Annotated in this window: 57 protein-coding genes (2 of these 57 cut by a window edge); 22 read left to right on the top strand and 35 right to left on the bottom strand. The window is 69.4% G+C overall.

Annotated elements, in window-relative coordinates; all coding sequences use genetic code 11:
• A protein-coding gene (locus G406_RS0105955) for an epoxide hydrolase family protein (protein WP_028933132.1) crosses the window boundary here: on the top strand, positions 1–506 show its 3' end. The gene continues 721 nt to the left of window position 1, outside the view; 506 of the gene's 1227 nt are visible here — the last part of the coding sequence; its start codon lies beyond the left edge, outside the window; its stop codon occupies positions 504–506.
• A 97-nt stretch (positions 507–603) separates the two neighbouring features.
• Here G406_RS0105955 and G406_RS0105950 read toward each other — a convergent pair whose 3' ends face one another.
• The 6 genes from G406_RS0105950 to G406_RS0105925 form a co-directional block, all read right to left on the bottom strand.
• On the bottom strand, positions 604–2109 hold the full coding sequence (locus G406_RS0105950) for an APC family permease (protein WP_211241049.1): 1506 nt from the start codon (positions 2107–2109) through the stop codon (positions 604–606).
• A gap of 159 nt (positions 2110–2268) precedes the next feature.
• A complete protein-coding gene (locus G406_RS0105945) occupies positions 2269–2838 on the bottom strand; it encodes a TetR/AcrR family transcriptional regulator (protein WP_028933130.1) in 570 nt (189 codons plus the stop codon).
• A gap of 114 nt (positions 2839–2952) precedes the next feature.
• Positions 2953–3804, bottom strand: coding sequence for an alpha/beta hydrolase family protein (locus tag G406_RS0105940; protein ID WP_028933129.1), 852 nt, complete (start codon positions 3802–3804; stop codon positions 2953–2955).
• Positions 3805–4042: 238 nt separating this feature from the next.
• Positions 4043–4954 carry an Abi-alpha family protein gene (locus G406_RS53680; RefSeq protein ID WP_169736619.1) on the bottom strand — a complete coding sequence of 304 codons (912 nt, stop codon included), beginning with the start codon at positions 4952–4954 and terminating at the stop codon, positions 4043–4045.
• 2 nt (positions 4955–4956) lie between these two features.
• Positions 4957–6309: a DUF445 domain-containing protein gene (locus G406_RS0105930; RefSeq protein ID WP_028933128.1), complete on the bottom strand. Its 1353-nt coding sequence runs from the start codon at positions 6307–6309 to the stop codon at positions 4957–4959.
• A gap of 147 nt (positions 6310–6456) precedes the next feature.
• Complete coding sequence (locus tag G406_RS0105925; protein ID WP_028933127.1) at positions 6457–7686, bottom strand: PucR family transcriptional regulator; 1230 nt, start codon at positions 7684–7686, stop codon at positions 6457–6459.
• A gap of 184 nt (positions 7687–7870) precedes the next feature.
• Between G406_RS0105925 and G406_RS0105920 the strand changes: the two genes are divergently transcribed.
• Positions 7871–9493 (top strand): phytoene desaturase family protein, encoded by a 1623-nt coding sequence (locus G406_RS0105920; protein ID WP_028933126.1) that lies wholly within the window; start codon positions 7871–7873, stop codon positions 9491–9493.
• Positions 9494–9546: 53 nt separating this feature from the next.
• Here G406_RS0105920 and G406_RS0105915 read toward each other — a convergent pair whose 3' ends face one another.
• On the bottom strand, positions 9547–10236 hold the full coding sequence (locus G406_RS0105915; RefSeq protein ID WP_037075177.1) for a nitroreductase: 690 nt from the start codon (positions 10234–10236) through the stop codon (positions 9547–9549).
• Between the two features lie 23 nt (positions 10237–10259).
• A complete protein-coding gene (locus G406_RS0105910) occupies positions 10260–10769 on the bottom strand; it encodes a DUF4863 family protein (protein WP_028933124.1) in 510 nt (169 codons plus the stop codon).
• A gap of 127 nt (positions 10770–10896) precedes the next feature.
• On the opposite strand from G406_RS0105910, the gene G406_RS58685 reads away from it, so the two are divergent.
• The 4 genes from G406_RS58685 to G406_RS0105890 all read left to right on the top strand — a co-directional run bounded on the left by G406_RS58685 (position 10897) and on the right by G406_RS0105890 (position 13752).
• On the top strand, positions 10897–11541 hold the full coding sequence (locus G406_RS58685; RefSeq protein ID WP_051341709.1) for a TetR/AcrR family transcriptional regulator: 645 nt from the start codon (positions 10897–10899) through the stop codon (positions 11539–11541).
• Between the two features lie 249 nt (positions 11542–11790).
• Positions 11791–12741, top strand: a complete 951-nt coding sequence (locus G406_RS0105900; protein WP_028933122.1) for a TauD/TfdA family dioxygenase — start codon at positions 11791–11793, stop codon at positions 12739–12741.
• Positions 12742–12833: 92 nt separating this feature from the next.
• Complete coding sequence (locus G406_RS0105895) at positions 12834–13247, top strand: cupin domain-containing protein (RefSeq protein WP_028933121.1); 414 nt, start codon at positions 12834–12836, stop codon at positions 13245–13247.
• Between the two features lie 100 nt (positions 13248–13347).
• Positions 13348–13752 carry a hypothetical protein gene (locus G406_RS0105890; RefSeq protein WP_028933120.1) on the top strand — a complete coding sequence of 135 codons (405 nt, stop codon included), beginning with the start codon at positions 13348–13350 and terminating at the stop codon, positions 13750–13752.
• Here the strand turns inward: G406_RS0105890 and G406_RS0105885 are convergent.
• Positions 13749–15221: an APC family permease gene (locus G406_RS0105885; RefSeq protein WP_028933119.1), complete on the bottom strand. Its 1473-nt coding sequence runs from the start codon at positions 15219–15221 to the stop codon at positions 13749–13751. The genes G406_RS0105890 and G406_RS0105885 overlap by 4 nt on opposite strands.
• Before the next feature lie 153 nt (positions 15222–15374).
• Here G406_RS0105885 and G406_RS0105880 point away from each other — a divergent pair, with 153 nt between their 5' ends.
• The 4 genes from G406_RS0105880 (at position 15375) to G406_RS0105865 (ending at position 18798) form a co-directional block, all read left to right on the top strand.
• Positions 15375–16844 (top strand): DNA-3-methyladenine glycosylase 2 family protein, encoded by a 1470-nt coding sequence (locus G406_RS0105880; protein WP_028933118.1) that lies wholly within the window; start codon positions 15375–15377, stop codon positions 16842–16844.
• Between the two features lie 93 nt (positions 16845–16937).
• Complete coding sequence (locus G406_RS44845; RefSeq protein ID WP_064742849.1) at positions 16938–17483, top strand: methylated-DNA--[protein]-cysteine S-methyltransferase; 546 nt, start codon at positions 16938–16940, stop codon at positions 17481–17483.
• Between the two features lie 19 nt (positions 17484–17502).
• Complete coding sequence (locus G406_RS0105870; RefSeq protein WP_028933117.1) at positions 17503–18060, top strand: TetR/AcrR family transcriptional regulator; 558 nt, start codon at positions 17503–17505, stop codon at positions 18058–18060.
• 96 nt (positions 18061–18156) lie between these two features.
• Positions 18157–18798, top strand: a complete 642-nt coding sequence (locus tag G406_RS0105865) for a DUF742 domain-containing protein (protein ID WP_051341687.1) — start codon at positions 18157–18159, stop codon at positions 18796–18798.
• 89 nt (positions 18799–18887) lie between these two features.
• On the opposite strand, the gene G406_RS44840 is transcribed toward G406_RS0105865, so the two are convergent.
• Positions 18888–20300 carry a UbiD family decarboxylase gene (locus tag G406_RS44840; RefSeq protein ID WP_051341686.1) on the bottom strand — a complete coding sequence of 471 codons (1413 nt, stop codon included), beginning with the start codon at positions 20298–20300 and terminating at the stop codon, positions 18888–18890.
• Positions 20301–20427: 127 nt separating this feature from the next.
• On the opposite strand from G406_RS44840, the gene G406_RS0105855 reads away from it, so the two are divergent.
• Entirely contained in the window at positions 20428–21321 is an 894-nt protein-coding gene (locus G406_RS0105855; RefSeq protein ID WP_028933115.1) for an NAD(P)-dependent oxidoreductase, read from the top strand.
• Here the strand turns inward: G406_RS0105855 and G406_RS0105850 are convergent, their stop codons facing one another.
• The 3 genes from G406_RS0105850 to G406_RS0105840 form a co-directional block, all read right to left on the bottom strand.
• Entirely contained in the window at positions 21322–21996 is a 675-nt protein-coding gene (locus tag G406_RS0105850) for a GntR family transcriptional regulator (RefSeq protein WP_084215803.1), read from the bottom strand. It abuts the gene before it with no gap.
• Positions 21997–22127: 131 nt separating this feature from the next.
• The gene (locus G406_RS0105845; protein WP_051341684.1) at positions 22128–23162 is read right to left on the bottom strand and encodes a saccharopine dehydrogenase NADP-binding domain-containing protein; all 1035 of its coding nucleotides are present in this window, start codon (positions 23160–23162) and stop codon (positions 22128–22130) included.
• Positions 23159–23929: a nuclear transport factor 2 family protein gene (locus G406_RS0105840; RefSeq protein WP_028933112.1), complete on the bottom strand. Its 771-nt coding sequence runs from the start codon at positions 23927–23929 to the stop codon at positions 23159–23161. Before G406_RS0105840 ends, G406_RS0105845 begins: the two co-directional genes overlap by 4 nt.
• A gap of 83 nt (positions 23930–24012) precedes the next feature.
• Here G406_RS0105840 and G406_RS0105835 point away from each other — a divergent pair, with 83 nt between their 5' ends.
• Positions 24013–24621: a TetR/AcrR family transcriptional regulator gene (locus G406_RS0105835; protein ID WP_037075175.1), complete on the top strand. Its 609-nt coding sequence runs from the start codon at positions 24013–24015 to the stop codon at positions 24619–24621.
• A gap of 4 nt (positions 24622–24625) precedes the next feature.
• On the opposite strand, the gene G406_RS0105830 is transcribed toward G406_RS0105835, so the two are convergent.
• The 6 genes from G406_RS0105830 to G406_RS0105805 all read right to left on the bottom strand — a co-directional run bounded on the left by G406_RS0105830 (position 24626) and on the right by G406_RS0105805 (position 30268).
• Entirely contained in the window at positions 24626–25894 is a 1269-nt protein-coding gene (locus tag G406_RS0105830; RefSeq protein ID WP_028933110.1) for an ABC transporter permease, read from the bottom strand.
• A 123-nt stretch (positions 25895–26017) separates the two neighbouring features.
• On the bottom strand, positions 26018–26632 hold the full coding sequence (locus G406_RS0105825) for a LysE family translocator (protein WP_245607019.1): 615 nt from the start codon (positions 26630–26632) through the stop codon (positions 26018–26020).
• 291 nt (positions 26633–26923) lie between these two features.
• The gene (locus G406_RS0105820) at positions 26924–27547 is read right to left on the bottom strand and encodes a class I SAM-dependent methyltransferase (protein WP_028933108.1); all 624 of its coding nucleotides are present in this window, start codon (positions 27545–27547) and stop codon (positions 26924–26926) included.
• Between the two features lie 136 nt (positions 27548–27683).
• On the bottom strand, positions 27684–28418 hold the full coding sequence (locus G406_RS0105815; RefSeq protein WP_028933107.1) for an alpha/beta hydrolase family protein: 735 nt from the start codon (positions 28416–28418) through the stop codon (positions 27684–27686).
• A 107-nt stretch (positions 28419–28525) separates the two neighbouring features.
• A complete protein-coding gene (locus G406_RS44835) occupies positions 28526–29797 on the bottom strand; it encodes a flavin-dependent oxidoreductase (protein ID WP_051341682.1) in 1272 nt (423 codons plus the stop codon).
• A gap of 15 nt (positions 29798–29812) precedes the next feature.
• Positions 29813–30268, bottom strand: coding sequence for a cupin domain-containing protein (locus G406_RS0105805; protein WP_028933106.1), 456 nt, complete (start codon positions 30266–30268; stop codon positions 29813–29815).
• 191 nt (positions 30269–30459) lie between these two features.
• Between G406_RS0105805 and G406_RS0105800 the strand changes: the two genes are divergently transcribed.
• Both G406_RS0105800 and G406_RS0105795 read left to right on the top strand, forming a co-directional pair.
• Positions 30460–30999, top strand: a complete 540-nt coding sequence (locus tag G406_RS0105800) for a glutathione peroxidase (protein ID WP_028933105.1) — start codon at positions 30460–30462, stop codon at positions 30997–30999.
• Positions 31000–31212: 213 nt separating this feature from the next.
• Positions 31213–31416: a cold-shock protein gene (locus G406_RS0105795; protein WP_084215786.1), complete on the top strand. Its 204-nt coding sequence runs from the start codon at positions 31213–31215 to the stop codon at positions 31414–31416.
• A 71-nt stretch (positions 31417–31487) separates the two neighbouring features.
• Here G406_RS0105795 and G406_RS0105790 read toward each other — a convergent pair whose 3' ends face one another.
• The 3 genes from G406_RS0105790 to G406_RS0105780 are packed head-to-tail and all read right to left on the bottom strand — an operon-like array spanning position 31488 to position 34025.
• Positions 31488–32315 (bottom strand): cytochrome c biogenesis CcdA family protein, encoded by an 828-nt coding sequence (locus tag G406_RS0105790; protein ID WP_028933103.1) that lies wholly within the window; start codon positions 32313–32315, stop codon positions 31488–31490.
• Positions 32312–33025, bottom strand: coding sequence for a DsbA family protein (locus G406_RS0105785; RefSeq protein ID WP_028933102.1), 714 nt, complete (start codon positions 33023–33025; stop codon positions 32312–32314). The genes G406_RS0105790 and G406_RS0105785 overlap by 4 nt, the downstream gene beginning before the upstream one ends.
• 40 nt (positions 33026–33065) lie before the next feature.
• Positions 33066–34025 (bottom strand): DNA polymerase domain-containing protein, encoded by a 960-nt coding sequence (locus G406_RS0105780; RefSeq protein ID WP_028933101.1) that lies wholly within the window; start codon positions 34023–34025, stop codon positions 33066–33068.
• Between the two features lie 39 nt (positions 34026–34064).
• Between G406_RS0105780 and G406_RS44830 the strand changes: the two genes are divergently transcribed.
• Together G406_RS44830 and G406_RS0105770 are read left to right on the top strand one after the other, a co-directional pair.
• Positions 34065–34682 (top strand): HAD family hydrolase, encoded by a 618-nt coding sequence (locus tag G406_RS44830; protein ID WP_051341681.1) that lies wholly within the window; start codon positions 34065–34067, stop codon positions 34680–34682.
• Positions 34683–34785: 103 nt separating this feature from the next.
• Positions 34786–36123, top strand: a complete 1338-nt coding sequence (locus G406_RS0105770) for a PucR family transcriptional regulator (protein WP_156934690.1) — start codon at positions 34786–34788, stop codon at positions 36121–36123.
• A gap of 65 nt (positions 36124–36188) precedes the next feature.
• On the opposite strand, the gene G406_RS44825 is transcribed toward G406_RS0105770, so the two are convergent.
• Positions 36189–38015, bottom strand: a complete 1827-nt coding sequence (locus G406_RS44825) for a DUF3556 domain-containing protein (protein ID WP_064742848.1) — start codon at positions 38013–38015, stop codon at positions 36189–36191.
• A gap of 145 nt (positions 38016–38160) precedes the next feature.
• On the bottom strand, positions 38161–39159 hold the full coding sequence (locus G406_RS44820) for a DUF6925 family protein (RefSeq protein WP_051341680.1): 999 nt from the start codon (positions 39157–39159) through the stop codon (positions 38161–38163).
• A gap of 25 nt (positions 39160–39184) precedes the next feature.
• On the opposite strand from G406_RS44820, the gene G406_RS0105755 reads away from it, so the two are divergent.
• Positions 39185–39454, top strand: a complete 270-nt coding sequence (locus G406_RS0105755; protein ID WP_028933099.1) for a DUF2277 family protein — start codon at positions 39185–39187, stop codon at positions 39452–39454.
• Here G406_RS0105755 and G406_RS0105750 read toward each other — a convergent pair whose 3' ends face one another.
• Genes G406_RS0105750 through G406_RS59285 form a run of 3 tightly spaced genes read right to left on the bottom strand, consistent with a single transcriptional unit; the run spans position 39455 to position 42375 of the window.
• Positions 39455–40123 (bottom strand): 4'-phosphopantetheinyl transferase family protein, encoded by a 669-nt coding sequence (locus G406_RS0105750; protein ID WP_281172396.1) that lies wholly within the window; start codon positions 40121–40123, stop codon positions 39455–39457.
• 27 nt (positions 40124–40150) lie between these two features.
• Positions 40151–40909: an amino acid ABC transporter ATP-binding protein gene (locus G406_RS0105745; protein ID WP_028933097.1), complete on the bottom strand. Its 759-nt coding sequence runs from the start codon at positions 40907–40909 to the stop codon at positions 40151–40153.
• Positions 40906–42375 carry an ABC transporter permease subunit gene (locus G406_RS59285; protein ID WP_211241040.1) on the bottom strand — a complete coding sequence of 490 codons (1470 nt, stop codon included), beginning with the start codon at positions 42373–42375 and terminating at the stop codon, positions 40906–40908. The genes G406_RS0105745 and G406_RS59285 overlap by 4 nt, the downstream gene beginning before the upstream one ends.
• 117 nt (positions 42376–42492) lie before the next feature.
• On the opposite strand from G406_RS59285, the gene G406_RS0105730 reads away from it, so the two are divergent.
• Positions 42493–43434, top strand: a complete 942-nt coding sequence (locus G406_RS0105730; RefSeq protein WP_028933096.1) for a helix-turn-helix domain-containing protein — start codon at positions 42493–42495, stop codon at positions 43432–43434.
• Positions 43435–43622: 188 nt separating this feature from the next.
• Here G406_RS0105730 and G406_RS0105725 read toward each other — a convergent pair whose 3' ends face one another.
• The 3 genes from G406_RS0105725 to G406_RS0105715 form a co-directional block, all read right to left on the bottom strand.
• Positions 43623–44861 carry an acyl-CoA dehydrogenase family protein gene (locus tag G406_RS0105725; protein WP_028933095.1) on the bottom strand — a complete coding sequence of 413 codons (1239 nt, stop codon included), beginning with the start codon at positions 44859–44861 and terminating at the stop codon, positions 43623–43625.
• Between the two features lie 100 nt (positions 44862–44961).
• On the bottom strand, positions 44962–46404 hold the full coding sequence (locus tag G406_RS0105720; protein ID WP_028933094.1) for an aldehyde dehydrogenase: 1443 nt from the start codon (positions 46402–46404) through the stop codon (positions 44962–44964).
• Between the two features lie 147 nt (positions 46405–46551).
• A complete protein-coding gene (locus G406_RS0105715; RefSeq protein WP_028933093.1) occupies positions 46552–47337 on the bottom strand; it encodes an enoyl-CoA hydratase/isomerase family protein in 786 nt (261 codons plus the stop codon).
• 154 nt (positions 47338–47491) lie between these two features.
• On the opposite strand from G406_RS0105715, the gene G406_RS0105710 reads away from it, so the two are divergent.
• Complete coding sequence (locus G406_RS0105710; protein ID WP_028933092.1) at positions 47492–48637, top strand: acetyl-CoA C-acetyltransferase; 1146 nt, start codon at positions 47492–47494, stop codon at positions 48635–48637.
• Positions 48638–49248: 611 nt separating this feature from the next.
• Here the strand turns inward: G406_RS0105710 and G406_RS44810 are convergent.
• Genes G406_RS44810 through G406_RS0105690 form a run of 4 tightly spaced genes read right to left on the bottom strand, consistent with a single transcriptional unit; the run spans position 49249 to position 53046 of the window.
• Positions 49249–50268: a phosphotransferase family protein gene (locus tag G406_RS44810; protein WP_037075174.1), complete on the bottom strand. Its 1020-nt coding sequence runs from the start codon at positions 50266–50268 to the stop codon at positions 49249–49251.
• Positions 50265–51197 carry an SMP-30/gluconolactonase/LRE family protein gene (locus G406_RS0105700; protein ID WP_245607018.1) on the bottom strand — a complete coding sequence of 311 codons (933 nt, stop codon included), beginning with the start codon at positions 51195–51197 and terminating at the stop codon, positions 50265–50267. Before G406_RS0105700 ends, G406_RS44810 begins: the two co-directional genes overlap by 4 nt.
• Entirely contained in the window at positions 51194–51748 is a 555-nt protein-coding gene (locus G406_RS44805) for a TetR/AcrR family transcriptional regulator (RefSeq protein WP_037075356.1), read from the bottom strand. The genes G406_RS0105700 and G406_RS44805 overlap by 4 nt, the downstream gene beginning before the upstream one ends.
• 32 nt (positions 51749–51780) lie before the next feature.
• Entirely contained in the window at positions 51781–53046 is a 1266-nt protein-coding gene (locus G406_RS0105690) for an acyl-CoA dehydrogenase family protein (protein WP_028933090.1), read from the bottom strand.
• Between the two features lie 66 nt (positions 53047–53112).
• Between G406_RS0105690 and G406_RS0105685 the strand changes: the two genes are divergently transcribed.
• The 3 genes from G406_RS0105685 (at position 53113) to G406_RS0105675 (ending at position 56388) form a co-directional block, all read left to right on the top strand.
• Positions 53113–53925 (top strand): crotonase/enoyl-CoA hydratase family protein, encoded by an 813-nt coding sequence (locus tag G406_RS0105685; RefSeq protein WP_028933089.1) that lies wholly within the window; start codon positions 53113–53115, stop codon positions 53923–53925.
• Between the two features lie 100 nt (positions 53926–54025).
• Entirely contained in the window at positions 54026–55381 is a 1356-nt protein-coding gene (locus G406_RS0105680; protein WP_028933088.1) for a hemolysin family protein, read from the top strand.
• Positions 55378–56388: a CNNM domain-containing protein gene (locus G406_RS0105675; RefSeq protein WP_028933087.1), complete on the top strand. Its 1011-nt coding sequence runs from the start codon at positions 55378–55380 to the stop codon at positions 56386–56388. The genes G406_RS0105680 and G406_RS0105675 overlap by 4 nt, the downstream gene beginning before the upstream one ends.
• Here the strand turns inward: G406_RS0105675 and G406_RS0105670 are convergent.
• Positions 56372–56663, bottom strand: the 3' portion of a protein-coding gene (locus tag G406_RS0105670) for an ArsR/SmtB family transcription factor (protein ID WP_028933086.1). The gene runs 479 nt beyond the window's last position; the window shows 292 of its 771 coding nt (coding positions 480–771); the start codon falls outside the window, past its right edge; it ends in the stop codon at positions 56372–56374. The two genes, G406_RS0105675 and G406_RS0105670, sit on opposite strands and share 17 nt — an antisense overlap.

The raw sequence follows: 56663 nt of genomic DNA, 5'->3' as shown, positions 1-56663 counted from the left end.
GGTTCGCCGTGCACCTCGCCGCACACCTGCTCGCTCCGAGCACCCTCGGCTACGGGCTGACCGACTCACCCGTCGGCATGTTGGCCTGGCTCCTCGAGCGGTGGATGAAGTGGTCGGACAACGGGGGCGACATCTACTCGGTGTTCAGCCGCGACGACCTGCTCACCCACGCGACGATCTACTGGACCGGCAACGCCATCGCGAGCTCCATCCGTACCTACGCCAACAACAACCGCTATCCCTGGGCGCCCTCCCACGACCGGACACCGATCATCGAGGCACCGACGGGCATCACGTTCGTCGACTACGAGAACCCTCCCGGGGTCCACGGTTCGGACGAACGCATCGAGTCGTTCCTGGCGAGCGATCGCGCCGGTTGGTACAACCACGTCAACATCACGGCCCACCCCCAAGGCGGCCACTTCATCCCCTGGGAGATCCCGGCCGAGTGGACCGCCGACCTGACCCGAACCTTCAACCCCCTGGTCCCCCGGCCGCCCGGATAAGGTCCCGAACCATGATCACCACGGTCTGGTGGCTGTTTTCGGGCGAAAATTCAGCCACCACACCGTGGTGATCAAGAAATGCCGGTCACGGGAGCGATCAGCTGCCGGCTGCGTGCTCGGCGACGACCCCGGTCCGGTGGCGCTGCACGAACCAGTAGTAGGCGAAACCGGCCCCCAGGATGACCGCCGGGAAGAGAATGCCCGCGCCGCGCAGGTACCAGTGGAACGGCGGCGTCGCGTTGTAGATCTCCGCGCGGGGCCAGGCGAGGTTCACGGTCATCGCAACGCCCCAGACGACGGCGAGGACGTTGACCGGCAGCCCCCAGCGCCCGAGGGAGAACCCGTCGGCCCTCGGTACCCAGGTGCCGCGCAGGCGCTTGGCCAGCATCGAACCGGTGACCAGCAGGTAGGCGACGTAGATCATGATGATCGCGATGCTGGTGACCACGGTGTAAATCTGCGGGCTGATCGTGAGCAGCAACAGCACGACCGCGACCACCCCGACGGCCACCGAGGCGACGACCGGTGTGCCGAACCGAGGACTGATCGTGCAGAGCTTCGCCCCGGACGGCAGGTTGTTGTCCCGAGCCATCGCGAACGCCAGCCGGATCGCCGCCGCGTGTACCGCGAGGTCGCACACCACCACCGCGATGACCACCGCGACGAGGATGACCGAGCCGACGCCACCGCCGAGCACCTGGAGGATGAGCGTCTGCAGGCCGCCGTTGGCGCTGAGCGCCGGATCGGTGAGGTCGGGCGCCGCCATGAGCGCGAGCAGCAGGATGAGGCCGCCGAGCAGGAACGAGAAGAACAGCGCGCGCAGAATCGCTTTCGGCGCGTTGCGGCGCGGGTCGTGCGACTCCTCGGCCAGCGAGCTCGCCGTGTCAAACCCGTACATGACGTACAGCGAGGCCAGCGACGCGGCGAGGAACGCTCCGAGGTACCCGTACGGCTGGCTCCCGATGTGCGCGAGCGAGGTGTCGAACACGACCTGCGGGCCGCGCACGACGTTGATCGCCAGCAGCACGATCAGCACGACGGCGGCGACGAGCTCCAGGAACACCCCGGCCGAGTTGATGCGGGCCATCAGCGTCGTGCCGAAGGCGTTGATCAGGGTCGTGAAGACGATCAGGATGACCGCGAGCAGCACACCGTTGGCGGCGGTGGAACCGTCCGCTCCCGCCGGGATGATCTGGAACCCGGACCACAGCTGGGGCAGCGTCGCCTGGAGTGCCAGCGCGACGGCCGCGAGCGACACCACCGAGGCGATGAGCATCGTCCAGCCGGCCAGCCACGCGGTGTGCGCTGAGGTCAGGCGCTTGGTCCAGTTGTAGATCGAGCCGGCGACCGGGTACCGGGCGGCCAGCTCGCAGAAGCACAGCGCGACCATGAGCTGGCCGACGAAGACCATCGGCCAGGACCACCAGTAGGCGGCACCGGCTGTCCCGAGGCCCAGGTAGAACAGCTGGAACGTGCCGGTCAGGATCGAGATGTAGCTGATCCCGGCGGCGAAGGTGTGGAAGCTGCCGAGGCTGCGCGCGAGTGTGGGTTTGTACCCGAACTCGCCGACGTCGTCGTTGTCCGAGGTCGAGCCGGTGGACACGCCTGTGGTGGAAGAAGCCGAGATCTCACTGCTCACGCCAGTTCTCCTGGTTCGCACTCGAGCAGATGTGTACAGACGTACGCATCGAGAGGGAATAGTGCGGGATGACGTACGTCACGTCAAGGACTTCGGGTCAGCGAATTGCCAGCTGGTACCCGGTCAGGACGGCAGGACCCGGCGAAAGATCTCGACGACCTCGCACCGGGCGGGAGCGGGATCGGCCAGCAGCGCCTGCAGCACCAGCCCGCAGAACGCGGCGGCCAACAACCGTCCGGTGACCGGGTCGGTACGCGCGGCGAACACCTCGGTCAGCACCGCGTCCCACGCGGAGCTGGCCGGTCGCAGCGCCGGGTGGTGCAGCGCGGCGACGTAGAGCTCGTACTCCACGACGGTCTGCGCGCGCTCGCCGGTGAGCTCACCGACCGCGAGGTCGCCGAGCGCCTCGGCGAAGTCGGCGTCCGGGGGTAGCGACCGCTCCCAGTCCCGCAGCCGCACGACGTTGCGGTCGACCGCGGTACGCAGTGCCTCCGCGAGCAGATCGTCCAGGGTGGCGAAGTGATAGGTGGTCGAGCCGAGCGGCACGCCCGCTTCCTCCGCCACCGCCCGGTGCGTCAGCCTGTCCACGCCGCGCCGGGCGACGACCGCCACGGCCGCCTCGGCGATCCGGGCCCGCCGACCGGGATCGGTCGGCCCGCGACCGCGCCTCGGGCTCTCAACATCCGCCGACATGCCCCCAGTCTCCCCTACCCCCACCCTCCCCCGTGGCACGAATGTGGCGATAGGGACGCTCAACGTCCCTAAAGCCACATTCGTGCCACGGGAGGCAGCGGGGGTGTGGGGTTATCAGGGGCGGGTGACGCCGAAGAGGGAGGGCCAGGTCACCGGGTCTGCGAACATCGCGTCCGAGTCGTGGGCCACGCCGTTGACCACCAGGTAGTCGTGCGGCGCGGTGGGGAACATCTGCTTGATCCGCTCGATGAACAGCTTGCCCCGGGCCAGGCGGCTCGGGCCCTGCGCGTCCGCCTCACAACCGGTGTCGAGGTCGCCGTTGTCGACCGTGTCCTCGTTGCCGTTGACGATCGTCACCGTCCGGTGCGCGTACTGGTCGGCCGCCTGCTGCGGGGTCAGCTGCGCGACGTAGCCCTCGCGGTCGTCGAGACCGTACTTGTAGGTGTTGTAGTCCGCGCAGCCGGTGACCGGCTCAGGACGTTGTTTGTCCAGGTAGACGAACGACGACGGGTTCATCGCCACGTAGTTGACGCTCACCCAGGGCAGGTGGTTCGGCGCCTGCCCGAAGACCGCGTAGCGCTGGGTGAACTGGCCGCCGGCGGAATGGCCGGTCACCGTGATGTGGGTGAGCTTCGGGAACCGTCGATGATCGGCGAGGGAGTTCAGCAGCTCGTCGGCGACGGTGAAGCTCGACGGGCTGCCCCCGCCCATCTTCCATTCGTCGCTCGACCAGTTCTTGAACCACGGCGCCACCACGAGCGTCTCGCCCTCGACCCCGGCGGACTGGGCCGCCGCCATCATGCGTTCGTAGTAGCCCTCCGCGTTGCGCCCGGTGCCGTGGATGACCACGACCGCCCGGGTGACCCTGGGTGAGCCGGTCATCGGGAGGTTCGAGAACACCCGGAACTTCTCGCCACCCGGCAGCTTGAGCGTCTCGCGGTTGCCCTTACGGGGACCCGGCGTCACCAGCTGATCGGCAGGCAGGTCCGCCGGCGCGGGAACAGCGGGTGCCTCAGGGGCGGCTTGCGGGGGCGGCGGCGCCTCTGTGGGGCCCCGATCGGCGCCCGAGCAACCGGCGATCAGAACGACAGAAATCAGAACGATTGCACTGGCCGCCCGACCTGACCAACGGTGCCTCATTCACCCGAGCATATGCTCGATCCGACCGGAGCCTCAGGTGATTTCTGAGACGACGCCGCGTAATTCAGTGGTGTTTCCTGACCCGCTTCCCCGGTCGTCTCCCGAAGATCTTGTCCCCCCGGTCGTCGCTGGCCCAGCCGCCCGCGTCGTAGCCGTCGAGATCGAAACAGATCTCGGCGAACTGCTGGCCGAACAGCGACAGGTAGATGCTGCGGTAGATCGTCGTCGCCTTCTTCACCCGTTCCATCGGTTCGGTCGCCTTGGGCTGAGCCTCGACGAACGCGTAGCGGCGCCGGTCGGTGACCGGCTCCTCCGAGAACCGGACCAGGCCGAGCCGGTTGAGGTTGGCGAGATAGTGCCGGTCGCGCTCCGGCCAGGTGCACCCGGCCATCTCGGCGATCAGGGTGATCCCGCCCGCGAGACGCTCCGACCCGACCCCGAACGGCGTCTTGCTCCGGATGTCGATCGCGGGCTGAGGACCGGCGACGGCGAGGAACCGCAGGATGCGCGCCTCGTCGGGGGTGAGCGACTGCAGCATCAGCGCGAACGACGGGTGCTGGGCCCGTGGCTCACCCTCCGCCCGCCAGGACCCCTTCAGCAGCGCGTTGCCGACCGACCTGAGGTCCTGCTCGGTCGCGATGCGCTTCGAGCTGACCCGGTTCGGCGTCTGCCTGCTGTTCTCGACACCGAGCGCGTGGAGCACCGCGGACTGCACCATCGACACCTGGTGATCGACGATGTGAGTGATCGGCTCACCGGCCTGGACCTCCTTCGCCAGCTCCGCCACGGTGTCCATCGATCCCTTGGTGACCGTGGTGAAGACCCGCCACACCACGGCACCGGCGACCCTGACGACCCCGACCACGTCCGCCGTGGTGGGCAGCAGTGACGCCGAACCGTTCTGCTCGGCGGCGCGTGCCACGGCCCTCCGCCGGTCGGCGTCCGGACGGCGAGGGTCCTTCGATGCGTCGGTCATCATCAGGCTCCGAAGATCAGCAGGTGAACCGCGCCGACGAAGATCCCGAGGAAGCCCCCGTGCGCGTAGAGCAACCAGGCGTCCTGCTCGATCGCCGAATACAGCATGTCCATGAACTCGCCGGGGGACAGCGCCCGCAGCTTCGCGGTGCAGAACTTCTCGATCCGCCCGGACTGCGCTCTGGTGAACTCCTCGTCCTGGGTCAGGACCGGCGCGATGTCGGCGACCAGTCCCCCGGCGGCGCCGGACTGGATGGCGTCGAACTCGCGTGCGCCGACCGCGGCGCGAACGACGGAGCCGACGGGTCCCAGGATCGAGGCGATCTCCGCCCTGAGCATGTCCTCCAGCAGTCCCATGGTCCGGTCGCCCCTCGGACCGGTCAGCACTTCGCGGGTCACGTTCGTCAGCGTGATGACCGTGTGGCCGAACACCCGGCCGAGGTCGGCGGCGGCCTGCGGCTGACGTTTCGCGAGCTTCGCCTGCTTCCACAGGCACCGGTAGCGCGGTTTCGGCTCACCGGGGGTGAACACCACCTTGATCGCGATGATGTTGACCACGATCCCGATCACCGCCGCACCGGCCAGCACGATGAACCACGCCGGAATCCAGGACAGCAGGAAGAAATGGTGATGCACCTGCAGGTACAGGGCGAGCAGCAGTCCCATCGGAGCGCCGAGCACCCCGATGCGGGTCATGAACCGCAGCTCCGGTGCGCCCATGCTGTAGAAGATGTACTTCAGCAGCTCGGGATGCCTGCGCATGTGGCCGACGGCCAGCAGCTTGATGTCCACGAGCTGCTCGACGTTGTCGCCGATCTGCGCGAACGCGCGCTTGGTGATCTCCGGAAAGCGCGCCTCCACCTGACTGAACACCAGTTCCTTCACCCGGGGTGGCAGGTCGTGCCACAGCTGGGGGTGCTCGCGTTCCATCAGGTTGTCGACCATCGGCCGGATCAGCGGACGGCCCGCCGTGGACAGGCGCGCGGCGAGTGCGTCCGGGTCGAGCTCGCGGTAGAAGTCGCTCGGGCTGCCGATCTTGACCAGGGCCTTGTCCGAGATGAAGCTCGCCATCTTCTCGGCCCGCGCCGGGACGAAACCCTGGAAGCCGAGGATCCCGCCGGGGGCGAAGATGGGCAGGATCTGCAGCTTGCGCGGCAGGAACGGGAACAGCGTCTTGAGGCCCGGCACGTGGAACCCGGTGAACCGGGTCGGCGCGAACAGCATGAGCACACCGGTCCAGTTCGTCAGAACGCCCGCGATCGCGCTGAAGATCGGGATGCTGACGATGTCGATGACGAACTTCGACTGCCCGGTGAGGTGTTCCCAGTCGATGATGCCGGCGGCCAACACTGACATGCGCTTCGTCCTCCCCTGACGACAACGCCGTCGTCACGCCCGACCGGGAGATCGACCCTATGTGATCGACCACCCACTGCCCAGCCCCGAAGCCCCTGATCAGCCGAGCGTGGCACCGAGCCGTGTCCCGGGCCGCGGCGGCGCCCGTCAGGAGGGAGGGGTCACCGCGTCGCCGAGCCAGTGGCAGGCCAGCAGTGCCAGGTCCAGCTCGAGGCCGGTGGACTCGATGCTGTGGCCGAGGAGCCGTTCCGCCGAGCGGATGCGGTACTGGATCGTGTTCTTGTGGCAGTTCATCAACCGGGCGGTCGCGGTCGCGCTGCGGTTCGCCGCCGAGTACGTCCGCAGGGTTCGGCGCAGCTCCTCCGTGCGCCGGCCGGACGAGGCCAGCTCTCCGAGCGTCTCGGCCACCCAGGTACGGGCCCGGGGCAGGTCGGCGCTGAGAAAGGCCAGGCTGGAGACCTCCCGGTAGGGAAAGACAGCTCCCACGTCGGGGCCGGCGGCGAGCCCGATCTCGTGCGCCGCGCTCGCCTGCCGGTGTGACGCGACGAAACCGTCGAGCCCTCGCGCGGGTTCGCCGAGCGCGACCCGGACCCCGTCCTCCAACGCGGACGTGACGTCCACCCGTTCCTGGCCGGCGAGTGGCAACCACACCCACAGCGTCGTGTGGTCCCTGGCCACGACCAGCGGCCGGCCCCGGCAGTCCGCCCGACGGGCGATCTCCGCGGCGACCCGCTTGATCCGGAGGAACTCGTCGCCCGTTCCCTGTCTGCCGGCGAACCAGACGATCACCGCGAGGTGCGAGTGCCCCAAGCGGTAACCGAGACCTGCCTCGGCCTCGGCGACGTCGGTGACGGCACCGGTGAGCAGCGCCGTGATCGGGCCGATGCGCGCCGACTCCTCCTGGCTGCGCCACCGTTCCCGCTCGTCCTCGTAGATCACCGACAGCCGGCGGCACACCTGGTCGATGTAGGTATGGACCAGGCTGCTGACCTCGACCGTGTGCGCCAGGTACTCGTCGACATCGGTGGTGAGCCCCGCGAGCTCACGCATGCACAGCCGCACCCAGAACCACTCGGCCAGGTGGTAGGCGCGGACCAGCTCGTAGAACGGCACGTCGTGCTGGGCGATCCTGCGCGCCAGCGCAACCCCGCCGAGCGGCGGCTCCACCAGTTCCACGTCGTCCGGGTGCGCCATGACCTGCATGACCAGCTCGATGTTGGCCCGCACCGAGGAACGCACCCACTCCCGTTCCACCTCGTCGCCGCCGAGACCGTCGATCCGGTCACCGACCAGCTCGGTCAGTGAGTCGACGGCGTGGGTGGAGCACGCCGCCAGCCGGGCGGCGAGCGCCGCGCCCAACGCGTTGTCGGTCCGCACTCGGGCAGAATCGCGGATTTGGTCGAACCGCACAAGTCTCGCCGAGAACGCTGTCCAGCCGACCGGATGCCCCTGTCGCGTTCACCAGCTGCAATAGCCGGAGACGCACCACGCCCACGTTGTTCCGGGTGGCGAAATACGGCTGAACCGCACGTGTCCGGCCGCACAGAGAGGAAATGGCATCGTGGCCACACTGGACAGGAAGCCGACCAACGTCACCTGGTCCTCGGGTGGCTCGGGTTCGATCGACACCATCGTCATCGGTGGCGGCCACAACGGGCTCACCTGCGCCGCCTACCTGGCCCGGGCCGGTAAGCGCGTCGTCGTACTGGAGGCTCTGCCGACGGTGGGCGGCTACTGCACGAGCGAGGCGACGGTCGCCGAGGCGCCCGGCTTCCTGATGAACACCGGCGGCATCGACCACATCTTCACCAACATCGCCCCCTCGGTCGTCGACGATCTGCGGCTGGCGCGCTACGGCCTGCGCTACGTCGACATCGACCCGCTGGCGAGCTACCTCGGCCCCGACGGTGCGTGTCTACCGCTGTGGCGCGACCTCGACCGCGCCTGCACCGAGATCGCCCGGTTCTCCCCCAAGGACGCGCGACGGTACCGGGAGTTCTCCACCGCGCTCGCGGACGCGATCCACGTACTGACCCCCTACATGCTCGGCCACCCGACGCGGGTACGGCCGAGCGATGTGGCCCGGGTCCTCGGTCGCGCCGCGAAACACCGGCGCAGCCTCGGCACGGCCCTGCGCATCCTGATGTCCTCGACGACCGCGGTCCTCGACGAGTGGTTCGAACGCGAGGAGGTCCGCTCCGCGCTGGGCGCGTACACCTCGTTCACCCTCACACCGATCGACGCGCCCGGCGTCGGGCTCACCCTCGTGCCGATCATGCACCGCTGGGGACTGCGCAGGCCGGTCGGCGGCAGCGGTGCGTTCACCAGCGCGCTCGCCGACTGCATCCGGTCCCACGGCGGTGAGGTGCGGACCGGTGCACCGGTCCGGGAGATCGTCGTCGGTCACGGCCGCGCACAGGCGGTCGTGCTCGAGTCGGGCGAGACCCTGCATGCCGAGCACATCGTGGGCGCGCTCGACCCGGCCACGCTGCTGACGAAGCTGCTCGACCCGGCCCTGCTGCCCTCGAAGGTCCAGGGTGAGCTGCGCGGCATGCAGGTCGGCGAGCACAACCTGAGCTGCTTCAAGGCGGACATCGCGCTACGCGGCCGCCCGCGCTTCCCGAACCACGGCGGGGGTGACGAGGCGGTGGTCGCACAGGCCATGCTCGCCACGTTCAGCGACGTCAAGCTCGCCACCCACCAGGCGATGGCCGGTGAGCTACCGGACAACCCGCCGGTCACGCTGTGGACTCCCACGGTGTTCGACCGCGGCCTGCTGCCACCAGGGAGCACCGGGGACTCGCTCTACCTCTACCCCATCGCCACGCCGAGAAAGCTGTCCGGCGGCCGGGACTGGAAGGTGGAGAAGCAGCGCTACCTCGACCGCTGCCTCGACGTCGTGGAGCAGTATGCCCCGGGGACGAAGGACCTGGTCATCGGCGCCAACATCCGGGGCCCCGAGGACTTCGGCTCGCACAACGGCCACATCTACCACGTCGACATGCTGCCCTGGCAGTTCGGCCCGTGGCGCCCGACGCCGTCGCTCTCCGGCTACCGGACGCCGATCGAGGGCCTGTGGCACACCGCCGCCGGCGCCCATCCGGTCGGCGGCCTGGCCGGATGGAGCGGCCGCACCACCGCGCGAACCCTCCTGGGAAAACCAGCCATGATCACCACAGCCTGAGGGCTGTTTTTCGGCGACGAAACAGCCCTCAGACGGTGATGATCATGAACGGATCAGGAGTAGAAGGTCGCGAACGACTCGACCGGTTCGCGAGTGGTGTGGTGGGCGCTGACCGGGTGCAGCTCGTCGGCGTAGCCGAGAGCCACGCCGCAGACGATCACGTGTGTGTCCGGGATCGTCAGGTGACGGCGCAGCACCTGGTGGAAGTCGATCAGCGAGGCCTGGGGACAGGTGTGCAGGCCGTCGCCGCGCGCGGCGAGCATCAGTGCCTGCAGGAACAGTCCGGCATCCACCAACGCGCCCTGCAGGGGGTCGGAGCTGACCGTGAGGATGATCGCCACCGGCGCACCGAAGAAGTCGTAGTTGCGCCGGTGCTGGCGGCGCCGCCCCTCGGTGTCCTCCGCCGCGAGCCCGAGTGCGCCCTGGTAGAGGCTCTCCCCGAACCGGCGCCGGCGTGAACGGAACGGCTCCGGCCACCCGTCGGGGCGCGGCTGATAGTCGAACTCTCCCGGCTCGTCACCGCGTCTGATCTCGTGCGCGCACAGCAGCTCCTCGGTCAGCGTCCGCTTCGCGGCACCGGTCAGCACATGCACCTGCCACGGCTGGGAGTTGGAGTTGCTCGCCGACCGGGCCGCCAGCTCCAGAAGCCGCTCGACCTGCTCACGAGAGACCGGCCTCGACAGGAAGGCGCGGCAGCTGTGCCTCGTGAGCAAGGCCTCCTCGATCGTCGCCACGGGTTGCATGACGTTCCCCGCCGCCGGGCTCGTCAGACCGTCGCCGGCGTGATGTCGTAGGAGATCCGGCCGGCCGGCAGGTAGAACAGGGCGATCAGTGCACCGCCCTTGACCTCCGGGTAGTGATGGCTGCCCGGCCCCGGCGCGGTCCAGCCGGGGCCGCTCCAGCCGCGCGGCCCCATCAGCTTGGCCTCGGCATCCAACGGCACGACGAGGTTGAGCTCGCCGTAGGGATGCTGGTGGTACTGCCCGCGATACGGCGTGACGCTGTCCATGTAGACGGCCGTCACGCTGAAGTAGTTCAGTACCTCGCTGGGCTCGGCGATCCGGCTGCGCCGGTACCTGCCGCCGTCGACCTCGATGTTCGCCGCCCAGCCGTCCCGGACGCCCTCGGTGATCATGCGCGCGAGATCGTCGTACACCGGGCTTCCCGGCCCGTGGGTGGAGTTCAGCCAGTCCTCGAGCTCACCGCCGGCCGTCCGGTTCTTCACCTCGTCGAGGAACGGAATGCTGCGGTCGATCAGTTCCCGTGCGGTTGTCATGGCCACTCCCCTGTCGTCCGGTGCGATCCACGCTACGACGAAGTTTCGTTACAATCAAGTACTGTAACGAAACATCTCCTACCGGGCTGGATACGATGCCCGGACAGACAGCGTCGAGAAGGTGGTCATGACCCGAGCAGGTGCAGCGACCGACGAGCCCCTGGACGGCGGAGGCGCCAAGCCCCGTCCCGGCGGCCGGCCGCGCGACGGCGCGCTCGACGAAGCGATCATCCTGGCCACCCGTGATCGGCTCGTCCGGGACGGCTACTCGCGCATGACCCTCGGCGACATCGCGGCGGACGCCAAGGTCAGCAGACCCACGCTCTACCGGCGGTGGAGCACGAAGTTCGAGCTGGTCGTCGACGCGCTGGACTACGGGTTCCGCCAGCAGCACACGATGTACACCCTGGACCTGAGCCGACTGGAGCCACGAGAAGCCCTCGTCGAAGCCGTCCGCCGGCTGAATCCGGCGTATTACAACCCGCACGCGATGGTCCTGATGGGCAACTTCGCCGGTGAGGCGATCCGTACTCCGGAACTGCTGGAGATTCTGCGCCGGCACGCGGTCGAACCGCGCGTCGCGCTGGTCGAGAACGTTCTGGCGCAGCTGCAGGAACGCGGGTGTGTGCACGACCGAGTCGACCGTCACACCGTCGCCACCCTGTGTTTCGGCAGCTACTTCGCCGCGTTCTACCGGGGTGAGAGCACGGACGATCTCCCCGAATCCGTTGTCGCCACGCTATGGCCGGCACTGGCCACCGAAACCCGCTGACCGAACACGCCGAGTAATCCCCCGAGGTAAGTGGGGCGAATGCGGGCCCGGTGAATCGCCGTTTTCGAGGTCAGGTAATACTCACGCTAGTAGCTGTGGGATCAACATTGTTTCCGGTCGTTGGTCTCCGCCCTCGACCCGCCGGCCCCGCCGGTGTCGAGGTGAGAACAGCACCGTGTTCGCTCGTAGGAGGCGCTCCTCATGGAATCAGCGGTCAGCTCATCCGTCGCGGAGATTCCCGCTTCGGGAATGGCTGAGCTTCACATCGAATCGCGTTGGACCATCGAGTCCGACGCCGTCGACCAGGTGCTCGCGGAAGAGTACGGCGCGGACGTTGCCGGCGCCGACCTCACACCGCCGAAGGACCCGGCCGGCCTGCGCGCCAAGCTGCGCGCCGGCGCACCGCAGCTCGCCGCCGTCACCGACGAGATGCGTCGGCTGTTCAACGCCGGCGCATGCGGCGTGATGATCCCGAGCCTCGGCCTCGTCCACCTGAGCCAGGACCGGCGTCGCAAGTCGGTGTTCGCCCTCTCGGCCCTGCTGGGCAACCCCACCGAGACCGAGCCGGACAACCACCGGGTCGTCTGGGACGTCACCCCCGCTCCGCAGGAGGAGCGTCAGTTCTCGAAGTTCTCCCAGGCCCCCGACGAGGCGGTGTACCACACCGACTCGACGATCGTGCCGATCCCGGAGCGCTTCTTTTTGCTCTACGCGATGACCCAGGCCTCCTGCGGCGGCGGGCTCAGCACGCTGCGCGACGGACGGCACGTCATCGAGGTCCTCGAGCAGAGCGAAGAGGGCCGCCGCGCGGTCAAGACCCTGCGCGAGACCCCGCTGCCGATCCGGATCCCCAAGGCCTTCCGCCGCAAGTACGGCTCGACCGCCTCGGACGGGTACAGCTACGTGCCGGTCTTCGCGGAGAAGCCGATGTGGCGCTGGCGCAAGGACAAGATCGAGCAGGGCCTGGTCAAGCACCCGGAGAGCGAGACACCCGAGGTCCGCTTCGCGCTCGACACGGTGGCCGCCCAGCTGGCCGACACCAGCAACGAGATGCGCCAGCCGCTGCCGACCGACGGCATCGTGATCATCGACAACCACGTCGCGTTCCACGGCCGTACCGCGTTCACCGACACGAACCGGCACCTGCTGCGCATCCGGTTCCACGACATCGACGAGAGCTACGAGCAGAGCTGGGTCTGAGTACCCGTTCTCCCTTCGCGCCGGTGCCGGTCATCTGACCGGCACCGGCGCGTTGCTGTTCGCCAACGGTTCCACGAAAGGAAACCCGACCGGTGCATATCGTGCGCGGCCGCGCGGAGGGCCACCCCAGCAAGAGACGTTCCAAGACGTTCACCGGAACGGTGTGGGCCGACCCGGTGATGCGTCAGACGGCTGATGGCAACACCATCAGCTCGGTCACCTACACCCCCGGAGCCCGGACCTACTGGCACCACCACACCGGCGGCCAGATCATCGTGGTCACCGCGGGCCTGGGCTGGATCTGCTCCGAGGGTTCGCCGCCGGAGACGATCAGGGCCGGCGACACGGTCTGGATTCCGGCGAACGAACGCCACTGGCACGGTGGCACCACCAGCACCGTCTCGACGCAGCTCGGCATCTCGATCGGCCCCACCATCTGGCAGGAAGAGGTGGCCGAGGAGGACTACCTCAGGGCGCTGGCCACGGCGGAGTCAGCACAGCTCTGAGCGACGCCTGTGCGATCGCGAACGAATCCGCTCGTTCCCGGCCCGCCGGGAAACTACCGGTGGCAAGTTCTCCTCTCGACGCCGACGAGAGGAGAACCCCATGCTGGTCCGTTCCGAGGCCGAGGCCGCCTGGCGGCTGCAGACCGCCATCGGCCTGGCCAACCGAGGCGCGATCCGGGACGGCGTGTTCGTCCCCAGCCGCGACGGCATGCCCGGTGACCTGGAACATCTCGCGGAGTGCCTGATGGCCGCGAGGCAGGTGCTCATCAGCGAGGCGATTCCCTGGCCGTGGCTCTACACGAGCGTCGGCCTGGCGCACGCGCGTGCCGGCCGCGCCCGCGACGCGCTGGAGTGCTGGCGTCACGCCGAACCCATGCTGGCCACGATCTCCGGCCGCCGCCTCGACGTGGAGCACCCTGACCTCTCCCTGGACCGCCTGCCCCCGAGCCCGTCGATCCGCGACCTGGCGCGCAGGGTCTCGTTCGCCCGCCGCCGAGGTCACTAGTCCCGGGCACCCCGGATACGCGCGCCTCGCAGGTAACCGACGACACCGAGCACGAGCAGCGCGGCCAGTGTGCCGAGGGTCAGCGCCTCGAACTGCGTCCGGCTGACGCCCCACTGGGCCCGGAAGTCGTAGTCGAGACCGAAGAGCGCTTCGAGGGAGCCGGGGAACACCGTCACCCACGAACCGAGCAGCACCCAGGCGAAGCTCAGGGCGCCGAGTACGGCGAAGCCGCCGTCGGTCACCGGCACCCGGAACGGACGCTCGACGTCCGGGTAGCGCCACCGCAGCCGGACGGCGGCGGGGATCACCAGCAGGTAGCTCAGCAGGAACGTCGAGATGGAGATGCTCAGCACGACGGCGAACACCGCCACGTTGTCCCCGCTCATCTGCATCGCCACCAGCAGGAACGTCGTCGACACCACGCCGGACAGCAGGTTGACCCGCACGGGTGTGCCGAGCCGGGGGTGGAACCGGCCGAAGAAACCGCCGAAGAACGCTCCGTCCGCCGCCGCGATCGCCTGCACCCGGTCGGAGATGATCATCCATGATGCGCCCTGGCTCATGAGGATGAAGACGAATCCCACGGCGGTGATCGTCAACAGCGTCTGCGCGGCGGCTCCGTAGACCGAGTAGACCAGCCGGACCGCCTCGAGCAGACCGCCGATTCCGGTGATCTTGTCCTTATCCACCACCAGGAGGATCGCCAGGATCGGCAACAGGTAGCAGAACACCGCCGTGATCGAGGATCGCGCGATCGACACCGGAACATCGCGGGTCGGGTCGCGCATCTCCCCCGCCGCGCTGTTGGACGACTCGAACCCGAGATAGGCGAACAACAGGATCGGCGCCGAGCCGAACAGGCCGAGCAGAGTCGGGCTGAAATCACCCGCCGACAGCCCGATGACGCCGTGCTGGACCGCATAGACGATCGTGGTCACCACGAACAGCCCGAGCACGACGAGCTTGAGGATCGCCCCGACCGTGGGCAGCCATTTGCCGCGTTTCAGGCTGACGATCGCGGCCACCACGGTGACCCAGATGAACACCAGCTTGAACACGTAGTCCGCCGGTGAGCCGTTGCGGAGTGGCACCAGGTAGGTGTTCACGGTCTCGGCCGCGAGCAGGGCGATGGACCCGCCCACCCATACCGGCTGGGTCACCCAGGTGAGCAGCGCCGCGATGGCCCCGGCGCCGCGGCCGAACGCGTCACGCACCCAGGTGTACGCCCCGCCCTCCTCCCGGAACGCCGCGCCCACCTCGGCGAAGATGAGCGCATACGGGATCAGGAACACGATGGCCAGGACGAGTGCCCAGGTCAGCGCCTGCGCACCGAACAGGGACACCTGCCCGAGTGTCTCCAGGCCGACCACCGCGGCGATGATGAGGAACAACAGGTCGAAGCGCCCCAGTACCTTCTTCAGGTGCCGCTGCTGCTCGTGCGCCAGTTCGGTCGGGGCCCTACTGTCCATTCGCGGCTACCTCCCTCGTCCGGTCTCGCCCGATTCTTTCCCAGACGGCCGATGGTTCGCCTCGCCTCGTCGAGCGGCGGACGGTGAACCAGCCGTTAGGGTGGTGTCGTATTTTCGCCAGCCAGGGCGACGGGCAGTGACGATGCTGGAGCCATGCACGAAGACGTAGAGCGTTGTGTCCGGGCCGTCCAGTCGAAGGACGCCCGGTTCGACGGCTGGTTCTTCACCGCCGTGCTGACCACGCGCATCTACTGCCGGCCGAGCTGCCCCGTGGTGCCGCCCAAGCCGGAGAACATGAGTTTCTACCCGAGCGCCGCCGCCGCGCAGCAGGCCGGTTTCCGGGCCTGCAAGCGGTGCCGCCCCGACGCCAGCCCCGGTTCCCCGCTGTGGAACGAGCGCGCGGACGTGGTCGCCAGGGCCATGCGACTGATCGCCGACGGGGTCGCCGACCGCGAAGGAGTGTCCGGGTTGGCCTCGCGCCTGGGCTACAGCGTCCGGCAGCTGCAGCGTCAGCTGCTCGCCGAGCTCGGCGCGGGCCCGTTGGCACTGGCCAGGGCACAGCGGGCGCAGACCGCCCGGGTGTTGATCGAGACCAGCACGGTGCCCATGGGTGACGTCGCGTTCGCCGCCGGGTTCGCCAGTGTGCGCTCGTTCAACGAGACCGTCCGGGAGGTCTTCCACCGTACGCCGACCGAGCTGCGGACCCGTGCGGCACGCGGGCAGCCGACGACCGGGCCGGGCACCCTCGCGTTGCGTCTGCCGTTCCGGCAGCCGTTCTGCCCGGACAACCTGTTCGGGCACCTGGTCGCCACCGCCGTGCCCGGCGTCGAGGAGTGGCGTGACGGCGCGTACCGGCGCACGATGCGTCTGCCCCGCGGCCACGGCATCGTGGCGTTGCGCCCGCTGCCGGACTACGTCGACTGCCGGCTCACCCTCACCGACCTGCGTGACCTGTCCACGGCGATCAGCCGGTGCCGCTGGATGCTCGACCTGGACGCCGACCCGATCGCGGTGGACGAGCTCCTGCGCGCCGATCAGGTGCTCGCGCCGGTGGTCGACAAGAACCCGGGCCGCCGGGTGCCCCGGACCGTCGACCCCGCCGAGTTCGCGGTGCGCGCGGTCCTCGGCCAGCAGGTCTCCACGTCGGCGGCACGCACGCTGGCCGCCCGGTTGGTGGTCGCGCACGGCGAGCCGGTCGACGACCCCGACGGCGGCCTCACGCACCTGTTCCCCGACCCGGCCATGCTCGCGTCGCTGGACCCGGAACAGCTGGCCATGCCGCGGTCCCGACGCAGGACGCTGATCTCGCTGGTCGAGGCACTGGCCGGCGGTGAGATCGACCTGAGCGTCGGCAGCGACTGGCGGCAGGCCCGCGCCGCGCTCGCCACCCTGCCCGGCTTCGGCCCGTGGACGATCGAGTCGATCGCCATGCGCTCGCTGGGCGACCCGGACGCGTTCATCCCCAGCGACCTGGGCATTCGCCGAGCCGCGGAAGCACTCGGCCTGCCCACCAGCCCGTCCGCGCTGACCGCGCGGTCCACCGAGTGGAGCCCCTGGCGTGCCTACGCGGTGCAGTACCTGTGGTCGACCGGTGACCATCCGATCAACCTGCTCCCCGCCTGACCACATTCTTTTCATGATCGAGTGGAGCCATCGGCGGCCGGCGTGCGTCACAACAGGTGAGACCGCGTCAGCCCACTACCCCGAGGAGACATCGTGCGTGTGCACACCGTGATCGACAGCCCGATCGGGCCGCTCACCCTCGTCGCCGAGGACGGCGCGCTCGCCGGCCTCTACATGGACAACCAGCGCCATCTGCCGGCGGTCGAGACGTTCGGCGAGCCCGACCCCGAGCCGCTGCGGACGACCGTCACCCAGCTCGACGAGTACTTCGCCGGCGAGAGAACCGACTTCGACATGCCGTTGGCGCTGGGCGGCACGCCGTTCCAGCGTTCGGTGTGGACTGCGCTCCGCGAGATTCCCTACGGCGAGACGGTGACCTACCGGCAGCTCGCCGAGCAGATCGGGCGCCCCACCGCGATCAGAGCGGTCGGGCTGGCCAACGGTAAGAACCCGATCAGCATCATCGTGCCGTGCCATCGGGTGATCGGCTCGAACGGCGACCTCACCGGCTACGGCGGCGGGGTGCACCGCAAACGGCACCTGCTCGACTACGAGCAGGGTCTGGACCTGTTCAGCGCCGCGGCCGGCCCTCGGCCGATGCCGGAACTGCCCGGGCAGCTCCAGGACCTAAATATATAGACTGGTCTACCCTGTTCTGGTGGGCGTCAAGGGGCAAGAGACACGAGACCGGTTCATCGACAACGCGATCGAACTCGTCGAGGCCGGTGGCTACTTCGGTACCGGTCTCAACCAGGTGATCGCCGCCAGCGGCGTGCCGCGCGGTTCGCTCTACTTCCATTTTCCCGGGGGTAAGGACCAGCTGATCAGCGAGGCGGTCACGCGCGCGGGGCAGGACGTCGCCCTGCTGATCAACGAGGTCGAGGGCGCGAACACCGCGGAGCTCGTGGTCGGCCTGCTCCAGGCTCTCGGTGCGCGCCTCGAGGACTCGCGGTGGCGCAAGGGCTGCCCGGTCGCTACCGTCGCGCTGGAGACGTCGGCGAGCAACGACGAGCTGCAACGCGCCTGCTCCTCGGTCTACGCGGCGTGGGAAGCGGGGCTCGTGGCACGGTTGGAGGCGGAGGGCCATCCCGACGCGGCAGGGGCAGCGACCACCACATTGGCGCTCATCGAGGGTGCGCTGCTCCTGGCACGCACGAACCGCAGCCAGGAGCCGCTGCACCGGGTGGCACGGTCGATCACCGCATTGCTGACCTGATCGAGGTCCTGGTTACCGCCGGCGGGCCGGTACGAAACGGCGAGGAAATACGTACGAAACCTGCGTAGGAGACCCTCGCGCCTGAGGTGATCACATATGGCAGGCGCGTCCGACCGTCCGATCGGCATGACCGGTGCGCGCTTCGGCCGGGTAGAGCGCCGCACCCGACCGGCGGAGCCCGTCGTCGAGGACGCGGCGGAGCCGGTCGAGGTGGCGTCCACGGTCGCCGTGCCCGTCGGGATGACCGGCGCCCGGTTCGCCCGCCCGCCACGTCGGCGACGCGGCTCCCGACTGCCGGCCCCGGAACCGGCTCCCGCCGTGGCTCCACCCCGACCTCCGGTCACCGAAGCCGACCGTCGGCCGACCTGGATCGCCGCTGAACCGGAGCACGACGACCTCCCGGAGAGCGACTGGACCGTCCGCGTCAGGCCGTATGTGCTGACCGGTGGCCGGACCCGGTCCCAGCTCCCACTCGAGGCGCTGATCACGTCGACACCCGGCATGCCGTTCACGCACCTCGGCGGCGAGCACCGGGCGGTGGTCCGGCTGTGCCAGGTGTCGCAGTCGGTCGCCGAGGTGGCGGCCCGGCTGGGAGTGCCTCTCGGTGTGGCCAGGGTGCTGGTCGACGACCTGGCCGCGAGCCGCGCCGTCACCGTGCACCAACGCTCCGGCGACTCGGCCCACCGGCCCGATCTGGCCCTTCTGGAGCGAGTGCTCGCCGGCCTGCACCGGCTGTAGCGCGGCCACCTCCTGACTCGACTTCGCAGAGCGTCACGTTCCGTCGCAGACACTGCAGCGTCTGCGACGCGACATGAAGCTCTGCGAGGTCACTCGGGCGGCTTCTGGTCAGCGACCGGGAGGCGGGGGCGTCGATCGAACCCGATCAAGCCAGCCACCCGGTCGAGGGCGGCCCTCGGCGGGGCCGCCGGTGTCCAGTCGCGGTCGTCCGGCCAGCGGGTGGCGTCGATCCCGAGCCGCGTGCCCAGACCCTCACGTTCCAGCGGTTCGGCGCGGTCCGCCGCCGAGTACGGCACGACCATCAGGTCGCGGTCGGGCCGTACGCGCAGCTGGATCGCCCTGTCCACCTCCGCCGCATCGTCGAGCGGTACGTCCTCGTCCAGCACCACGATGTTCTTGATCAACGAGACCTCACCCCAGATCGCGTGCATGACCTGGCGAGCCAGCCCTCGACGGTGTGGACCGAGCGCGACCCGGGCGGCGAGCCGTCCCGCGCCCTCGTCCGTGACCCGGATCGCGCGGACCGCCGGGATCCGCCTGCGCAGCTGCCTGGTCAGACCGGCCTCGATGGCGACGGCCCCGAGAAGCACGTGTTCGGTGTGCAGCCCGGGCTCGACGACCTGGAGGAAGGCGTCCTCGCGGCGCAGCAGGCGCGTCGCGGTGAACACCGGACCCGAGCCGTACCGCTCGTACATCCCGTGGAACTCCGAGACCGGGCCCTCCTCCACCAGCTCGCTCGGCTCCAGGGTGCCGACCAGCACGATCTCGCTCTCCACCGGCACCTTCGGCCCGCCGGCGGACAGCTCGACGACGTCGATCGGGCGGCGCGCCAGCCCACCCGCGTAGGCCATCTCGTCATCACCCTGGGCCAGGTAGAGACACGCGGCCAGCAGCACAGCCGGTTCGACGCCGAGGCAGACCGCGAGCTCCAGCGGCTCCCCGCGTTCCTGGGCCTGGCGCGCGAAAGCGGCCAGGTGGTGGTTGGGCGCGATGCCGACCATGGCCCGGGCGCCGCGGAGCGGTTTGAGCCGGGCGATCGAGAGGTTGCCCCGCCCGGTGGCCGGCTCCCGCGCCACGATCACACCAGCGGTCAGGTACGGGCCGGTCTCGTGCTCGAAGAACCAGGGCACCGGTAGCTCCGCCGTGAGGTCTGGGTCCGGCACCTGCACCGCCTGCCAGGGAGCGTCACTGTTCGGTCGTGGGTCGTGCCGCGCACCGAGAGCGGCCAGGAAAGACTCGTGGAGGTCGTTCCCGGCCAGTCCGAGCGACCGCGCGATCCGTCGCCTCGACCCGTAGATGTTGCCCACCACCGGCATGCGGCTGTCCGCGACGTTCGTCATCCGGACGGCGGGACCGGTTCCGCCGAGGCCGGGGTCGAGGAGGCTCAGCGCCGCCGAGATCTCGTGGCGGACATCGAGTCGAGCAGTGATCTCGCGTAGCTCGCCTGCTGAGGCGAGCTCGTCGAGGAAGACGCGCAGTGTCGGCGCGATGTCCGGATTCACCTCGACATTCTCACGTCGGTGGGCACCGCCGACGAATCACGTTCCCGCACAGTGGGGACGTCGGCCACACGCGCGACGCCGCGGCGCGAGACTGGCGCGAACAACCCACGACGCGAGGAGCCAGCGGATGTCTGTGATCGGTTTCGTCGGTATCGGGCGGATGGGTACGCCCATGTGCGCCAACCTGGTGCGTGCCGGACATCGGGTGATCGCGTCCGACGTGCGCCCCGAGTGCCGGGAGGTGGCCTCCGCTCTCGGTGCGGAGTGGGCGCCGACGTCCGCCGGAGCGGCATCCGGCGCGGAGGTACTCATCACGATGCTGCCCGGCCCGGGTGAGGTCCGGCAGGCGATGATCGACGACGGTGCGCTCGACGCGCTGCCGGGCGGGTCGACCTGGATCGACATGAGCAGCAACTCGGCGGCGGAGGCCGCGCCGGTCCAGGCGAACGCCGACGAACGGGGCATCCACACGCTCGAAGCGCCCGTCGGTGGTGGGATCGCCGCCGCCACCGAGGGCACCCTGCAGCTGTTCGTGGCGGGCGACGCGGAGCTGGTCGAGCGGCACCGCCCGCTGCTCGACGTGCTCGGTGAGCCTGCGCACGTGCTCCACATCGGAGTCCGAGGCTCGGGATACACCGCGAAGCTGCTGGTCAACCTGCTGTGGTTCGGCCAGGCCATCGCGGTCACCGAAGCGCTACTGCTCGCCAGGAGCACCGGCATCGATCTCGAGGTCCTCCACGAAGCGCTCACCAGCAGTGCCGCCGCCAGCACGTTCATCCGCCGCGACCTGTCCTCGCTGCTCGACGGGGACTATCTGGAGTCCTTCGGACTCGACCGGATCTGCGAGGAGCTGGCCGCGCTGACCCCGCTGGCCGCCGAACAGAACGTGCCGTTCGAGCTCTCCGGCCTCGTCGAACGCATCCACCTACGGGCACTCGACCGGTTCGGTCCGCGCGACGGCGAGCTGCTCGCCGCGGCGCTGCTCGAGGAGCAGGCGGGCCTGCGCGTGCGTCGCGGCTGATCAGGCCAAGGCGGGGTTGCCGGCGCGGTCGGCGATCACGTGGTCGTACTCCTCGACGAGCTGCCGCTCGGAGTCCTCAAGGTAGGCGCTGAGCAACTGTTCCGCGAGCGCTCCGTCGCCGTCGGACAGCGCCGCGAGAATCTCCCGGTTGCGCTCCAGGTACGGCTCATGGAACTGCCGCGCGCTCTTCATCACGTGGAAGACCAGCCGCAGCTCGGCCAGCACGCTGCGCATCAGCTCGTCGATCCGGGGGCTGCCCGCGAGCGCGGTGATGGCTTCGTGGAACGCGATGTTCGCGGTGCCCAGCGCGCGCCACGACTCCGAATCGAGCGCGCGTCGGCCCTCGTCCACCGCGGCGGTGAGCCGACGCAGCTCGGCCGGTGGCGCGACGACGTCACGAACCACCGAGCACTCCAGGTGCTTGCGCACCCGGTAGAGGTCTTCGAGGTCGGCGACGTCCGGCACCCGGACGTACACCCCCTGGTTGAGCTTGTGCACGAGCAACCGCTCATGGGTCAGCAGCCGGAACCCCTCACGCAGGGTGTTGCGCGAGATGTCGAGCTGCTCGGTGATCTGCTTCTCGGACAACCTGTCGCCGGGCTCGAAATAGCCCTCGCTGATCCGGGCCCGCAGGATCACCGCGACCCGCTCCGCGGTGCTGGTCCTGCCGAGCATCGCGCGGTCGGCCGCCAACCCCTCAACGCTCACGACAGGCCGTCCTCCAGTCCGCACCACGTTGTTCGACAACGAGCCTAGCAGCCAGAAGTGAACGACAGCACGTAGCTATTGCCGGATCGTTCGACGACCTACGATCGCCCAGCGCCCCAGCTCACCGCCTCGAACACCCCTTGGTCGCGGAGTGCGCCGAGGAGCTCCTCGGCGTCGAAAGCCTGAGCCGGAGCCAGCACACCTGACTTCACTGGTGGGCGTACCGACGTGAGCCTGGTCGCGGCCGCGACGGACACCAGGGCCCCGGCACGGTAGATGTCGCGTCCCCGCACGTATCCGGTGACGAGCTCGTCGCCCGCGCGGGCCTCGACCACGACGGTGAACGTGGAGCCCGCCCGCGCGGCGGCGTCGAGCTCGTCGCTGGTGAACACACCGTCCTCCTGGAACGTCTCTGCGGTCATGTAGGCCTCGACCGACCGGGTGGGAACGTGCCGGGGAATCGTCGCCACGTCGCCCGCCGGGTAGTCCGCCATGACCGTGCGGGTACCGAGCGGCGCGGGAAAGTCGAACGACGTCGTCCGTGCGTCCCGGGACACCAGCTGGAAGCGGCCGTCGGTGAAGCCGAGCCGGTCGGCGATGGTCAGCTGGACCGCGGTGGTGCGTGACGCCGGCGTCATGCGCCAGCCGTTGATCGCATAGGCGACCGTGAGCGTGTCCAGGCTGTTCATACCGGCGCTGACCACGTCGGCCAGCAGGTCGGCGGTCGCCACGTAGAAGCTCATGCCAGGGACGACCGCCAGGCCCGCCTCTTCCGCCGGGCCACCCAGCGCGTCGAACAGCCCGTTGATGTACACGGCTTCGGCGGCATGGTCGAGGTAGTGGGCCCCCTCGGCCACCGCCGCGCTCGCCACCTGCAGTCCGGACCGCGCGAACGGACCAGCGCAGTTGATCACCACGGCCGCTCCGGCAGCGGCGGCACGCAGCGCCGCCGCATCGTCGAGCGCCGCCGGGCGGACCTCGACGTGGCCGTCCAGCTCGGCCGCCAGCCCGGCCAGTGCGGACGCGTTCCTCCCGGACAGGATCACCCGGTGGTCCGCCGCGAGCAGTGCAGCGGCCACCATCCGTCCGGTGTGCCCGGTGGCGCCGTAGACCACGATCATCGGCCCGGTCACGAGGTCACCGCCAGCGGACGCACCGTCGCCGGGTCGAAGTGCGCCACACCCTTGTCGGCCAGCTCACCGCCCAGGTCGAAGCGGTCGATGCCCTCCCAGGCCGTGTCCGCGCCGTCCAGCGTCGCGGTGATCCGCCAGTGTACGAACACCGTGTCACCGTCGGCGGAGACCGCCAACGGCCGCAACCGGATGTCCGGCAGCGCCGTCACGACGCCGTCGAAGTACCGCCGGATCGCATCCCTCCCGACCACCGGCTCGGCCATCCCCGGGTGGCGCACGGTGGCGTCCTCGGTGAACAGCGCGCTCAGCCTCTCGCCGCTCGGCGCGTTCCATGCGGCCGTGAACGCCTCGGCGAACCGTGCGGCGGGCGACCGGAGCTGCCGGTGCAGCGACACCAGGTCGATGTGCGCCTGCTCCCGGTAGAGCAACCCGTCCCGGAAGGTGCAGACGAACACGGCGGCGGTGTCGATCCGGTCGCCGACGTCGCCCCGGCCGAACAGCGGTTGCGCGAGGACGCCGGCGAAGCGCCCCCACAGAACGGCGGTGTCCTCTCCCGAGGCGGCCACACCCTCCGGTGTCGCCGTGTAGCCGGGCATCGCGGCGAACAAGCCGAGGTGAGAGCGCCGAAGCTCGTCGTGTCCCTCCACGATCCGCCCGGTACCGATCTCCTCGTAGCGGCACTCGGGGTGGGTCCGCGCGAGCATCCCCTCGACGTCATGAGCGTTCTTGACCTGCGCGTACTCCTGGAGCAACCTCACCGGATCCATGCCCGTCCCACTTTCATACTCAACGTACGTACTCTAGGTACGAAAGTTACGTACCTCTGGTATCTTTGTCAAATGGAGATGGCGTGACCCGGCGAACCCAGGCCCAGCGATCGGACACCACGACCGCGGCGCTGGTCGCGGCCGGTCAGCGACTGTTCGGTCGCGACGGGTACGCGGCAACGTCGATCGAGGCGGTCGCCGCCGAGGCCGGCATGACCAAGGGCGCCGCCTACCACCACTTCGCCGGCAAGATCGGACTGTTCCGTGCCGTGTTCGTCCGCCAGGAAGAGGAGCTCGCCGCTGAGCTGACCCTGGTCAGCTCAGCGCAGGAGGACAGCTGGTCGGGGCTGCGACAGGGTTGCCGGACGTTCCTGGAGCGCTGCCTGGACCAGAACGTGCGGCAGATCGTCCTGCTGGACGGCCCGGCGCACCTCGGCTGGGACGTCGTGCGCGAGATCGAGTACCAGCACACCCTGAAGCTGCTCCGGCGCGGAATGGTCGCGGCGGCCGCCGACGGCTGGATCGCGGGCGGCGATCTGACCATCCGCTGTCAGCTCGTGTTCGGCGCACTGTGCGAGGCGGGCATGCTGCTCGCCCGTTCCGACGATCCGCCCGGAGCCCTGGCGACGGTGACCGCCGAGGCCGAGCTGATGCTCAACGCGCTGCGGCCGGCCGATCGCGTCGGCCCGTGACCCGCTATTCGTACCGCAGCGCTTCGATGGGTTCGAGGCGGGCGGCTCGCCACGCCGGGTAGCCTCCGGCGAGCAGGCCGATGGCCAGGCTGATCACGAACGCGATCACGATCGGCGGTGCGGCCAGTACCGGATCGAACGAGCTGAGGAACCCGCTCGCCCCGACGTACGGGATCAGCACCTTGGTCAGCAGGATCAGCCCGACACCGATCCCCACCCCGATGAGCCCACCCAGCCCGGCGAGGGTGATCGCCTCCATGACGAACTGGCTCAGGATGGCGGAGTCGCTCGCCCCGACCGCTTTTCGGGTGCCGATCTCCCTGGTCCGGTCGGTCACCGAGACCAGCATGATGTTGAGCACGCCGATGCCCCCGACCAGCAGCGACACCGCCGCGATCGCCGGCACGAAGTTGGTGATGAGCTGGATCAGCGAGGTGAACGTCGTCAGCCGGGAGCCGAGGTCCTGCACCTGGAAGTCGTCGTACTGGGGGTCGGTGACGTGGTGGTTGGTCCGGAGGATCTGGGTGATCTGCGCCTCGACGGCCTTCACCTGGGCCGTCGAGGTCGCCTTGACCGACAGCGAGCTGAGCTCGTCACCGCCCTTGCCGTAGCCGAACACTCCTGAGCGGGCGGCCTTGATCGGCATGACGACCGCGTTGTCGCCGGACGCGCCGAACGACTTCAGCACCCCGATGACCTTGAACAACGCATGGTTGAGCCGCAGCGTCTGCCCGACGGCCGCGTTGGGGTCCGGACCGTAGAGCGCCTTCGACACCAACGGTCCCAGCACGACGACGTTGGCACCGGAGCGGTCCTGGGCCTCGGAGAAGAACTGCCCCGCGATCAGCGTCTTCTGCTGTGCGGCCAGGTAGTTGTAGGTGGTTCCGCTCACCGAGGCGGACAGGAACTGCGCGCCGGGGGTCGACGCGGTGACCGCCTTCGCCACCGACCCCGCCGCGCCCGTGCTCGCCCCGGTGACGAGCGGCACCATCTGGGCGACCTGCGGAATCTTGGCGATGTCCGCCATGTCCTCGTCGGTCAGCGGCTTCGCCGACGGTCCGCCCGGGATCGGGGACAGCTTGGGCACCACGGTGATGCTGTTCGCGATCGGTTCGACGGCGGCGTTGACCGATCCCGCGACACCCTGGCCGAAGGAGGTGAGCAGGATGACCGCCGCCACGCCGATGACCAGACCGAGCATCGTCAACGCGGACCGCATCTTGTGCGACCGCAGACCGCGCAGGGCGATCAGCAGAATGTCTCGCAGGATCACGGGTCACCCCACTCCCTGATGTCTCTCGTGGCTGTTCTGGTTCCACCATCCACACCGTTGCTGGGAGGAACCTGTCAAGCCTGAGAAAGCGGCGGGGAAACGCTCAGGTGATCACCGGGCCGGTCATCGGGCGACGACCGCCACGCGCAGACCGAGACCGACCAGCACGGTTCCGCTCAGCGCGTCGAGCCTTCGGCGGATCGCCGGGCGCCGGAACCAGCCGCCCGCCCTGGCGACACCGAGCGTGAGGCCGATGTAGAGCACCGTCTCCAGGACGATCTGCAGGAACGCGAGCAGGGCTGTCGTGGTGAACAACGGCTGGTCCGCCCGGATGAACTGCGGGTAGAACGCGACCATGAACACCGCTGCCTTCGGGTTCGCCAGCTGGACCAGCAGCCCCTCGCCGAACGCCCACCATCCGCCGCGCCGTCCCGCTCTCTCCGGCGTCGGATCGACCGGTTCGATCGCCTGCTCCGAACCACGACGCTGACGCCAGGCCGATCGCAGCGCACGGAAGCCGAGCACCATCAGCACGATCGCGCCGACGACCCGCAGCACCAGGTAGGCGACCTCGGACGTCGCCACCAGCGCCGCCACCCCCGCGGCCGCGAGCAGCGCCCACAGGTAGAGCCCCACTTCGAGGCCCAGCACGACGGGCAACGTCGCTCTGAACCCGCGCAGCGCCGCCCGGCGCAGCACCAGCGTCAGCGCGGGACCGGGCGCACACCAGATCAACACGACGGAAACGACAAAGGCGGGAAGCTCCACCCCCCAATGCTGCCCGTCCCCCACCCCCAACACCACCGACTTACCCCCCACCATCGTGAGTGGCAAGGGCGTCTACCCCGGAGGGGCGCCGAAGGCGTAGGCGCTCGGAGCACTCACGACAGGTTTTTCGTCGTGAGTGATCCGGGCGCCTATAGGCGCCCTTGCCACTCACGAGTCGACGGCGAAGCCGAGATGCCTTGAAGCCGGGCACGGGCTAAGCCGAGATGCCTTGAACCCGACCACAGCCCCGAGAACGAGGGATCAGCGAATACGAGGCCGACGGCAGACCAGCAGCCGGGCGGGCGGGATGTTCGCCCACGTGGTCGACGTCGTCTCGACCTCCTCGAAGGAGGCCTCCAGGCGTGCACGGAACACCTTGGACCGAGGGATCAGCCCGGCGGGCCGCGCGGCGATGGTTGCGAACAGACCGTCGGGAGCCATGGCGGAGCACACCTGCGAGAGGATGCGCCGCTGCAGGTCCGGGTCGAAGTAGCTCCACGGCAGGGTGCTGATCACCACGTCGACCTCGCTGACCCCGATCTCGGCGAGATGCGCACCGAGATCGGCGGCGTCACCCGCGATCCGCCGCGCCCACGGTGCGCTGTGCGCCACGGCGGCGAGCAGCTCCGGGTCGCGTTCGAGGGCGAGGTGCCAGGATCCCGGCCCCAGGCGGGGGCCGATCGCGGCGCTCACCGCACCGGTGCCCGCGCCCAGTTCCAGCACACGCTGTCCCGGGGAGGTCGGCACCAACGCCGCCATTCGGCGTGCCAGCGCCCCCGAGGTCGGGGCGAGTGCCCCGACCGAGACGTGGTCGGTGAGCGCGCGGCGGACGAAAGCCACCGTGCTCGTACTGAACCCCGACGGGGAACTACGGATGATCGACATGACGGGCCCGTCCTCAATCTTCGTTCGGTCGGCAACGGGCCCCGTCCATCCCGGGGCTCCGGGACCATGGGGGCTCCAAACCCCAGGTACCCACCGGATCAGCATCGGTAACCTCGAACCCACGATGTGCTGGGAGTCACCGCCCGGCCACGACGTCCACCATCCATCGCACGGCCGGAGCCCAGTAGGCGTGGAGCGGGTCCAGCACGAACATGTGGTCGCCGCCCGCCACCTCGCGCAGCTCGGCGGTGTCACCCTCGGCCTGGCAACGCTGCAGGTAGGCGCGGCTGTGTTCGATCGGCACCCGGTCGTCGCGCGTGCCGTGCACGATCAGCTGCGGGCAGCCGATCGGGACCTGTTCGATCGGCGACGCGTGCCGATAGGCGGACTCGCCGCCGGCGCCCAGGAACAGCGGGGTGGCACCCTCCCCCAGTCCACGACGGGCACAGTCGGCGAGGTCGGTGATCGGGGCGAGCGCGAGCACGCCGCCGAGGCCGGCCGGGCGCCCCGCCAACAGGCCGAGATGCCCGCCCGCCGAGTGGCCGACGGCGACGACTTCGCGCGGGTCGGCCCCGGGCGAGGCCTCACACAGCGTCTTGATCGCGGCGAGCACGTCCTCCAGCGTCTCCGGCCAGCCACCTCGATCGGAGCCGTCCGGCTCTTCGGTCTCGATCCGCCGGTACTCGACGTTCCACACCACGTGACCGCGAGACACCAGGTCCGCGGCCAGACCGTCCATCAACCGCAGGTCGTACCGAGCACGCCACCAGCCGCCGTGCAGGAGCAGTACCGCTCCCGGCTTCGTCTCCCCGTCCGGCCGCCACACCTCGGCGAACTGGCTGTCGGCCTGCCCGTACCGCACGATCTCCACGTTCTCTCCTCCCCACGAAGCCCGCTCACCCGCCGCGCCGCGGCACGAATGTGGCTTTAGGGACGTTCAAGGTCTCCATAGCCACATTCGTGCCGTTGGGACGGTGGCTAGGGCGGCGGTTGGTGGTGCGGTGGTGCGGTTGGGAAACGTCTGGGGGACGTTGCGAAGCCCGCCGTGGTGGCGTAGCCGCTGGCTATCGCCTGTCGTTCCGCTCTGCTCAGCACCGAGTCGATGTCGGTGAACCCGCCCGGTGCGCGGCGCTCGACCTCGTCGATGACGCGTTCCGGGCCGCCCCCTCGGTTGAGCTCGACCACCTTCGCCGTCGCCGGGAGCCGCTCCCGTTCGTAGGCCCAGAGCGCCTCCCCGGGGTGCTCGGCGTAGGCCAGCGCGTCGGCGAGCGAGCGGGCGTCGAGGATCGCCTGCGACGCACCGTTGGAGCCGACCGGGTACATCGGGTGGGCGGCGTCGCCGAGCAGGGTCACCCGGCCGAACGTCCACCTCGGCAACGGGTCGCGGTCGCACATCGGGTACTCGAACGACTCCGGCGTCGCCTCGACGAGCCCTGTGACGTCGAACCCCGGGATGGCGAACCGCCGGGCGTACGGCAGCACGAGCGATCGCTGGGCACGTCGCGACCAGCTGTCCTTCGGCGGAGGCGAGACGCTGCCGTCGGCCATCTTGATGTTGACGACCCAGTTCATCAGCTGACGGCCGTCCGAACCCTCGCCGATCGGGTACAGGACGAACTTGGCCGTCATGCCGCCGCTGATCGCCATCGTGCGCCCGTCGCCCCAGGCCGGCCAGTCGGTGGCGCCGCGCCACATCAGGACGCCGTTCCAGCGAGGCGAGCTCTCGTCCGGATAAAAGTGACGTCGGGCCACCGAGTGAATGCCGTCCGCACAGACCAGGACATCGCCTCGTTCGGTGAGACCGGACCCGCCGCGCACCGAATCGGTGAAATGCGCGGTCACTCCGCCTTCGTCCTGGACGAACCCGGAAAGGCTTCGGCCGGTGCGAAGTGCATCGGGGCCGAGTCGTTCGACGACCGCGTCGTGAATCACTTTCTGCAGCCGACCCCGGTGGATGGAGAACTGCGGAGCTGAATGCCCCGCATCCATTCCTCTCGGTTCACGCCAGACCTGCTGGCCGAGTCGGTTGTAGTAGACGAGTTCCCTGGTGCGGATTCCGACCTTGTCCAGTGCCGGGAGCAGACCGAGGTCGGCGAGCACGCTGATCGCGTGCGGCAGGGTGTTGATGCCGACGCCGACCTCGCGGACCTCCGGCGACTGCTCGTACACCCGGGCCTGGATGCCCCGTCGGTGCAGCATGAGCGCGGTCGTCAGCCCCCCGATCCCCGCGCCGACGATGATGACCTTCACCTGCTGGTCCGCCCGCTATTCGGCGTCGGGCGGCGGCAGGAAGTCGACCTCGTGTCGCGCCGCGACGGCGACGACCTCGGCGGGATCGGCGTTCGGGCCCAGGTTGTGCAGCGCCCAGAACAGGTCGTAGAGCCGCTGCGCCGGGGTGACCCAGAAGAAGCACTTCACGTCGTGGTCGCTGCGGTTGTACAGGCCGTGCGAAATCCCTCTGGGCAGCCGGATCGTGTCACCGGGGTCGGCGAACCCGTCCTTGCCGTCGAGCACCAGGGACAGCCGGCCCTGCAGCATGTAGATGAATTCGTCCTGCGTCGGGTGAATATGTGGCGGAACAAAGGTGCCGGGTGGAAATGTCGCGTGCCAGGAAAGTGAGCTCTCGGAATACTGCTTGGGCACATAGGTCTGGCCCAGGATGTTCCACTTGATTCCGTCGATTCCTTCGCCGGCAACGGTGACGCCCGCGCCCTCGGTCATCGTCACGCATTCCTCCTTGAATGAGCCGTAAAGCAGCATAAGAGACCTATGGGTGAACCCTAGCCAGGCGGGTAGTTCAGCGGCAAGAGCGCGCGTCGGTCCCGCCGAGGTTCGGCCCGGGCCGAACCTCGGCGGCCCAGCCGACCGGGTGCCGGCGGAATCCTCAGCGCCGCCGGACCGTTGAACCGGTCGTGACAGTTCATGACTTCTCCGTGAAGACCGCGGACGGCGACACCCGACAGCTCAGCGACCACGCCGGACAGGTGCTGCTGGTGGTGAACGTCGCCAGCAAGTGCGGCCTCACTCCCCAGTACGAGGGCCTGGAATCACTGCACCGCTACGGCAAGGAACGCGGGCTGCAGATCCTCGGCTTCCCCTGCAACCAGTTCGGCGACCAGGAACCGGGCACGGACACCGAGATCCAGCAGTTCTGCAGCACCTCGTACGACGTGACCTTCCCGGTGCTCGCCAAGATCGAGGTCAACGGCGCGGACGCCGACCCGCTCTACAGCTACCTGCGGGCCGAGGCGCCGGGAGATTTCGGGCCGGAGCTGGGCTTCCTGTACGAGCACGTCAGCAAGACCCGTCCGGAGGCAATCGGCACCGACGAGGTCAAATGGAATTTCACCAAGTTCTTGATCGGCCGGGACGGCAAAGTCATCCGCCGCTACGAGCCGACCGTCACGCCGGAGGAAATTCGCGCGGATCTGGACGATTTGCTCGCCTCGTGAGCCTCTGACCTGCATATTTTCAACCAGGAAGCGATCCGGCACTGTCCTGAATCCGGGCGGCGAAAGCAAGTTTTGTCATCACATCTGGTACCGATACGGCGGAAATGACCGGGTGCCGGTGACGCGCCGAACGGTAGCAGTAGGGTAAGCAGTGAAAGTTGACTGTCTGGCCAAGTGGGTCACGCGCAGTCTGTGCAACCGAAGGGTAAAGTCATGGCGTCAGGAACAGTGAAGTGGTTCAACTCTGAGAAGGGGTTCGGCTTCCTGGAGCAGGACGGCGGCGGCGCGGACGTCTTCGCGCACTACTCGAACATCCAGGGCTCGGGCTACCGCGAGCTCCAGGAAGGCCAGAAGGTCGAGTTCGACATCACGCAGGGCCAGAAGGGCCCGCAGGCGGAGAACATTCGCGCGCTCTGATCGTCCTCACGGACACTTCGAAACCCCACACTCCTGCTCAGCAGGTGTGTGGGGTTTTGTCCGTCCTCAGGTCAGCGACGCATCGACCGGCGCGCGGCGACCGCCACGATGATTACGGCGAGCACGCCCAACACCGCGACGTCCGGGATGTGTGCGGCCCACCGCGCCACGGTGCTCTGCGCGGCGAGCTGAGTCTGCGCGCTCGTGGTGAGCCCGAGCATCCCGCCGAGCGCCGCGGTGCCGTCGAACACCAGGAACAACACGCCGACCACGATGAACAGCAGTCCGGAGACCGTGCTGGTGGTGTGCAGCACCAGCCGGCCGACGGTGAACTCCCTGCCCCGCAGCCAGCGTCGGCCGCCGAGGTCGAACCGCTGCCACAACGCGGCGAGGGCGAACAGTGGCACAGCCATTCCGAGCGCGTAGACGGCCAGCAGGGCCGCGCCGCGTAGCGGCTGGCCACCCGCGGCGGCGATGGTCAGCACGGCGCCCAGGATCGGCCCTGAGCAGAAGCCCGCGAGACCGTAGGTCATGCCCAGTCCGAACACCCCGGCCCATCCGCCGCGCCGGGTGGCGCGCTGCTGCAGCCGCACGGCCGGGCCCACGGTGAACCCTCGGCCGAGGATCGTGGCGACACCGAACGCGATGATCACCCAGCCGGCGATCCGGATCAGCAGCTCCCGGTGGCCGTTGAACAGCGAGCTGACCGCGGTGGAGCCGATCCCGAGCGGTACGAGCGTCGTGGCCAGGCCCAGGTAGAACACGACGGTCCGGCCGAGCAGCTCGGTCCTGCTGGTGAACGCGTAGGCGAAGAACGACGGCAGCAGCAGCGCGCTGCACGGGCTCAACAGGGCCAGCACCCCGCCCAGCAGCGCGGCGAGATACCCGATGTCGGTCACTTGGGCGCGGTGGCCTTCGCGTACGCGGCGTCGATCGCCTGCCGGTAGTCCGCGAGCGGTTGCGCACCGGACATCAGATCGCCGTTGATGATCACCGTGGGCGTGCCGGTCACACCGAGCCTGCCGCCCTCCGCCTGGTCCGCCGCGACCTGCTTGGCGATGGCCGGATCGGCCATGTCGGCCGCGAAACGCCGCTGGTCGAGACCCAGCTGACCGGCGATACCGGTCAGATATGCGCTGGTCAGCGCGCCGGAGTTCTCCGATTTCTGCTGTGCGTACAGCACGTCGTGATACTCCCAGAACTTTCCCTGCCGACCGGCGGCGCGCGCGGCGGCGGCCGCCGCCCTCGACTCCGGTCCGAGGAACGCGAAGTCACGCCACTCGAGCCGGACCTTGCCGGTCCTCACGTACTGGTCGATCAGCATCGGCGCGGTGTCGTGGGCGAAGAGCGCGCAGAAGGGGCACTGGAAGTCGGCCCATTCGACGACGGTCACCGGCGCGTCCGGGCTGCCGAGCGCCAGCGGGTCACCGGAGACGCGGTGCGCCGCCTCGGCCCTGGGGTTGTCCGGCGTCTCGGTCCGCTGGCCGCTCACGACGCTGATCACCGCGAGGACCACGACGATCACCAGCGCGATCCCGGCACCGAGCCACACGACCCGGCGGTTGGCCGGCTCGCTCCGTTCCTCTGATTCCCGTTGCTCTTCGCTCATGCCCCCAGCCAAGCATCCCGGGCGGCGCAGTGCCGTGAGATCAGCCTTCGGTGGGCCGTGTCCTGGCGCGAGCCCGCCGTTTGCCCTCGTGCATCGCCTGCACCCGCGCGATCGGGATCGTATGGCCTTCCGCGACGAGATCAGGGGGAAGCCGACTCGGGGCAGGCATCCGTTCGGTCCAGCCCTCGTACTCGAGCGCCGGCCCGGTCGCGGTGTGCACGGTGAAGTCGGCGGGCGTGACCTGGTCCAGATCGTCCCAGCGAACAGGGAAGGACACCGGCGTGCCCGGGCGGATCCTCGGGCTGTACGCGGCGGCCACGGTGGCCGAGCCGGAACGGGTGGAGTCGAGGAAGACCTTGTTCCCGCGGTCCTCCCTGATGAACGCGGTGGTGGCGAGCGCGGGATCGAGCCGCTCCGCCCTGGCCGCGACGGCGCGGGTCGCGGCCGCAGCGTCGGAATGCGTCCCGAGGACCGGAACGAACACGTGCAGTCCCTTCGCTCCGCTGGTCTTGACCGCTGCCCCGGTCAGGCCCACGTCGTCGAGCACCTGACGAACCAGGCGCGCCGACGCGACCGCCACGCCGAAACCGCTGCCCTCCGGCGGGTCGAGGTCCATCACGAGGTACCCGGGACTCTCCGGCGCACCGACGGTCACGAGCGTCGGGTGGTACTCGACGGCACGCTGGTTGGCGAACCAGAGCAGCGTGCGGCGGTCGTTGCAGAGCGCGTACGCGACCTCGCGCTGCGAGCTGTGCGCCCACAACGACTCCCGCCGCACCCAGTCCGGCGTGTACTTCGGCAGGTTCTTCTGCATGAACGGCTTCTGCCCGCGCAGCACCCGCACCACCGACAGCGGCCGGTCGGTCAGCTCGGGCAGAATCCGGTCCCGTACGGCGTCGAGATAGTCGACCAAGTCGCGCTTGGTGGCCTCCGCGCCGTCGAACAGCGGCTGGTCGAGGTTGGTCAGCCGGACCCCGTCCCGCTCCGCGTCACCGCTCATCGCCTCACCCTGCCACGACCAGCCGCCGAAGGGGCCCACATGACCGTGAGTACGACCAGCCTGATCTTCGACCTGGGCGCCGTGGTGGTGGACTGGAACCCTCGCTACCTGTTCGCGCGGCGGATCACCGACCCGGAACGGCTCGACCACTTCCTCGCCGAGGTCTGCTCCCCCGCGTGGAACTCCCGGCTCGACATCGGCGAACCGGCAGCCGAGCTGGTCGAGGAGCGATCCGCCGAGTTCCCGGAATGGGCCGAGGAGATCCGCGCCTACCTGGACCAGTGGCCGCGCATGCTCGGCGATCCGATCCCCGGCATGCCCGAGCTGCTCGCTGAGCTGCACAACCGGGGCGTTCCGCTGTTCGCACTGACCAACTGGTCGGCCGAGACCTGGCCGTTCGCTCTCGAACGGTTTCCTCTGCTGACCGTGTTCCGGGACATCCTGGTGTCCGGCGAGGTGCGCCTGGTCAAGCCCGATCCGGCGATCTACCGTCTGGCGCTGGACCGCTTCGGACTGGACGCCGCCACGACCTTGTTCATCGACGACAAGATCGACAACGTCCGGGGCGCTCAGCAGGTCGGCATCGACTCGGTCCAGTTCTCCTCGGCGGCGCGGCTACGGACGCACCCGACCGTCGCCTCGGCACTGGCGAGCTGATCCCGGCTCCTCATTCGTCCCACGGGTCTCAGGGCTCCGACGGCGCAGTGTCATACTCCGGTCCGCGATGGCATGATCCGTTCTCACGCGGCGAGGAATGCCGATGTGGGGCCGGACCTCGGCCGCGCATGCCCAGCGGCGCTCGCCCGGCACGACCCCGGAGTTGACCATGACGATGCCCACCGTCGACGACCAGCAGGCCCGTGCCAGACGGCTGCTGGTGGTCGTGGGGGCGCGCCTGAACGAGCAGCTCGGCGAGATCGTCCGTGACCTGCGGACCATCATGGCCACCGAGATTCACGAGCTCGCCGAGGACCCGAGGCTGATCGACCTGCTCGGGGCCAGCGTCGAGGGCAACCTGGACACGATCTTCCACATCGTCCAGCACGACATCGCCGCGCCGCAGTACGAGCCGCCCGCCGCGGCCATCGAGTACGCGCGGCGGCTGGCGCAACGCGGTGTTCCGGTGAACGCGCTGGTCAGGGCCTACCGGCTGGGCCAGGAACATCTCCTACGCTGGAGCTTCGACGTCCTGGCCGGGCAGGGCGAGGAGCCCGAGGTCGCGCTGATCGTCTCCCAGCGCATCGTGTCGATCACCTTCACCTACGTCGACTGGATCTCCCAGCAGATCGTGACGGTCTACGAGATCGAGCGTGAGCGGTGGCTGGAGAACCGCAACACGGTGCGCGCCGCGCGCATCCGCGAGCTGATCGACGGCAAGGACATCGAGCTGGACACCGCCGAGGCCGCGCTCGGCTACCCACTGCGGCAGAACCACCTCGGGCTGATCCTGTGGCTGCCGGAGGAGAGCTCGGTGACCAACAAGCTGGCGCACCTGGAGCAGGCGGCCAGCTCGATCGGCCGGGGCCTCGGCTGCCAGAGAAGGCCGCTGTTCGCCCCGTGTGACCGCACCAGCGGCTGGGCGTGGCTCCCTCTCGGCTCGACCCGACCGGCCACCGACACGCTCACCGACTTCCTCCACGAGGCACAGGACGTCCGCGTCGCGCTCGGCGGGATCGCCTCCGGGGTGGCCGGGTTCCGCGCGACCCACGAGGAGGCCGCGCAGGCGCAACGCGTGGCGGTGATCGCCGGGCCCGATGCCACCCGGGTCACGTCGTTCACCCGGCCCGGCGTGCGCGCGGCGGCACTGCTCTCGACCGACCTGCGCCAGACCAGGACCCTCGTCCGGGACGTGCTCGGGCCGCTGGCGGCCGACGACCCGAACCACGCCCGGCTCCGCGAGACCCTGCTGACCTTCCTGTCCACCGGCGGCAGCTACACGACGACGGCGGAGCTGTTGTCGATGCACAAGAACTCGGTGAAGTACCGGGTGGCCAGGGCCCAGGAGGAGCGCGGCAGAGCCATCGGCGACGACCGCCTGGACGTGGAGCTGGCCCTGATCGCCTGCCGCTGGCTGGGCCGCTCGGTCCTGGCCGGCTGAACCCGAGGGAAAGACCCGTGAGTGCCGCGGCCGCCTATGGGCGGCCGCGGCACTCACGGGTGTGATCAGGCGAGCTGCTCGGACCCGGCGTCCGATGCGACCGACGGCTCGGCCGCCGGCGTGGGGCGTGTCCAGTCGACCTTGAACGGGATGGGCCCGTTGGGCAGCCAGGGCTGCTCGTTGACCGCGTCCTTGACCGAGAAGCTCCCCCGTTCGATCACACCGAGAGCCGCGTCGATCACGACGTAGTCCTGGCGCTGACGGTGGATGGGCTGCGACTCGATCCAGGCGATGACGAACTCACCCGGCGCGAAGTTGCAGCGCCGCTGGATCGCGTCGATCAGGTGGTGGTTACGCAGGTGACCGTGCAGGTGACCGTCGCCGAAGTTGAACGCGACGATCGAGTTGCAGGCGAATTCCGCCTCCCGCACCGTGTACCGGTCCAGGTCCTCGCCGAGGTGGTTCATCATCAGTGAGAACAGCGCCCGGCCCTGGCTGTGCAGCGAACGCCAGCCGATCGTCTGCTGCATGGTGATCTCGGCGATCTCCTTCGGGTAGGTCAGCGCCAGCTGGTCGACCTGGTTGAGCGACGAACGCACGATGTGCTCGTTGAGCTTCTGCTCGCAGCCCGGTGCGAAGGCCCACATCGCGGACGCCCAGTTGCCCGCGTACTGGCGCATCGACGGCAGGAAGGACACCAGGTCCGGCCGCAGGTTGCCCAGGACCGGGAAGAACACCAGCCCGACCACGATGGCGACGGTCAGCCACGGCGAGGACATGTCGGTGATGCCGTAGCCGGCGGTCACCGGGAAACCGACGAACAGGAACGCGGCGGCGAAGCCGAACAGGACGTTCCATTCCAGCGGCACCGCGAGCGGGAACGTCGAGATGATGAACAGGTGGAACAGGATCATCAGGCCGACCGCGCACAGGGTGAGCGTGGAGTTGGTGGAGAACAGCAGGATCATCGGCGTCACCAGCTCGACCGTCGTCCCGCCGATGTGCGCCAGACCGCTGCCGATGTGCGAGGGCCGCAGGTCGTCCGGGAAGTTCCGGTAGTGCGCGCGCTTGAGCGCCTTGGAACCGATCCACGGGGTGTTGCTCACCATGGGCGGGACCACGTTGGCGAAGTGCCTGCCGAACTTCGAGACACCCGCGCCCATCCACACGGACACGATCAGCAGCTTCAGCGCGATGATCATGTCGACGAAGCCGAGCGTGCCGAAGAAGACCATGGCGGGCAGGTACTGCTCGCTGCGCGCCGCGATGAACACGACCTTGTCGCGCAGCCCCATCACGATGTAGAGCGCGACCAGCGGGAACATCAGCGCGGGCTCGATGATGCCACCGTGCGCGTTCGGCAGCACGGCGCTCATCGACGCGCTGGGAACACCCGGAGCCAGCAGGGCCCACAGCAGGTTGACCAGGATCGCCAGGTAGAGCACGACGTCGAAGACGGTTCGACGGTCACCGGCGGTGAACGGGACCTTGCCCGGCCACGGAGGGAGCCGGATCGTCTCCGGTCGCGCCCAGAACAGGATGCCGCCGGTCATCGGTTTGAAGTGGCCGGCGAGCGGACCCCAGGAGCCGCAGACGCCCACCGTCTCCAGCAGCACCGTCCACAAGATGGCCTTCTGGTAGAAGACCGGCTCCAACCACCAGTCTGAGATCTGCCAGATCGGGCCGAGACCCGACGTGAGCGACGCGAGCAGCGTGCCTACCAGCATGTAGAACACGACGAGCTTCGCGATGTAGATGGTGTGCAGGATCTTCGGCGAGCCGAAGCCGTACTCGGCCCAGTGCTGGCCGAGAATCCTGACCCGTTCCATGAGCGGCTTGTCGAGAAACGTCTCGACGTCCACGGGTGGAAAGTCACCGGTCTTGAACCCCACCGCATTCTCCTCTACCGACGCTGGTGATTGCGGACGGTAATGTGGTGGTGCACACAGGGCCATGTCCCGCGCTGACGAAGGTTTGCTCGTGCGTTGTGCGCCACGACCATGACCTGGCCCTTCAGGCCACTCTCCACGATGATCGTTAAGCGTGTGCCTGGTGGTACGGCACGTCCTCGTGCACTCTCGGTGACGCCGAACGCCATGCCTGCCAGGTTCCGCCCGTCTCACCGCCCGCCGCGAGCCTGCGCAACGCCACCTCCCACGCCTGACCACCGGCACTGCTCATCTCGGCCGGCGGCGCCTGCGCCGGCCGGCCCGCGCGCACCGACTCGACGACATGCACCCCGGCTCGGTGCGCGTCCGGGTCACCCCAGCGCTCCAGTACCCGCTCGAACGCGGCGGCGACCTGCTCGTCGAACGGGACGGGTCGGCCCAGGGCGTCGTGCGTGGGGTGCGCGGGGTTCACCGACAGCACCGCGACCGTGCCCGGGGCGATGGGGTCCGTCGCGGCGTGCGTGCGGCCGTGCGCCAGTAGCCGGGGCAACAGGTGGGTGTGCGGGCCCGCGGGGCTGGTTCCGGTGGGCGGCGGGATCGGTGTGTACACCTCGGCGCGGGTGCGTGCCGTGCGGAACACACGATGCGGACCGGCCGCCACGAGGGCACCGGCCAGCTCGGGGCAGTCCGCGAACGCCCGTCCCTCGGCGGCACGCAGCAGCCGCAGCAGCCCCGGGTCGTCGGTCCGGACACAGGCCTCCAGGTGTGCCACTCCGAGTCCCAGGTCGACCAGTACCGAGCCACGGTCACATTCCCGCGCCGCGGCCGAATCCGGCCCCAGCTCGGTCAGCACGGTGCGGGTGGGACCCTCGGCGCGGTCCTCCGGCAGACACAGGGCGACCGAGTGCGACCACGAGTCCCCGGTGGGACGCTGCCACGCGCGCACGGTCAGGTCGTCGGACACCGTGACCGTCAGTGCGCCCTGCGCGGACACCGCCGTGTGCTCGCTGCCCCGGTGGGTCAGCTCGATGTCGTCGGACGGCTCACGGACGAACTCGGCGAGCGCGCCGAACGTGCCGACGGAGAACGCCGCCCTCGGATCGTCCAGCTGCGACGTGACAAAAGCGTTCAGGTCCGACCAGCTCATGACGCCATCGTCCTACGCTGGACGCATGTGCCGAAACATCACCACCCTGCGTGGCCTCGAACCGTCGGCGACCGCCGAGGAGATCACCGCCGCCGCCCGCCAGTACGTGCGCAAGATCAGCGGGGTGCAGACGCTCACCGAGTCGACGCGCGGGCCGTTCGAGGCGGCCGTCGCCGAGATCGCGGCGATCAGCACCCGGCTGCTCGGCGAGCTCCCGCCGAGGCGTCAGCCGCCGACCACCGTGCCTCCCCTGCGTCGTCCCGAGGTCCGTGCCCGGATGGCGCGAAAGGCCTGATCAGGCGGCGGGTAGCACGACGATCGCGGTCAGCACCAGACCGGCATCGACCGTCCAGCGACCGGTGAACGAGCCAAGTCGCTCGCCGTCGACCAGCGGTCCCGGCACGAGCAGTGTCGAGGTGAACGTCCGGGTGTCCGGGTCCATCCGGATGTCCGCGTCCTCGAAACCGAGCCACGTCCTGGTCAGCGGGAACCAGGCTTTGTACGTCGCCTCCTTGGCGCAGAACAGCAGCCGGTCCCAGTGCACCGTCGGGTGCGACACCGCGAGCCGGGCGAGCTGGGCCGTCTCGCCATCGGTCGCGACAGAGGCCTGCACGCCGTCCGGCAGCGCCTGATGCGGTTCGGCGTCGATGCCCACCGACCGGACCTCCGCCCACCGGGCAACGGCCGCTCCCCGGTAGCCGGCGCAGTGCGTCATCGCGCCGACGACTCCCTCGGGCCACAACGGCTCCCGCTTGGGACCGGACAGGATCGGCGCGGGTGCCACACCCAACGAGCCGAGCGCCAGCCGTGCGCAGTGGCGGACCGTACGGTACTCACGCTGCCGTTTCGGCACCGCGCGGCTGACCGCCGCGTCCTCCTCGGGGAACGTCGTCACCTCGTCCGGATCGTCGAAGAGCTCTGACCACATGACCGGAGCGGGCAGTACGTCACCGAGCAGGGGCACAGGATCAAGCTACCGTCCGAGCCGGGATCAGAGGGGGTCGAGTATCCGCCGCAGGAACTGTTGTGTGCGTTCCTGTGCCGGGGCCCCGATCACCTCGTCCGGCGGCCCGCTCTCCAGCACCACACCCTCGTCGGTGAAGAGCACCTGGTCAGCGACCTGCTGAGCGAAGCGGATCTCGTGCGTCACGATGACCATCGTCCAGCCCTGGGTGGCCAGGTCCTTGATCACCGCCAGCACCTCACCCACCAGCTCGGGGTCGAGTGCCGAGGTCGGCTCGTCGAACAGCATCAGCTTCGGCTTGAGCGCGAGCGCACGGGCGATGCCCACCCGCTGCTGCTGGCCGCCGGACAGCTGGTACGGGTACTGGTCCTGTTTGCCGTCCAGCCCGACGCTGCGCAGGAGCTCGACCGCTTCGGCCCGTGCCTCGCCGGCGGGGCGGCGCTGCACGACGACCGGACCCTCGATGATGTTCTGTACCACGGTCTTGTGCGGGAACAGGTTGTGCCCCTGGAACACCATCCCGCTCTGCGCGCGGAACCGGTAGAACTCGGCCTCGGGGATGTCGGTCGAGAAGTCCACCCGGACGTCGCCGATCGTGATGACGCCGCTGTCCGGCCGCTCCAGAGCGTTGAGCGAGCGCAGCATCGTCGTCTTCCCGGAGCCCGACGGACCGATGATGGCGGTCACCGAGCCCGTCGGCACGTCGAACGACACGCCTTTCAGCACGGCGTTGGCGCCGAACGACTTCGTCACGTCCGCGACGGTGACCAACGTAGAGGTGTTCACCGGGCCACGTACCTTTCCAGTCGGTGTTCGATCCGGCCCTGCCCGTAGGACAGGACCAGGCAGACGATCCAGTAGTACGCGGCCGCCGTGCCGTACATCGCGAAGAACTCGAAGGTCGGCGCCGCCGCGACCTGCGCGGTGCGCAACAGCTCGGTCACCAGGATCGTCGAGGCCAACGACGTGTCCTTCACCAGGGAGATCAACGTGTTGGACAGCGGGGGCACCGCGACCCGACTCGCCTGCGGCAGGATAATGCGCCGTAATGCCATCGGATATTTCATGCCGATGGTTTGGGCGGCCTCCCATTGCCCCTTCGGGATGCTGGAGATCGCGGAGCGGATCACCTCCGCCGCATAACCGCCGACGTTCAGGCTGAATGCGATGACGGCGGCCGGGAACGGATCGATTTTTATGCCCAGTTCGGGAAGCGCATAGAAAATGAGGAATAGCTGAACCAGCAGCGGAGTTCCTCGGATGATCGAGATGTAGACGCGCGCGGCACTGGAAACCAGCCGGTTCGACGACATGCGTGCCAGCGCGACACCCAACGCGATCACCAGCCCGAGGATGAAGCTGATCGCGGTCAGCGGAATCGTCGTGGTGATGGTCGCCTTGGCCATCGGCCACAGGTTGTCCAGGATCAGTTTCGTCGTGGACGGCGCCGGGGCCGCGGTCCCCCGCTGCGCCGCGCCGCTGGCGTCGGCCTTCAGGTACTTCTGGGAGATGCCCGCCAGGGTGCCGTCGGCGGCGAGCTCGTCGATGGCCCGGTTGATCCCGGGCAGCAGGCCGCTACCCTTACGGGCCGCGAATGCCTGTTCGCTGCGCTGCCCGGTCTTGCCCGCGATCTTGACCGACGTGTCGTTGGTGGTGGCCAGGTAGGCGTAGACCGCGATACTGTCGTTGACCGTCGCGTCGACGCGCCCCTGGTTGAGCAGGGTGATGGCCTGGGTGAACCCCTCCACCGACTCGACCCTGGCCCCGGCCTGACGTGCCACCTCGGCCCAGTTGCTCGTCACCGACTGCGCGGTGACCTTGCCGGACAGATCGCCGAGGGACTTGATGGAGTCGTCGTTCGCGCGGGTGACGATGACCCCTTCGCCCACCGCGTACGGCTTGGAGAGGTCGTACTTCTGCTGACGTTCCGGCGTGATGGTGACCTGGTTCGCTACGACGTCGAACCGGTCCGACTCCAGGGCGGCGAATATCGAATCCCACGGTGTCTCGACGAATTCTGTCCGTACACCCAGTTTGTCGCCGACCGCGCGCGCCACATCGACGTCGTAACCGGAAAGGACACCCGTCGTACCGTCGTGAAAGCTGAAGGGTGCGTATGTTCCTTCGGTACCGACCCGCAGCACTCCGGCCGAGGTGACCCGGTCCGAACCACCCTCGGCGCCCTGACCGCAGGCCACTGTGAACAGAGTGACGAGCAGACCCAGCATCAACGCGATTCTTGTGCGGCGCAAGGGTATACGCTCCTGTCTGCGGTTCGGCTGGCCGAAAACCTAACACAAATTGTCGGATTTCTAAGAGGGCTCACGTTGCCTTGACACTCCAGCTGCGGGAGACGGAACAGTCCTGGCATGGCCGACAACACCTTGATCCCGATCGGCGAGCTGGCTCGGCTGACCGGACTCACGGTCAAGACGATCCGTTTCTGGTCCGATGAAGGACTGGTGACGCCGGCCGACCGAACCCCGTCCGGTTACCGGCTGTACGCCCCTGACGCGGTGCTGCGACTGGGGCTGGTCCGCACGCTCCGGGAACTCGGCATCGACCTTCCAACCGTACGCAGGGTCGTACGCGGCGAGGTCACGATCGCCGAGGTGGCCGATACCCACGCGGCCGCGCTGGACGTCCGGATCCGCGCGCTGACGCTGCACCGGGCCGTACTGCGCACGGTGGCCGAACGGGGAACCGCCACTCCCGAGGAGATTCAGCTGATGACCAGGCTCGCCCAACTCTCCGCCGCCGAACGCCGCACCCTCATCACCGAGTTCATCGAGGATACGTTCGCCGGACTGGACCTGGGCCCGGACTTCCGACCGATGATGCATGCCGCGATGCCCGACCTACCGGCCGAGCCGACCCAGGCCCAGGTCGCCGCCTGGGTCGAGCTGGCCGAGCTGGTCCAGGACGGTGACTTCCGTGCGTCGCTGCGGCGCACCGCGATCGACCAGGCCGCGTCCATCGCCGAGGTCGGCGCGCCGGACGCGGACAGTCACCGAGCCCTTGCCGCCCTGCTGCGCGAGCGGACCTCGGCCGTCACCGAGGCAGGCATCCAGCCGGGATCAGCCGAGGCCCAGCCGGTGGTGGACGAGCTCGCCGCCGCCTACGCCCGACACAGCCGACGAACCGACGGTCCGGAGTTCCGCGCCTGGCTGCTGGAGCGGCTGGTCAACTCCAACGACCACAGGTACGAGAGGTACTGGCGGCTGCTCTCCACGATCAACAGCTGGCCGACCACGCCCACCGCGATGCCGGCGGCCGACTGGCTGATCGCCGCCCTCCGCGCCCGCGCGTAGCCCCGCCCAGCCCGCACAGACGGAGTGCCCGCCCTATGCGACGGATGGGGCGCTCCCTGGCGTCTGTGCACATCTACGTGCTGCGTCGCACATGTCCGGACATGTGCGACGCAGCACGAACGCGTGCACAGTGCCCGCGTGGCCTTTGGCCCAGCCTCTGCGCCGCGCGTGGGAGGTCTGCGCGGGGGTCAGCCGGTGATCTCGCGGCCGATCAGCTGGCGGGCGATGATCCACTGCTGGAGCTCGTTGGCGCCCTCGAAGATCTCCAGGATCTTCGCGTCCCGGTAGAGCTCCTCCAGGCGGACCGACTCACCGGACTCGGAGACCTCGACCGCGAAGCCCAGCGCACCGTGGATCTGGATCGCCTCTCGGACCAGGTCGTTGGCCAGGCGGGTGCCGTAGGCCTTCGCCATCGCGGCTTCCGGCTCGGCGGAGCGGTCGCCGCGGTCCAGCAGCGTCGCGGCCTTCTGGTAGAGCGTGCGGGCGCATTCGATCTCGGTGGCGCGCTGGGCCATGGTGAACTGCCAATGCTGCATCGCGCCCAGCGGCTTGCCGAACACGTGGCGGCTGCGCAGCCGGTGCACCGCCATGTCCAGCGCGGCCTGGGCGACACCGACCCCGGCGGCTCCGATGCCGATCCGGCCTCGGACCAGCGCGGACAGTGCCACGCCGAGACCGCCGCCGACGGTGCCGAGCAGACATTCCCGGGGCACCGACACGTTGTCGAAGATGATGTCCGCGGTGATCTGGCCCCGGTGGCCCATCTTGCGGTCCGGGGTACCGATGCGGACGCCCGGTGAGCTGAGGTCGACCAGGAGCATCGTGGCGCGGTCGCCGGTTCCCGCGCGGCACAGCACCGAGACCCAGCCGGCCACCACGCTGTTGGTGATCCAGCGCTTGCGGCCGGTGACGACGAAGCCGTCCGGCGTCTCCTCCGCGACCGTCGTCATGCGCTCCGCGGTCAGGTCGGAGCTCGTCTCCGGTTCGGTGGTGGCGAAGGAGAACGCGGTCCGGCCACTGATCAGCTCCGGAATCAGCCGGTCGCGCAGCTCCTGGGTCGCGTAGGTGAGGGTCTGCGGGACGAGGATGCACTGGCCGTCGTACACCCCGGCCATCGACGAGGAGTGGTAGGCGATCTCCTCGGTCACGGTGCAGGTGCCCAGCATCGGATGGTCGAGGTCCGCGCCCAGCTCGGTGCCGTGGCCGGCACCGAACGGCACCGCGAACAGACCCTCGTCGGCGAGGCCGCGGAACGCCTCCCACGGGAAGCTGTCCGCCGACTCCTCCCGCCTCCCGATCTCCCTCGCGTGCGGAGCGAGCCGCTTCTCCACCGCGAGGCGTGCCCGTGCCCGCAGCGCGACGATCTCGGCCGGTAGCCAGACGTCGTGGGTCATGCGGTCCTGGGTGCGGGCGATCTGGTCGGTCATCCGTGCGGGGCTCCTCGAAGAGGGTTACGGGGAAGAACACCGGCCTGGCGAGTCCGGGGGGACGCTCGCCAGGCCGGTGCGGAGTCCACCGTCGCCGTGATCAGGCGAAGATGGACTTGTACTGCTGGTAGTGGCTGATCGCGTGCGGGCTCAGCTCACGACCCAAACCTGAGGCCTTCACCCCGCCGAACGGGGATGTGGGGTCGGGCAGATAGTGGTTGACCCCGATGGTGCCGGTCTGCACCCGGCGCGCCACACCGAGCGCACGCTCGCGGTCGCGGGTCCAGACACTGCCGCCCAGACCGAAGTCGGAGTCGTTGGCGATCCGGATGGCGTCCGCGTCGTCGGTGTAGGGGATCAGCGACAGGACCGGGCCGAAGATCTCCTCCTGGGCGATCGTGTGGTTGTTGTCCACGTCGGCGAAGATCGTCGGCTCGACGAACCAGCCCTTGTCCTGACCCGACGGACGACCACCACCGACCACCACCCGGGCACCCTCGGCCTTGCCCTTCGCGATGTAGCCCTCCACCCGGTCGCGCTGGCGGTCACTGGCCATCGGACCGATCTGGGTGGTCTCGTCCAACGCGTCGCCGATCTTCAGCGAGCCCGCGAGGGCGGCGAAGGTGTCGACGACCTCGTCGTAGCGGCTGCGCGGCGCCAGCACCCGGGTGCCGAGGAAGCAGGTCTGACCCTGGTTGAGCAGAGTCGCCTGGAACAGGTCCTGACCGATCGTGGCCAGGTCGAGGTCCGCGTCGTCGAGGATGATCGCCGCCGACTTCCCACCCAGCTCCAGCGTGACCGGACGCAGCAGCCTGCCGCAGACCTCGCCGATCGCGCGACCGGCGACGGTCGACCCGGTGAACGAGATCTTGTCGACCCTCGGGTGAGCCACCAGGTAGGCGCCCACCTCACGACCACCTGGCACGATGTTGACCACGCCGGCCGGGATGCCCGCCGCGGCGGCCGCCTCGGCGAGCGGCACCGAGTCGAGCACCGTCTCCGGTGACGGCTTGATCACCAGCGTGCAGCCGGCGGCCAGCGCGGGCGCGTACTTGAACGCCGCGAGGGACTGCGGGAAGTTCCACGGCACGATCGCACCGACCACACCCAACGGCTCCTGACGGACGACGGTCGTGCCGCCCATCATGTGCGGGTGCTCCTCCTCGAACGTCGCCTCCTTCACCACACCGGCGTAGTAGCGCAGCAGCAGCGCGGGGAATGCCGCCTCGAAGGAGCTGGAGATGGCGATCGGCATGCCGTTCTGCGCGCTCACCAGCTTCGCGATCTCCGGGGCGCGCTTGTCCAGCTCGTCCGCGAAGCGCTCCATGGCGGCGGCGCGGTCGGCCGGTGACCAGGTCGGCCAGCCGTTCGGGTCGTCGAACGCCCGGCGGGCTGCGTCGACCGCGGCGTCGACGTCCGCCTCCACCGCCTCCGGTACCGAGCCGATGACCTCCTCGGTACTCGCCGAGACCACCGTGATGCTCTGGCTCGTACTCGGGGCGATCCACTCGCCACCGATGAACAGTGTGTCGTGATAGGTCATGCGAACAACTCCTCTGAGCGTGATGACTCGAGCGGCAGCCGAAGGGTCGAACCGACCTGGCCGCGAGATTCACGCCAGTCTGGTTGCTTCTCCCCTGGGCCGCATCGCCCCGGGGAGAGGAAAACGTGCCCACATCGGGTACGAGGGTCAGTCCACCGCCCACGAACCGGTGTACTCGGCGTCGGTCTTGTCCAGGAAGGCACGGAAGGCGATGCGGGTGTCCTCGGTCGCGAAGTTGACCGACTGGGCGCGGGCCTCGCTGGCCAGCGCATCGCGCAGGGTGCGGTCGGCGTTCTCGTTGAGCAGCGCCTTGGACTGCGCCACCGCGACCGGCGGCGCCACGGCGAGCCGCTGGGCGAGGTCGTCGACGAACTTGTCCAGCTCCTCGGGTTCGACCAGGTAGGTCACCAGCCCGAGCCGTTCCGCCTCGGGCGCGTCGATGATCTCGGCGAGCAGCGCGAGGCGTTTCGCCTGCTGCAGACCGACGATCTTCGGCAGCAGCCAGGAACCGCCGAAGTCCAGCGACAGCCCGCGCTTGGCGAAGATCTGGGAGAACCGAGCCGTGGTGGCCGCCACCACGAGATCGCAGCCCAGCGCCATGTTCCAGCCCGCTCCGACCGCGACGCCGGAGATCTTGGCGATCGTCGGGACGGACAGCTCGTGCAGGAGCAGCGCGACATCGTTGATCTCGTGCATCCGGCGCAACGGGTGGTCCTCGCCCCGCCCGGCGCTCAGGTCGGCTCCGGCGCTGAAGTCGCCACCCGCTCCGGTCAGGACGAGCACCCGGACGTCCGAGCCGCCGGCCAGCCCGAACGCATCCCGCAGCCCGATCCAGGTCGCGGCGTCAATCGCGTTCTTCCTACGGGGGCGGTTGATGGTGACGGTCAGGATGCCGCCGTCCAAGCTGGTGAGCACGGGGTCGTCGGTCGTCATCGGGCACCCTTCGGTCGGACACTGCTCTGTGGTGATCGATCGTTCAGTAGATAACCATAGGACGCGTCACATTTCGCTCGGAGATTCAATAATCGGGCGTACGGTTGTTAGGCAATCGTCGAACCGCGATGACGCGATGAACGGGAGACTTCAGGTGGCCGAGGCATACATCGTCGGTGCGGTGCGGACACCGGTAGGCACTCGCAAGGGTGCTCTGGCGGGCTCGCACTCAGCCGACCTGGGCGCACACGTACTGCGCGAACTGGTCGAGCGCACCGGGGTCGACCCGGCCGCCGTCGAAGACGTGATCATGGGCTGCGTCAATGCGATGGGCCCGCAGGCGGGCGACATCGCGCGAACCGCGTGGCTGTCCGCCGGGCTGCCGGAGAGCGTTCCCGGTGTGACGATCGACCGCCAGTGCGGTTCGTCGCAGCAGGCACTGCACTTCGCGGCGCAGGGTGTCATGTCCGGTACGCAGGACCTCGTGGTCGCGGCGGGTGTCGAGAACATGGCCATGGTGCCGATCGACGCCAACCGCACGATGGTCAAGGAGCTCGGCGCGAGCCCGACCAGGAACAAGGGCTGGCAGGACCGCTACGGCGACCAGGAGATCTCCCAGTTCCGCGGCGCGCAGCTGATCTGCGAGAAGTGGGGCATCAAGCGCCAGGAGCTCGAGGAGTTCGCGCTGCAGAGCCACCAGCGGGCCGTGACCGCGATCGACGAGGGCCGGTTCACCGAGCAGATCGCGCCGGTCGACGGTCTCGAGGTCGACGAGGGCGCGCGCCGCGACACGTCGCTGGAGAAGATGGCCGGTCTGGCTCCGCTGCGCGAGGGCTGGGACGTCACCGCCGCGGTGGCCAGCCAGATCTCTGTCGGCGCCGGGGCGCTGCTGGTCGCCTCCGAGGAGGCCGTCCGTACCCACAACCTGACCCCGCTGGCCCGCGTGCACACGCTGACCGTCGTCGGCGACGACCCGGTGTACATGCTGACCGGCCCGATCCCGGCGACCCAGGCCGCGCTCAAGCGGTCCGGCCTGAGCATCGACGACATCGACGCGTTCGAGATCAACGAGGCGTTCGCGCCCGTAGTGCTGGCCTGGGCCCGGGAGACCGGCGCGTCGCTGGACAAGACCAACATCAACGGCGGCGCGATCGCGCTGGGCCACCCGCTGGGTGCCACCGGCGCGATCCTGGCGACCAAGCTGGTCTACGAGCTGCGCCGCACCGGCGGCCGCTACGGCCTGCAGTCGATGTGCGAGGGCGGCGGCCAGGCCAACGCCACCATCATCGAGCGCGTCTGAATGCCCCACTAGCCACACAAGCAACACGCGAGAGCACCTCGCAGAGGCTCATGTCGCGTCGCAGACGCTGCAACATCTGCGACGCGACACAAAGCTCTGCGACGCGTGACCAAGGTGACCACCGAGACCAAGGGGACCTTGGGACACAGGGGCCACAGGGGCCACAGGGACGGTCTGCAACGCGCGAGGGCGCAGCCCGATGCGCAAGAAAAGCGCCATCGGCTCGCCACCACGAGGAGCGTGCACGCACACTGCCCCCATCCCCGCGATCCTGGCCAGCACTTGGCGTGGCCGCCCGCTGTCAACCCTGAAACCTCGCCCCCGAACCCGTACAACCAGGAACCCGCGCGAGGCCGGCGCCAGCCGGGGGTTGAGAGCGGGCGGCCACGCCAAGCACACTCGATGGCCAGCGGGGAAGCCAACCCGGCACTGTTCGACGCAGCACAGGAGAGGACACCCGCCCATGCCGGCGGCCGATGCACGGGCGTCTCGCACGGTGGACCGCAGAACCCGACTCGCCGTGCCCACACGCCCGACTCGCGGTGCTGAGGTGCCCGACTCGCGGTGCTGACGTGCCCGACTCGCGGTGCTGAGGTGCCCGACTCGCGGGGCTACGTGCGCAGGGTTTCCCGTGCTGCTTCCACCAGGTGTTCGGCCTGGGCGGCTCTGGTGCGGGCCTCGTCGGCGTAGCCGTCGTCGCCCATGACGCCCGCCTGGTAGCGCGCGGCGACACCGGCCACGATGCAGGCCGAACGCCAGCGGGAGAACGCGACGAAGTACGGCAGGTCCGACACGTCGCGTCCGGACAGCTTCGCGTAGTGGTCGACCAGGTCGTCCCGGCTCGGGAAGCCGGGCACGGCGCTCGGGCCGGCGGTCGTCCCCGGAATCTCGTCACCGGGCTCCTGCCAGGTCGACACGAGCCAACCGAGGTCGGCCAGCGGGTCGCCCGAGGTCGCCAGCTCCCAGTCGAAGACCGCCAGCACCGTGCCGTCCGGCCCGAACGACATGTTGCCGGGCCGGAAGTCGCCGTGCACGATTCCGTCGCTCTGGCCGGGCACCCGCGCGGCCAGCAGGTCGTGCACCTCGTCCAGCAGCGCCAGATAGGACACTCCGGACGAGCGGACCTGCCGGTGCCAGCGACGCAGCTGGCGCTGCACGTACCCGGTGGAGCGGACGGTGTCGCCCAGCCCGACGGCCGTCGGGTCGACCCGGTGCAACCGGACCAGGGTCTCGACGACCTGCTCCCCCGCCCGGGCCCGCGCCGGCTCGGCGAGCCGCAGGCCGGCGTCGTCGTCGGCGAGCACGAGCCCGTCCACGAAGCCCATCAGGTAGAACTGCGCCCCGGTCACCTCCGGGTCGGCGCAGAACGCGACCGGCCGGGGCACCGGCACGTCGGTCGGTTCGAGCGCCGCGATGAAGCGCCACTCCCGACCCATGTCGTGCGCGGTGCTCAGCACGCCCCCGGTCGGCGGCCGACGCAACGCGAACCGATCGCCCGAGGCGTCGGTGAGCAGGTAGGTCAGGTTCGACCGGCCGCCCGCGACCAGCCTGAACTGGACCGGCAGCGCGACGGACGGCACGTTCTCGGCCAGCCAGGCGCTCACCCCGGCGGCGTCGATCCCGGCGCTCACGCGGTGAACGCCAGGTCGAGGCCGGCGCAGTGCCACTCGGTCGAATACAGCAGCCCACGACCGGACGAGGTGATCCACGCGGTCCGTGAGCCCGCGCCGGCGAAGCAGATGTTGGTCACGTACTCGTCCGGATCCGGCACAGCGACCTGCCGCAGCAGCGTGCCGTCCGGAGCGATGACGCTCACCGCCCCGGTGACCAGGGTCGCGACACACACGTTGCCCTCACCGTCGACCGCGAGGGAGTCGAGCAGCTGGAAACCGTCGAAACCGTGCAACAGCCCGGCACCTCCGGGGCTGCGTGGCAGGCCACCCAGCGGACCCAGCTTCCCCGGCCCGGTCACCTCCCACTCCCACACCCGGCCGGGCCCGGTCTCCGCGACGTACAGCCGCGAGCCGTCCGGGGACAGCCCGACGCCGTTGGGTGTGGTGAGCGGGTGCACGACCTCGGTGATCGACCGGCCGTCCGGGGTCGCGTAGTACAGCGCTCCGGTGTCGCTGTCCCGCTCACGGCGTTTACCCAGGTCGGTGAACCAAAAGCCGCCGTCGGTGTCGAACACGATGTCGTTCGGCCCGCGCAGCCCGCGCCCGTCGACCTCGGTGTACAGGTCGGTGACCTCACCGTCGAGTGTCACCCGCTGGATCCGTCCGCCGATGTAGTCGTCGGGCTGCCCGCCGGGGGCGGTGACGCCGTCCCGCTCGTGCCACTCGAACCCGCCGTTGTTGCAGACGTACACCGCGCCGTCCGGTCCGATCGCCGCCCCGTTGGGGCCGCCGCCGAGGTGGGCGATCACTTCGATCGTCCGGTCCGGCAGGACCCGGGACAGGGTGCGGCGCTGGATCTCCACCAGCACCACCGAGCCGTCCCCCATCGCGATCGGCCCCTCGGGGAAGCCCAGCCCGGACGTGACCACCTGCATCGGCGCTGTCATGAAGCCCCCAACATGTCCAGTGCGAGCCGCTGGTAGCGGCACACCATCTCGTCCCTGGTCGCCGGACCGTCCGGGGAGAACCAGCTCGCGACACCTGTCGACATGACCACGATCGCTCTCGACGCCTCCTTCGGGATGGGGGTGTGGAACACGCCGCTGCGCACCCCGTCGGCGATGACCTCGTCGAACATGCGCTGCTGTGCGTTGCGTTTCGCGATGTGCTTGCCGCGCACCGGTTCCTCGAGCGCACGCAGCTCGGACGTGCCCAGCAGGGTGCCCGACTGGTCCTCCAGATGGAACAGCACCTGGACCTCGACCAGTGCGCTCAGCCGCGCGGTGGGGCTCTCACCCGCCTGCCGCAGCGCCTCGGCGGTCCGCGCCAGCAGGGTGTCGATGCCCCGTTCCATGATCGTGGCGAGCACCTCCTGCTTGGAGGCGAAATGGTGGTACAGGGCTGCCGGGCTCAGCCCGGCACGTTCCGCGATGTCCCGCACGGAGGTGCCGTGATAGCCGTGCTCGGCCATCACGGCGATGGATGCCTCGATGATCATCGTGTCACCCGGCACACCATGTGTTGGCACTCTCAGTCCCCCTTGCGGACCTTGCGCGGCCCGGCGAATCCGAACAGGTACGCGGCGACCTTCCGAATCTGGACCTCTTCGGCGCCCTCGGTGATCCGGTAGCGGCGATGGTGGCGGTAGATGTGTTCGAACGGGGTGTGTCTGCTGTATCCGAGTCCTCCGTGCACCTGCATGGCGCGGTCGGCGGCGTCGCACACCAACCTGTTCGCCCGGTAGTTGCACATGGACACCTTGTCACTGATCTGCATGTGCGGCACGCGGTCCAGCTCCCAGGCCGTTTTGCGGACCAGGCCGCGCACCAGCTCGGCCTCGGTCTGCAGCTCCACGAGCGGCCACTGGATCGCCTGACGGGTGGCGAGCGGTTGTCCGAAGGTCTTGCGTTCCCGCGCGTAGGCGACGCTGCGGTCGATGCAGTACTGCGCGGCACCCACACCGGAGGCTGCCTGCCGAATCCGGTTCTCGTGCACGAACGTCTGCGCCACCGCGAGCCCCCCGCCCTCGTCGCCAAGAATGGCACTGTGCGGGACCCGGACATCACGCAGGGTGACCTCCGCGTGGTCGGTGGGCATGTTGAGCGTCCACCAGTGGAAGTCCACCGAGAACCCGGGGGCCTCGACCGGGACGATGAAGGCGGTGATGCCCCTGGCGTCGCCGTCCTCGCCGGAGGTGCGCGCGAAGATGACGTCGTCGGTCGCCGAGTGCATCCCGGAGTTGAACCGCTTCACGCCGTTGAGGATCCAGTCGTCACCGTCGCGGACTCCGGTGGTCTCCATCCAGGTCGCGTCGCTGCCGTGGTCCGGCTCGGTCAGCCCGAACCCGATCTGCCGCTGTTTCGTGAGCATGGGCTCCATCAGCTCGTCGAGCTGTTCCGGGCTGCCGAAGCCCAGGAGCATGTGCGCGAACGGGAAGTTGCCGACGACCGACGACTCGTTCTGCAGGTCGTTGTGCAGGCCGAGTCCCTTGTGCGCGAGGTGCTCCCGGATCACCGCCATGTCGAGGTTCGACCCGCCCGAGCCGCCGACCTCCTTGGGCAGGCCGTAGCGCAGCCAGCCGGCCCGGTCGGCCCGCCTGACCATCTCGCCGAGCAGCTCCTCCCACTCGTGGCGTGGCGTGCCGCCCGCCTCGAAGTCGGTGCGCGCCCACTCACGGCGGTGGTCGAAGAACCGCTCGTTGTCATCCTGGGCCTGCAGTGGTCTGATCTCGGCGTCGATGAACGCATCCAGGTCGGCGAGCACGCGGGTCAGCTCACCGGGCAGTTCGAAATCCACGGAACCTCCTAAACGATCGTTCAGCTAGAATTGCATTCAATTGTCTCCGAGGGAAGTGGGACGGCTGTGACAACAGCAGACGAACATCGCGTCCGGGTCGAGATCGTCGATGGCGTCGCCGACGTCCGGCTCGACCGCCCCGCGAAGCGCAACGCGCTCGACCCCGCCATGTTCAGCGCGCTCGTCACCACGGGTGAGCAGCTGAAGCACGATCCGTCGGTCCGCGCGGTGGTCCTGTCCGGTACCGCGCCGGACTTCTGCGCCGGTCTCGACTTCGGCTCGTTCCAGGCGATGCGGGAAGGGAAGCGGCTGTCGGCGAGCGCACAGTTGCCCGAAGGTGACGGGCCGGCGCGGGCCACCGGGCAACGCGCCGCGTACGTCTGGGCGCAGCTGGCGGTCCCGGTGATCGCGGCGGTGACCGGCCACGCGCTCGGTGGTGGGCTGCAGATCGCGTTGGGCGCGGACATCCGCATCGTCGCGCCGGACGCCGTGCTGTCCGTGCTCGAGATCAAGTGGGGCCTCATCCCGGACATGACCGGCACGCAGGTTCTCCCCGAGCTCGTCGGCCGCGACGTCGCCAAGGAGCTGACCCTGACCGGCCGCAAGGTGAGCGGGACCGAGGCGGTGGCACTCGGTCTGGCGACCCGGACCGACGACGACCCGCACAAGGCCGCCATGGAGCTCGCGCTGTCGATCGCGGCACGCAGCCCGCACGCCGTGCGCGCGACGAAGCGGCTGCTGGACATGGCCGGGCGGGTGAACCTGGAGACCGGGTTCGCCGCCGAGCAGGAGGAGATCGGCGCACTCATCGGCAGCCCGAACCAGGTCGAGGCGGTCACCGCGGCTTTCGAGAAGCGCGAGCCACGTTTCACGGACTGAAACTTTTCACTTCCGTCGCTCGTTGAGCCGGTGACCGTCCCGGACGGCCCCGCCGACAGAAAAGGATCATGGACCTCTCCCGAAGTCCCAGGAGAGCGCGATGAGCGCTCTCGTCAGCATCGCTCTCGGCGTCGGACTCGTCCTGGTACTCACGGCGCTGACCGGGTACTTCGTGGCTCAGGAGTTCGCCTACCTCGCGGTGGACCGCTCCCGATTGACCGCACAGGCCTCGGCCGGCGACGCGTCCTCGGCGCGGGCACTGCGCGTCACCACCCGGACCTCGTTCATGCTGTCCGGCGCGCAGCTGGGCATCACCGTCACCGGTCTGCTGGTCGGCTACCTGGCCGAGCCGCTCATCGGGGAGAGCCTGGGCGCGCTCCTGGAAGGCGTCGGCATCGCGCCCTCGACCGGTGTCGCGCTGGGCATCGCCGTCGCGCTGCTGTTCGCGACCCTCGTGCAGATGGTGTTCGGCGAGCTCCTGCCGAAGAACCTCGCCATCGCCCGTCCGGACGGCACGGCGCGATGGCTGGCCCGCTCGACCACGGCGTATCTCGCGCTGTTCGGCTGGCTGATCCGGCTGTTCGACCAGGCCTGCACGCTGCTGCTCAAGGCGCTGCGGATCGAGCCGGTGCACGACGTCGAGCACGCCGCGACCGCACGGGACCTGGAGCACATCCTCGTGGAGTCCCGGCAGAGCGGCCAGCTGCCGGCGGAGCTGTCCGTGCTGCTGGAGCGGGTGCTGGACTTCCAGCGCCGCACGGTCGAGCACGCCATGACCCCGCGCACCTCGGTGCGCACCGTGTCCGCCGACGAACCGATCAGCGGGGCACTGGAGATCCTGATCTCCGGCCCGTCACGACTGCCCGTGCTGGGCCGTGACGCGGACGACGTCGTGGGCGTGCTGGCCCTGCGCGATGTGCTGGCACTCGACGACCACGACCTGGCGGCGCTCACCGCCCGGGACGTCGCGCGGCCCGCCGTGCTCGTGCCCTCCTCCCTGCCGTTGGATGCCGTGCTGGACCGGTTGGGCGCCGAGGGTGTCGAACTGGCCTGCGTACTCGACGAGTACGGCGGGCTGGCCGGCGTGGTCACAGCGGAGGACCTCGCGGAGGAGCTGGTCGGTGAGATCACCGACGAGCACGACCCCGAGCGGGCCGCCGTGCTGCACCGAGGTGACTCCGGCGGTTGGCTGGTCGACGCGACGATGCCGCTCGACGAGGCCCAACGGCTCGTCGGCAGGCGCCTGCCCGACGGCGACTACCAGACGGTCGCGGGCCTGGTGATCGCCGAGCTGGGCCGTCTGCCGGAGGTCGGCGACACGGTCGCGCTGACCCTGACCGCGCCCGCCGGTTCCGAGGAGCCCGATGTACGGCTCTCCGCACGGGTCCACCGGCTCGGACGCCACGTTCCGGCCGAGGTGCACCTGTCACTCACCGAACAGGTGGCGCACCGATGAGCACCGGACTCGCGCTCGCGCTGTCCGCCGCGATCATCGCGCTGAGCGCGTTCTTCGTCGCCGCCGAGTTCGGGCTGGTCGCGGCGCGGCGCCACCGGATCGCGGAGGCCGCGCCGACGAGCGCCTCGGCCCGCGCCGCGCTGCGCAGCGCGCGCGAGATGTCCCTGCTGCTGGCGGCCGCCCAGCTGGGCATCACGTTGTGCACGGTGGCGCTCGGCGCCATCACCAAGCCGGCGGTGCACGACCTGCTGCTCCCGCTCGTCGGCGCGACCGGGCTTCCCGAGCCCGCGGTGGAGGCGGTGTCGTTCGTGCTGGCACTCGCCGTGGTCACGTTCGTGCATCTGGTCGTCGGCGAGATGGCACCCAAGTCGTGGGCGATCACCGCACCCGAGCGGTCCGCGATGCTGCTGGCCATCCCGATCCGCGTCTTCATCGCGGCGACCCGGCCGCTGCTGGTGCTGCTGAACGGCATGGCCAACCGCTGCCTGCGCCGGTTCGGGGTCACCCCGGTGGACGAGGTCTCCTCCGGGCTGACCCCCGGCGAGCTGCGGGTGTTGGTGGAGCATTCGACCCGGACCGGTGCGCTGGACGCCCGGCGGGGCGCGGCCCTCGGGGCCGCGCTGGACCTGCACTCACAACCGTTGCGCGACCACGCCCGGCCGAGGAACACGATGGTGACGGTGCAGCGCGGCAGCGGCGTCGAGACGATCAGAAGGACCGCGACGGACAGCGGCCACCTGAGGCTCGTCGTGTGCGACGGGGACGACCCGATCGGTGTGGTGCACGTCCGGGACGCCCTTGCCGCGCCCGCCGCGAGCACCGCCGCCGAGCTGATGCGTCCGGTGGCGCAGGTGTCGGCGGACAGTCCGCTGCACGTGGCGATCAGCACGATGCGCCGGGACCGCAGCCATCTCGCTCTCGTACGCGACGGTGACGAGGTCGTCGGCATGGTGACCCTCAGCGACATGCTGGAGCTGTTGCCGTTGCGGTCTACCCGGCGCGGGTAGTCGCCCAGTCCACGGAGAACACGTCGGCGAGCGCCGCGCGACCCTCCCGCGTGACCCGCACGCCCCGGCCGACGGCCCGGCGTTCGACCCACGAGTGGTCGAGGAAGTGGTCGAGCAGCGCACGTCCGAGCTGCCCGGCCAGGTGGTGCCGCTGCTCGCTCCAGTCCACGCAGTAGCGGACGAGCCGCCGGTTGCCCTTCGGCACCCGGATGCCGGCGGTGTCCAGGAACTCCCAGCCGCGCGGGGTCACGGTGTAGTCCACGTCCCGGCCGTAC

This window comes from Actinospineispora spinosispora DSM 44797 (genome assembly GCF_000429025.1).
In the GTDB taxonomy this organism is placed as follows: domain Bacteria; phylum Actinomycetota; class Actinomycetes; order Mycobacteriales; family Pseudonocardiaceae; genus Pseudonocardia; species Pseudonocardia spinosispora.
Note: the sequence above shows the minus strand (reverse complement) of the source record. Positions and strands in the feature narration are given on the sequence as shown.

Excerpts from the sequence above, each read along its gene's own strand:
- G406_RS58685 (WP_051341709.1), top strand. The coding sequence starts at position 10,897 with ATGACCCGAGCAGGTGCAGCGACCGACGAGCCCCTGGACGGCGGAGGC.
- G406_RS0105785 (WP_028933102.1), bottom strand. The coding sequence starts at position 33,025 with ATGAGCGAAGAGCAACGGGAATCAGAGGAACGGAGCGAGCCGGCCAAC.
- G406_RS0105805 (WP_028933106.1), bottom strand. The coding sequence starts at position 30,268 with ATGACCGAGGGCGCGGGCGTCACCGTTGCCGGCGAAGGAATCGACGGA.
- G406_RS0105680 (WP_028933088.1), top strand. The coding sequence starts at position 54,026 with ATGAGCGCTCTCGTCAGCATCGCTCTCGGCGTCGGACTCGTCCTGGTA.
- G406_RS0105820 (WP_028933108.1), bottom strand. The coding sequence starts at position 27,547 with ATGTCGATCATCCGTAGTTCCCCGTCGGGGTTCAGTACGAGCACGGTG.
- G406_RS0105910 (WP_028933124.1), bottom strand. The coding sequence starts at position 10,769 with ATGACAACCGCACGGGAACTGATCGACCGCAGCATTCCGTTCCTCGAC.
- G406_RS0105865 (WP_051341687.1), top strand. The coding sequence starts at position 18,157 with ATGGCAGGCGCGTCCGACCGTCCGATCGGCATGACCGGTGCGCGCTTC.
- G406_RS0105795 (WP_084215786.1), top strand. The coding sequence starts at position 31,213 with ATGGCGTCAGGAACAGTGAAGTGGTTCAACTCTGAGAAGGGGTTCGGC.
- G406_RS0105945 (WP_028933130.1), bottom strand. The coding sequence starts at position 2,838 with ATGTCGGCGGATGTTGAGAGCCCGAGGCGCGGTCGCGGGCCGACCGAT.
- G406_RS0105855 (WP_028933115.1), top strand. The coding sequence starts at position 20,428 with ATGTCTGTGATCGGTTTCGTCGGTATCGGGCGGATGGGTACGCCCATG.
- G406_RS0105900 (WP_028933122.1), top strand. The coding sequence starts at position 11,791 with ATGGCTGAGCTTCACATCGAATCGCGTTGGACCATCGAGTCCGACGCC.
- G406_RS0105725 (WP_028933095.1), bottom strand. The coding sequence starts at position 44,861 with ATGACCGACCAGATCGCCCGCACCCAGGACCGCATGACCCACGACGTC.
- G406_RS0105715 (WP_028933093.1), bottom strand. The coding sequence starts at position 47,337 with ATGACGACCGACGACCCCGTGCTCACCAGCTTGGACGGCGGCATCCTG.
- G406_RS0105840 (WP_028933112.1), bottom strand. The coding sequence starts at position 23,929 with ATGGATCCGGTGAGGTTGCTCCAGGAGTACGCGCAGGTCAAGAACGCT.
- G406_RS0105850 (WP_084215803.1), bottom strand. The coding sequence starts at position 21,996 with ATGCTCGGCAGGACCAGCACCGCGGAGCGGGTCGCGGTGATCCTGCGG.
- G406_RS53680 (WP_169736619.1), bottom strand. The coding sequence starts at position 4,954 with ATGACCGACGCATCGAAGGACCCTCGCCGTCCGGACGCCGACCGGCGG.
- G406_RS0105885 (WP_028933119.1), bottom strand. The coding sequence starts at position 15,221 with ATGGACAGTAGGGCCCCGACCGAACTGGCGCACGAGCAGCAGCGGCAC.
- G406_RS0105730 (WP_028933096.1), top strand. The coding sequence starts at position 42,493 with ATGGCCGACAACACCTTGATCCCGATCGGCGAGCTGGCTCGGCTGACC.
- G406_RS44830 (WP_051341681.1), top strand. The coding sequence starts at position 34,065 with ATGACCGTGAGTACGACCAGCCTGATCTTCGACCTGGGCGCCGTGGTG.
- G406_RS0105720 (WP_028933094.1), bottom strand. The coding sequence starts at position 46,404 with ATGACCTATCACGACACACTGTTCATCGGTGGCGAGTGGATCGCCCCG.
- G406_RS0105880 (WP_028933118.1), top strand. The coding sequence starts at position 15,375 with ATGCACGAAGACGTAGAGCGTTGTGTCCGGGCCGTCCAGTCGAAGGAC.
- G406_RS44820 (WP_051341680.1), bottom strand. The coding sequence starts at position 39,159 with ATGAGCTGGTCGGACCTGAACGCTTTTGTCACGTCGCAGCTGGACGAT.
- G406_RS0105890 (WP_028933120.1), top strand. The coding sequence starts at position 13,348 with ATGCTGGTCCGTTCCGAGGCCGAGGCCGCCTGGCGGCTGCAGACCGCC.
- G406_RS0105930 (WP_028933128.1), bottom strand. The coding sequence starts at position 6,309 with ATGTCAGTGTTGGCCGCCGGCATCATCGACTGGGAACACCTCACCGGG.
- G406_RS0105675 (WP_028933087.1), top strand. The coding sequence starts at position 55,378 with ATGAGCACCGGACTCGCGCTCGCGCTGTCCGCCGCGATCATCGCGCTG.
- G406_RS0105770 (WP_156934690.1), top strand. The coding sequence starts at position 34,786 with ATGTGGGGCCGGACCTCGGCCGCGCATGCCCAGCGGCGCTCGCCCGGC.
- G406_RS0105700 (WP_245607018.1), bottom strand. The coding sequence starts at position 51,197 with ATGACAGCGCCGATGCAGGTGGTCACGTCCGGGCTGGGCTTCCCCGAG.
- G406_RS0105915 (WP_037075177.1), bottom strand. The coding sequence starts at position 10,236 with ATGCAACCCGTGGCGACGATCGAGGAGGCCTTGCTCACGAGGCACAGC.
- G406_RS44805 (WP_037075356.1), bottom strand. The coding sequence starts at position 51,748 with ATGATCATCGAGGCATCCATCGCCGTGATGGCCGAGCACGGCTATCAC.
- G406_RS0105755 (WP_028933099.1), top strand. The coding sequence starts at position 39,185 with ATGTGCCGAAACATCACCACCCTGCGTGGCCTCGAACCGTCGGCGACC.
- G406_RS0105780 (WP_028933101.1), bottom strand. The coding sequence starts at position 34,025 with ATGAGCGGTGACGCGGAGCGGGACGGGGTCCGGCTGACCAACCTCGAC.